This window comes from Nonlabens sp. Asnod3-A02, from assembly GCF_045063755.1.
Classification (GTDB): Bacteria; Bacteroidota; Bacteroidia; order Flavobacteriales; family Flavobacteriaceae; genus Nonlabens; species Nonlabens xylanidelens.
Window position 1 is genome coordinate 1,326,444 of the sequence record NZ_JBEFOC010000007.1, and the last position, 57,671, is coordinate 1,384,114.

Annotated in this window: 41 protein-coding genes (2 of these 41 cut by a window edge); 12 read left to right on the forward strand and 29 right to left on the reverse strand. The window is 34.7% G+C overall.

All coding sequences use genetic code 11. The annotated features are described in order from the left end of the window. The 3 genes from ACJJVN_RS09495 to ACJJVN_RS09505 all read right to left on the reverse strand — a co-directional run. Nucleotides 1-1,065, reverse strand: partial view of an aminotransferase class I/II-fold pyridoxal phosphate-dependent enzyme gene (locus ACJJVN_RS09495; protein WP_104514996.1) — the 5' portion only. Its footprint begins 192 nt before the window's first position; only the first 1,065 of its 1,257 coding nucleotides appear in the window; its start codon is at nt 1,063-1,065; its stop codon lies beyond the left edge, outside the window. Between the two features lie 200 nt (nt 1,066-1,265). Further along, nucleotides 1,266-2,306 (reverse strand): PLP-dependent cysteine synthase family protein, encoded by a 1,041-nt coding sequence (locus ACJJVN_RS09500; protein ID WP_104514997.1) that lies wholly within the window; start codon nt 2,304-2,306, stop codon nt 1,266-1,268. A 136-nt stretch (nt 2,307-2,442) separates the two neighbouring features. Then, a complete protein-coding gene (locus ACJJVN_RS09505; RefSeq protein ID WP_405368731.1) occupies nt 2,443-4,494 on the reverse strand; it encodes a S9 family peptidase in 2,052 nt (683 codons plus the stop codon). A gap of 146 nt (nt 4,495-4,640) precedes the next feature. On the opposite strand from ACJJVN_RS09505, the gene ACJJVN_RS09510 reads away from it, so the two are divergent. Next, on the forward strand, nt 4,641-4,964 hold the full coding sequence (locus tag ACJJVN_RS09510; protein WP_405377931.1) for a YbaB/EbfC family nucleoid-associated protein: 324 nt from the start codon (nt 4,641-4,643) through the stop codon (nt 4,962-4,964). 77 nt (nt 4,965-5,041) lie between these two features. Here the strand turns inward: ACJJVN_RS09510 and ACJJVN_RS09515 are convergent, their stop codons facing one another. The 5 genes from ACJJVN_RS09515 to ACJJVN_RS09535 all read right to left on the reverse strand — a co-directional run bounded on the left by ACJJVN_RS09515 (nt 5,042) and on the right by ACJJVN_RS09535 (nt 17,900). Further along, the gene (locus ACJJVN_RS09515) at nt 5,042-9,295 is read right to left on the reverse strand and encodes a PQQ-dependent sugar dehydrogenase (RefSeq protein WP_405377932.1); all 4,254 of its coding nucleotides are present in this window, start codon (nt 9,293-9,295) and stop codon (nt 5,042-5,044) included. An 84-nt stretch (nt 9,296-9,379) separates the two neighbouring features. Then, the gene (locus tag ACJJVN_RS09520; protein ID WP_405377933.1) at nt 9,380-15,175 is read right to left on the reverse strand and encodes a GEVED domain-containing protein; all 5,796 of its coding nucleotides are present in this window, start codon (nt 15,173-15,175) and stop codon (nt 9,380-9,382) included. A 303-nt stretch (nt 15,176-15,478) separates the two neighbouring features. Beyond that, nucleotides 15,479-15,856: a LysM peptidoglycan-binding domain-containing protein gene (locus ACJJVN_RS09525; protein WP_104515001.1), complete on the reverse strand. Its 378-nt coding sequence runs from the start codon at nt 15,854-15,856 to the stop codon at nt 15,479-15,481. A gap of 166 nt (nt 15,857-16,022) precedes the next feature. Further along, the gene (locus ACJJVN_RS09530) at nt 16,023-16,760 is read right to left on the reverse strand and encodes a YebC/PmpR family DNA-binding transcriptional regulator (protein ID WP_104515002.1); all 738 of its coding nucleotides are present in this window, start codon (nt 16,758-16,760) and stop codon (nt 16,023-16,025) included. A 174-nt stretch (nt 16,761-16,934) separates the two neighbouring features. Continuing rightward, the gene (locus tag ACJJVN_RS09535; RefSeq protein WP_405377934.1) at nt 16,935-17,900 is read right to left on the reverse strand and encodes a hypothetical protein; all 966 of its coding nucleotides are present in this window, start codon (nt 17,898-17,900) and stop codon (nt 16,935-16,937) included. Nucleotides 17,901-18,091: 191 nt separating this feature from the next. On the opposite strand from ACJJVN_RS09535, the gene ACJJVN_RS09540 reads away from it, so the two are divergent. After that, nucleotides 18,092-20,968 (forward strand): M16 family metallopeptidase, encoded by a 2,877-nt coding sequence (locus tag ACJJVN_RS09540; RefSeq protein ID WP_405377935.1) that lies wholly within the window; start codon nt 18,092-18,094, stop codon nt 20,966-20,968. Nucleotides 20,969-21,775: 807 nt separating this feature from the next. Here the strand turns inward: ACJJVN_RS09540 and ACJJVN_RS09545 are convergent. Then, nucleotides 21,776-21,946: a hypothetical protein gene (locus ACJJVN_RS09545; RefSeq protein ID WP_170034537.1), complete on the reverse strand. Its 171-nt coding sequence runs from the start codon at nt 21,944-21,946 to the stop codon at nt 21,776-21,778. 244 nt (nt 21,947-22,190) lie between these two features. Between ACJJVN_RS09545 and fumC the strand changes: the two genes are divergently transcribed. From fumC to ald, 4 genes are all read left to right on the forward strand, one after another. Further along, entirely contained in the window at nt 22,191-23,585 is a 1,395-nt protein-coding gene (fumC, locus tag ACJJVN_RS09550) for a class II fumarate hydratase (protein ID WP_405368740.1), read from the forward strand. 228 nt (nt 23,586-23,813) lie between these two features. Beyond that, nucleotides 23,814-25,010 (forward strand): AbiH family protein, encoded by a 1,197-nt coding sequence (locus ACJJVN_RS09555; RefSeq protein WP_405377936.1) that lies wholly within the window; start codon nt 23,814-23,816, stop codon nt 25,008-25,010. Between the two features lie 36 nt (nt 25,011-25,046). Beyond that, nucleotides 25,047-25,526: a hypothetical protein gene (locus ACJJVN_RS09560; RefSeq protein ID WP_405377937.1), complete on the forward strand. Its 480-nt coding sequence runs from the start codon at nt 25,047-25,049 to the stop codon at nt 25,524-25,526. 163 nt (nt 25,527-25,689) lie between these two features. Then, nucleotides 25,690-26,778 (forward strand): alanine dehydrogenase, encoded by a 1,089-nt coding sequence (gene ald, locus ACJJVN_RS09565; protein WP_104515007.1) that lies wholly within the window; start codon nt 25,690-25,692, stop codon nt 26,776-26,778. Nucleotides 26,779-26,875: 97 nt separating this feature from the next. Here the strand turns inward: ald and ACJJVN_RS09570 are convergent, their stop codons facing one another. Further along, nucleotides 26,876-28,123 carry an NAD(P)/FAD-dependent oxidoreductase gene (locus ACJJVN_RS09570; RefSeq protein ID WP_405377938.1) on the reverse strand — a complete coding sequence of 416 codons (1,248 nt, stop codon included), beginning with the start codon at nt 28,121-28,123 and terminating at the stop codon, nt 26,876-26,878. A gap of 99 nt (nt 28,124-28,222) precedes the next feature. Between ACJJVN_RS09570 and ACJJVN_RS09575 the strand changes: the two genes are divergently transcribed. After that, nucleotides 28,223-29,149 carry a mechanosensitive ion channel family protein gene (locus tag ACJJVN_RS09575; RefSeq protein ID WP_104515206.1) on the forward strand — a complete coding sequence of 309 codons (927 nt, stop codon included), beginning with the start codon at nt 28,223-28,225 and terminating at the stop codon, nt 29,147-29,149. Next, complete coding sequence (locus ACJJVN_RS09580; protein ID WP_405377939.1) at nt 29,142-29,432, forward strand: DUF3817 domain-containing protein; 291 nt, start codon at nt 29,142-29,144, stop codon at nt 29,430-29,432. The genes ACJJVN_RS09575 and ACJJVN_RS09580 overlap by 8 nt, the downstream gene beginning before the upstream one ends. A gap of 1 nt (nt 29,433) precedes the next feature. On the opposite strand, the gene ACJJVN_RS09585 is transcribed toward ACJJVN_RS09580, so the two are convergent. Beyond that, nucleotides 29,434-29,835 (reverse strand): acyl-CoA thioesterase, encoded by a 402-nt coding sequence (locus ACJJVN_RS09585; RefSeq protein WP_405377940.1) that lies wholly within the window; start codon nt 29,833-29,835, stop codon nt 29,434-29,436. Nucleotides 29,836-29,895: 60 nt separating this feature from the next. Between ACJJVN_RS09585 and ACJJVN_RS09590 the strand changes: the two genes are divergently transcribed. The 3 genes from ACJJVN_RS09590 (at nt 29,896) to ACJJVN_RS09600 (ending at nt 33,920) form a co-directional block, all read left to right on the forward strand. Continuing rightward, nucleotides 29,896-30,711, forward strand: a complete 816-nt coding sequence (locus tag ACJJVN_RS09590) for a TrmH family RNA methyltransferase (protein WP_405377941.1) — start codon at nt 29,896-29,898, stop codon at nt 30,709-30,711. An 18-nt stretch (nt 30,712-30,729) separates the two neighbouring features. Next, nucleotides 30,730-31,974: a M48 family metallopeptidase gene (locus tag ACJJVN_RS09595; RefSeq protein WP_405377942.1), complete on the forward strand. Its 1,245-nt coding sequence runs from the start codon at nt 30,730-30,732 to the stop codon at nt 31,972-31,974. A gap of 1,598 nt (nt 31,975-33,572) precedes the next feature. Beyond that, complete coding sequence (locus ACJJVN_RS09600) at nt 33,573-33,920, forward strand: DoxX family protein (protein ID WP_405377943.1); 348 nt, start codon at nt 33,573-33,575, stop codon at nt 33,918-33,920. Here ACJJVN_RS09600 and ACJJVN_RS09605 read toward each other — a convergent pair. The 11 genes from ACJJVN_RS09605 to ACJJVN_RS09655 form a co-directional block, all read right to left on the reverse strand. After that, nucleotides 33,917-34,288 (reverse strand): DoxX family protein, encoded by a 372-nt coding sequence (locus tag ACJJVN_RS09605; protein ID WP_405377944.1) that lies wholly within the window; start codon nt 34,286-34,288, stop codon nt 33,917-33,919. The two genes, ACJJVN_RS09600 and ACJJVN_RS09605, sit on opposite strands and share 4 nt — an antisense overlap. A gap of 132 nt (nt 34,289-34,420) precedes the next feature. Continuing rightward, nucleotides 34,421-35,866: a pyridoxal phosphate-dependent decarboxylase family protein gene (locus ACJJVN_RS09610; protein WP_405377945.1), complete on the reverse strand. Its 1,446-nt coding sequence runs from the start codon at nt 35,864-35,866 to the stop codon at nt 34,421-34,423. 333 nt (nt 35,867-36,199) lie between these two features. Continuing rightward, nucleotides 36,200-36,850: a peroxiredoxin-like family protein gene (locus ACJJVN_RS09615; RefSeq protein ID WP_405377946.1), complete on the reverse strand. Its 651-nt coding sequence runs from the start codon at nt 36,848-36,850 to the stop codon at nt 36,200-36,202. A 196-nt stretch (nt 36,851-37,046) separates the two neighbouring features. Beyond that, the gene (locus tag ACJJVN_RS09620) at nt 37,047-38,114 is read right to left on the reverse strand and encodes a serine hydrolase domain-containing protein (protein WP_405377947.1); all 1,068 of its coding nucleotides are present in this window, start codon (nt 38,112-38,114) and stop codon (nt 37,047-37,049) included. 115 nt (nt 38,115-38,229) lie between these two features. After that, nucleotides 38,230-39,000, reverse strand: coding sequence for a hypothetical protein (locus tag ACJJVN_RS09625; protein WP_405377948.1), 771 nt, complete (start codon nt 38,998-39,000; stop codon nt 38,230-38,232). A 141-nt stretch (nt 39,001-39,141) separates the two neighbouring features. Then, nucleotides 39,142-40,329 carry an immunity 26/phosphotriesterase HocA family protein gene (locus ACJJVN_RS09630; RefSeq protein ID WP_405377949.1) on the reverse strand — a complete coding sequence of 396 codons (1,188 nt, stop codon included), beginning with the start codon at nt 40,327-40,329 and terminating at the stop codon, nt 39,142-39,144. Nucleotides 40,330-40,473: 144 nt separating this feature from the next. Further along, the gene (locus tag ACJJVN_RS09635) at nt 40,474-41,925 is read right to left on the reverse strand and encodes a TlpA family protein disulfide reductase (protein ID WP_405377950.1); all 1,452 of its coding nucleotides are present in this window, start codon (nt 41,923-41,925) and stop codon (nt 40,474-40,476) included. Nucleotides 41,926-42,229: 304 nt separating this feature from the next. Then, on the reverse strand, nt 42,230-42,526 hold the full coding sequence (locus ACJJVN_RS09640; RefSeq protein ID WP_405377951.1) for a hypothetical protein: 297 nt from the start codon (nt 42,524-42,526) through the stop codon (nt 42,230-42,232). A gap of 226 nt (nt 42,527-42,752) precedes the next feature. Beyond that, complete coding sequence (locus ACJJVN_RS09645; RefSeq protein WP_405377952.1) at nt 42,753-44,672, reverse strand: hypothetical protein; 1,920 nt, start codon at nt 44,670-44,672, stop codon at nt 42,753-42,755. Nucleotides 44,673-44,900: 228 nt separating this feature from the next. Next, nucleotides 44,901-47,018 carry a hypothetical protein gene (locus ACJJVN_RS09650; RefSeq protein ID WP_405377953.1) on the reverse strand — a complete coding sequence of 706 codons (2,118 nt, stop codon included), beginning with the start codon at nt 47,016-47,018 and terminating at the stop codon, nt 44,901-44,903. A 446-nt stretch (nt 47,019-47,464) separates the two neighbouring features. Continuing rightward, on the reverse strand, nt 47,465-49,912 hold the full coding sequence (locus ACJJVN_RS09655) for a DUF5916 domain-containing protein (RefSeq protein ID WP_405377954.1): 2,448 nt from the start codon (nt 49,910-49,912) through the stop codon (nt 47,465-47,467). Nucleotides 49,913-50,152: 240 nt separating this feature from the next. Between ACJJVN_RS09655 and ACJJVN_RS09660 the strand changes: the two genes are divergently transcribed. Beyond that, complete coding sequence (locus ACJJVN_RS09660; RefSeq protein WP_405377955.1) at nt 50,153-51,373, forward strand: ATP-binding protein; 1,221 nt, start codon at nt 50,153-50,155, stop codon at nt 51,371-51,373. An 80-nt stretch (nt 51,374-51,453) separates the two neighbouring features. On the opposite strand, the gene ACJJVN_RS09665 is transcribed toward ACJJVN_RS09660, so the two are convergent. The 7 genes from ACJJVN_RS09665 to lpxD form a co-directional block, all read right to left on the reverse strand. Beyond that, a complete protein-coding gene (locus tag ACJJVN_RS09665) occupies nt 51,454-51,882 on the reverse strand; it encodes a PepSY-like domain-containing protein (protein ID WP_405368786.1) in 429 nt (142 codons plus the stop codon). 98 nt (nt 51,883-51,980) lie between these two features. Next, nucleotides 51,981-53,531, reverse strand: coding sequence for an SDR family NAD(P)-dependent oxidoreductase (locus ACJJVN_RS09670; RefSeq protein WP_405377956.1), 1,551 nt, complete (start codon nt 53,529-53,531; stop codon nt 51,981-51,983). A gap of 169 nt (nt 53,532-53,700) precedes the next feature. Then, on the reverse strand, nt 53,701-54,621 hold the full coding sequence (locus ACJJVN_RS09675; RefSeq protein ID WP_104515033.1) for an EamA family transporter: 921 nt from the start codon (nt 54,619-54,621) through the stop codon (nt 53,701-53,703). Nucleotides 54,622-54,746: 125 nt separating this feature from the next. Further along, entirely contained in the window at nt 54,747-54,941 is a 195-nt protein-coding gene (locus tag ACJJVN_RS09680) for a cold-shock protein (RefSeq protein WP_015363839.1), read from the reverse strand. Between the two features lie 355 nt (nt 54,942-55,296). Beyond that, nucleotides 55,297-55,749, reverse strand: coding sequence for a KTSC domain-containing protein (locus tag ACJJVN_RS09685; RefSeq protein ID WP_405368793.1), 453 nt, complete (start codon nt 55,747-55,749; stop codon nt 55,297-55,299). 71 nt (nt 55,750-55,820) lie between these two features. Beyond that, complete coding sequence (locus ACJJVN_RS09690; RefSeq protein ID WP_405377957.1) at nt 55,821-56,840, reverse strand: hypothetical protein; 1,020 nt, start codon at nt 56,838-56,840, stop codon at nt 55,821-55,823. 177 nt (nt 56,841-57,017) lie between these two features. Further along, nucleotides 57,018-57,671 carry the 3' portion of a UDP-3-O-(3-hydroxymyristoyl)glucosamine N-acyltransferase gene (gene lpxD / locus ACJJVN_RS09695; protein WP_405377958.1) on the reverse strand. The gene runs 339 nt beyond the window's last position, so the window shows 654 of its 993 coding nt (coding positions 340-993); the start codon falls outside the window, past its right edge; the stop codon is at nt 57,018-57,020.

A 57,671-nucleotide genomic window follows, 5' to 3' on the forward strand; every position in this document is an offset into this window, starting at 1 on the left:
AAAGTTTTCACGTAAATCTTTTACTAGAGCCATAGCTTCAGGAATACTACCTTTAAGATAAACTGGTGTTACACACGATTGTGTAGTACCTATATCAAAACCACGATCTTTAAGTCCACTCTGTAATGCATTTACGTTTTCCCATAGCTTTTCTTTAAGCTCTGGCATAGTACGTAACATATCTAGACGTTTCAAAGCACCTACTACAAGTTGTGATTGTAACGACTTTGCAAACATTTGAGAACGCAAGTTATATTTTAAGTAGTCAATTATTTCTTTATCAGCTGCAATAAAAGCGCCCGTACTAGCAAGAGATTTTGCAAATGTTGCAAAATACACATCTATTTGATCTTGTACACCTTGCTCTTCACCTGCTCCAGCACCAGTTTTACCTAGAGTACCAAAACCGTGAGCATCATCTACAAACAGTCTAAAGTTGTACTTTTCTTTAAGAGCTACTATTTCTTTTAATTTTCCTTGCTCTCCACGCATACCAAAAACACCTTCAGAAATCACAAGAATTCCTCCACCAGTTTGTTCTGCTATTTTAGTAGCACGTTGAAGGTTCTTCTCGATGCTTTCTAAATCATTATGCTTATAAGTAAAACGCTTACCATGATGTAAACGTACACCATCAATAATACACGCGTGTGCATCTACATCGTAAACGATAACGTCATCTTTAGAAACTAAAGCGTCTACAGTAGACACCATTCCTTGATAACCAAAATTCAATAAATAAGCAGCTTCTTTGTCTACAAATTCTGCAAGCTCATTTTGTAGTTGTTCATGAAGATCAGTATGACCACTCATCATACGTGCTCCCATAGGGTAAGCACTTCCATACTCAGCACCAGCCTCTGCATCTACCTTTCTTACCTCTGGATGATTTGCTAATCCTAAATAATCGTTAACACTCCAAGTAATTACTTCTCTACCGTTAAATTGCATACGGTTAGAAATAGGTCCTTCTAACTTAGGAAACACAAAATATCCTTCAGCTACACTCGCCCATTTCCCTAGCGGTCCTTTGTCCTTGTATATTTTATCAAATAAATCTTTCATATCACTAATTAAGCTCACAAAGATACGACTTTCGCAGCAATTCATCTATAGATTATGCATGCATAGTATTTTGTGATTTGTTAATAATGTGTTGAAGAATATACAGTTAGAAGTGGATCTCGCTTTCGCGAAAGCGTAATAAAAAATAAAACCCTAATCGTTTATAGATTAGGGTTTTAAATTATAAAATATTAAAAAGACTACTTAATGTACTCTATATGTTGTTGATCTGCAGTCGATTTTGAATCAAAAAAGCCTTGATCTTGCATCCACTCATCATTATAAATTTTACTCATGTAACGAGATCCGTGATCTGGAAAAATAATTACCACATTAGAATTCTCATCAAAAACACCTTCGGCAGCTAGTTGTTTAGTTGCTTGTAATGCAGCACCACTTGTGTACCCTACAAATAGACCTTCAGTTTGGGATATAAAACGTGCCGTATGAGCAGCCTCTTCATCCTTCACCTTTGTAAAACTATCGATAGCATCAAAATCTGTCGCAGTTGGGATTAAGTTTTTACCTAATCCTTCTATACGGTAAGGATAAATTTCATCCTTATCAAATTCTTGAGTTTCATGATATTTTTTAAGAACACTACCGTAAGCATCAACTCCTAAGATTTGAATATCAGGATTTTGTTCTTTTAAAAAACGTGCCGTACCAGATATAGTACCACCTGTACCACTACAGGCTACTAGATGTGTAATCTCTCCAGCAGTCTGGTTCCATATTTCTGGACCAGTAGATAAGTAATGAGCCTCCATATTCAACTCATTAAAATACTGATTGATATAGATGCTGTTCTTAATTTCATCATGCAAGCGCTTTGCTACTTGATAATAACTACGTGGGTCGTCTGCACTTACATTTGCTGGACACACATAAACTTTGGCACCCATAGACTTTAACATGTCTATTTTATCTGCACTAGATTTTGAACTTACTGCTAGAATACAGTCGTATCCTTTTATGCGGCTTACCATTGCGATACTAAAACCTGTATTACCAGATGTTGTTTCTATTATAGTATCTCCAGGTTTAAGAATTCCCTTGCGCTCTGCCTCTTCAATAATATGAAGAGCGATACGATCTTTTGAAGAATGTCCTGGATTGAAAGCCTCTACTTTGGCGTAATAATTACCTGGAAAATTTTCTACTGTTTTAGAAAGTTTTATAAGAGGTGTCTCTCCTATTAATTCCAATACATTATTGTACGCTTTGATATTGTCGCTCATATATAGGGTTTTGTTAAGAACCTGTACTGCGTTAGACTACAATTTTAGGAAAAGGTTGCATCCTAACTTTACAGAACCTGCTCTTTTGCACTTTAAATTTTAGCACAAAAACTTTGCAAATTTACACAAAAAAAAACTAGTTGTTAATATTTTCTAAATCTAATAAAAAAGCAAAATCTATAGCAACCTCTTTTAAAGCATCATATCGCCCTGATGCTCCACTATGACCACTAGAAAGATCTGTTTTAAATAACAATAAATGATCGTCCTTTTTAAGTTCTCTTAGCTTTGCAACCCATTTTGCAGGTTCCCAGTACTGTACTTGTGAGTCGTGGTAACCTGTTGTTACTAACATGTTAGGATATGACTGCGCAATCACTTGATCATATGGAGAGTAGCTTAACATATACTCATAACTATCTTTATTATTAGGATTTCCCCACTCGTCATACTCACCTGTAGTAAGTGGTATACTGTCATCTAACATGGTAGTTACTACGTCTACAAATGGTACCGCACTTAAAATACCGTTATAAAGTCCTGGTGCCATATTAATAATTGCTCCCATAAGAAGCCCTCCTGCACTACCGCCTGAAGCGTATAAGTGTTGTGAAGTTGTATATTTTTCTTCTATTAAAAATTTACTACAGGCTATAAAATCTGTAAAAGTATTGCGCTTTTCAAACATTTTACCTGTTTCATACCATTCACGCCCTAGATATTCTCCACCACGTATGTGTGCGATAGCAAATACAAAACCACGGTCTAATAAACTTAATCTGGATATTGAAAAATAAGGATCTATCGTACTTCCATAACTACCATATCCATATTGCAATAAAGGATTACCGTCTGGATTTTTCTTATCTTTTCTGTACACTAAACTGATAGGCACTTTTACACCATCTACTGCAGTAGCCCATACACGCTCAGACACATAGTTATCTGGATTAAAGTTAGGGTCTTCTATAGGTTGTGTTTTAAGTACTATTTCTTCTCTAGTTTCCATATCAAACTCTATAACCGACGGTGGTGTGGTCATAGAATTATAATTGTAACGCAATTTATTAGTCTTAAACTGAAAGTTTGCACTGGTAAAAGCAGTGTATGTCTCGTTGTTAAAGGGTAGGAAATAATCTACTGTATTATCCCATGCTTTAATTCTTATGCGATTTAAACCATTAAAACGGTCAGATATAACAAAGTAATTCTCAAAAAGGTCAAAATCTTCTAGAAGCACCTCTGGATCATGAGCAATAAAATCTACCCAATTCTCCATTTGCGGTGTCTCGATAGCGGTTTTCATGATTTTAAAGTTAGTCGCCTCATCTTTATTAGTCATAATATAGAAGCTGTCTTTGTAATGAGACACACTATATTCCATTTCTGGCAGGCGCTCTTGTACTAACTTAAACTCACTATCTGGCTGGTCTGCATCGATAAATCGTACCTCGTCAGATAACGTAGCAGACGATTTGATCATGATAAATCGCTCTGACATGGTTTTGTAAACAAAGCAATTAAAAATCTCGTCCTTTTCCTCAAATATCAATTGGTTAGACGCAGCTGGTGTACCTATTTGATATTTATAAATTTTATCGGCGCGCAGTGTTTGCTGGTCCTTGCGTGTAAAGAATAATGTTTTATTATCATTTGCCCACACAGATCCACCTGTTGTTAATTCTAGATAATCTTCAAAAATCTCACCGGTCTCCAGATTCTTAATGTAAATGGTGTACTCACGACGTCCTTTAGTGTCTACTCCATAGGCTACTAATTTATTATCGGGAGAAATATTCATAGAGGTAAGTTTATAATACTCATTCCCTACTGCCATTTCATTTACATTAAAAAGCAACTCTTGTTCTTCACTGCCGTCTTTACGCCTATAATAGTATGGATAACTCTCGCCAGTTTCCATCTTACTTATATACCAGTATCCATTTAATAAATAAGGTACAGACTCGTCGTCTTCTTTTATACGGCCTTTGATTTCATTAAAAAGATCGTCCTTTAATTGATTTGTATGTGCAGTACTGGCATCATAATAATCATTTTCTTTTTTTAAATAATCGATAACTTCTGGAGCATCACGCTCTGTCATCCAGTGGTAGTTATCTATTCTTTGATGTCCATGAATGTCATGAACGTGAGATATTTTCTTTGCAATCGGAGCTTTATGAGCCATATAAATCTTAAAATTAAAAAGCATTGCAAGATATAAAATAGCTTTCCATTTGCTACTATAGTTAGTAGAGAGTTATTTTTGTTCTCGCTTTCGCGAAAGCGGAATTACAACAAACATTTTACACATTTAATTAAAAAAGATAAATTATGTTCGGAGATATGATGGGAATGATGGGAAAACTGAAGGAGACCCAAGCAAAAGTAGAAGAAACTAAAAATAGAATGAATACTGTTCTTATAGATGAGCAATCTAGTGATGGCTTATTAAAAGTAACGGTAACTGCTAGTCGTCAAATTAAAAATGTAACTGTCGATCCAGAACTTTTGGAAGATAAAGAGCAACTAGAAGATTATCTAGTTATGGTAACCAATAAAGCGCTTGCCAAGGCTGAAGAAATTTATGAAACTGAAGTCGCAGCAGTTGCCAAAGATGGAATGCCTAACATACCTGGAATGGATATGTTTAAATAATTCTCTGAATCTTACGGAATAAAAAAAGGGCTGTTCTCTTAATAAGAACAGCCCTTTTTATGTGAATTATAAATTGATTAATTAACAATCAATTGTTTACTCGTTGTAATACCTGATGCATTTTTAATTTGCAAGATGTAATTACCTACTTTTAAATTATTACCTAAATCTAATTGAGCCTCGTTGTTAGACGCATCGATCTCATTCCAGTTAATAATTTGCTGACCTAACATATTATATAATGAAGCAGATTTTATAGTCTCTACACCAGTACCTGATATATAAATAGTCTTATTTGCAGAAGTAGGATTAGGATATATAGTAAATTCTACCATATCAAGCTCTTCTAAAGAAAGGACTGCATTTGAGAACTTAATTTCAAATCTATTTGCGGCACTAGAAGCAGCATCTGTAGACTGTATAGAATAATTATAGATATTATTACCATCGTTTAATAAAGTGTACGACCCTAAGAAATTATCTTTTAAGTATACTGGTAAACCTACTGTAGTTACATCTAGAGATAATGCATAGTCTACTGCTCTATAGGTTACTATATCTAGAAAAAGTGTTTCATTATCTTGAGGTGTAAAACGATTTTCAATACTTAATTTATCAGTTCCATTCATAAAACTAAGAGTTTCATCTAGGTTGCTGAATTTTATAGCATCATTACCATCCACACCGTTAGAGCTAGCTGGGTCAAATCTTACCACTACTCCATCACGAGCAGACATACCGTTTTGCAACTCTGTTTGCTCATATAGTTGTACAGATATAGAACCTGTAGTGGCACTGTTTCTTGCGCTATTAGAAAAACCAGCCGTTATATCTTTATCAGATTCTGTAAAAGAAACACTTGCTGCACCATCTGCTAGTGTAGAAATAAAGAATGACGTGTTAGGTTGTAAATACTTATCCATAAGAGAACTAGCGTTATTTGAGCTATTTGCACTTACATCTACGGTAACATAAGCACCTCTAGTATTGATAGCTGGGTCCCATAAATATACAAATGAACTGCTCACGTTATTGGAAGCAGCTAGCACAGTACTTAAATCTACTGGTGCCTGGTATGGATTACCTACAAAGTTAAACTCTCCTGCTACGGCGCTTAAACTACCGTCAGTTACATTTCCTGTAACTAGATTACCTGTTGCAGTAAGAGTAGTATTAGAAGGTGTTGCAGCATTATTTGTTAAATCTACTGTTCTATCACCTCTCACTAACATACGGTATGCTTTACCAGCAACTAACCCTAGTGTAGAAGTGTTTGCAATAGCCTCCCATTGTTGACCTGTATTATTATACGTAAATAATGAAGGAGCACCAGAACTAGTCATGTCAAAACCATTTGCTCCAGTATCAGAACCTGTAATATGTGTTCCAGCACCACTAGTTAGACCAGAATCATTTTGCCAGTTATCTGCTATACTGTTTGCTGTAGTTAAGGATGGGCTCAAGAATCTAAAAGATCTTTTTGCAGGTACATAATGCTCTACAGCAAAGTTACCAGTTATAGATCCATTTACTGGTCCTACATAAGCCGTGCCTGTAGCGTTACTAGTAAGCAACATCATATTTGCAGGGTTTACAGTTAAATTATCATTTACAGTAAGTAAATTATTTATTGATACATCAGTATTAACCGCAAGTACATTATCTACTATTAAATTATTTAGACCAAAGCTGTTACCACTAATTGATTGACTAGAAGTTCCTGACACAGATAAAGTTCCTTGAGAACCAATAAAAGTTCCATCTACTTGTAAGTTTTCTCTCAAATCAATTCCTGTAGTACCTAAATCTAGCGTTGCACCAGTTTGAACAGTAACATTATTAAATAAAGACATTGCAGTTAAACTTGCAGTACCATTCATTACTGTAACATCTTCTGCCTGATATTCAGAACCGCTTGGGTCATAAGGTGCCCAAGAATTATTGTAAATAAAGTTAATGTCTTCACCAGCATTAGCCGTTACATCATTAAAACTTGATATAGTTTCTATAATCCATTCTGATGCCGTCCAAGTATCGTTAGCCTCTGAAACAGTAATTTTTCTTATTGCACGTGAATTAGAATAATCCCAAGGTTCACCGAAACCACTTTGACCTAACACACCGTAAATATCAACTATCACATCATCTCCATTATACAAGACATAAATATCGTCTCCATTACCATTAAGGAGGTTATAATCTGTGATATCTGGAGTAAAAGACCCTCCTGGTCTACCTACTGTATAATAATCTCCCGGCTGTAAAGTAGCTGTAAGATTAGAAGGATTCACGGCATTACTACTTCCATCAAAAGCAATTGCTAAATAGAAACCTTCAGCTCCTAGATCAACTGCTGCTGTTCCATAATTAAAAATTTCTACATATGCCTCATTAATATCTGTACTAACAACTTCTGTAATTATAATAGTTGGATCTAGAGAAATGGTAGTTGTTGCATTTGCTAGAGGAGCTGTTGAATTAAGATAGTCGATATCTTTACCTACGTTAGAAAATGCTATAAGCTGGAAGTAATAAGTAGTATTAACATCTAGATCGTTGAACACATAATTCTCAACACCACTATTTACTTTTACAAGACCACTTCCATCAGAAAAATCAAAATCATTTGAAAAGTCTGTTCCATCTGTAAAAGTCGGAAAACTACCTGATGTAGTACTTACTGCAAGTGCATAACCATCGGCACTATTTGTACCTACAGCATCATTCCAACTTAGGTTGATGTCTACACCATTTGAAGTAGCTACCAAACTTGTTGCTTGATTTGAAGGTTCTGGAAAACTTTGATACTCAAATTTAAACACAGCACCAGGATTTGCAACACCTAGCGAAGATGTCCCTGATGGTCCTGAAGTAGAACCACCACTATCAGTTACTGCATAAATAGTATTACCATCTGCAGAAATAGCAATATCTCTATATCTATCTATGGATGAGTGAAACTCAATAAGGTCTGTTGTTATATTATTAGATGCATCGACACCATAACGGTAAAGAGCTCCTTTTTTAAGTGTAGGAATGATTAAATTTTTAGAGAAAGGTAAGTTACCATTACCCTCATACACATCAATACTTGAAGGTGCTACAGTAGGCCATGTTAAAAAGCCTCCTTGTGGCACAGCAGTAACTGTACTACCATAAGTTGCTATAGGTCCTTGAAAATCCACTGGTAAGGGAAAATCTGTCTCTTTATTTGTAAGTGCTCCAGAAGGGCAATCATTATTTCCTGTCCATGAGCAACCAGCTGCAGATCCTTTAATACATTGCTCATAACCTAGGTCATCACGTTCACCTACGATAAGTGGCCATCCATAATTTTTACCTCCTACTAGAACATGAACCTCGTCATCTACTCTATCTCCATGCTCGGATTGAAATAAAGTTCCGTTACTATCAAAAACAATTCCCTGCGCATTTCTATGTCCATAAGTAAAAATATGAGATTGTACCTTATCAGAATCTGGGCGCATAGTATCCGCATTATTTGGTACTGGCGAATTAGAAAATGGATTACCTGCACTTCCATCAGGTACAGCAAATGGGTAAAATTTAGGATTATCAACTGGAATCGTTCCATCTAAGTTAATACGTAATGATTTCCCTTTATAGGCTGACCAATCATTTGCATTAACCGCAGCTTGTGTAGGTAATGCTTGTGACTGTACTAACTGACAGAAATTTTGAAATTGATTTGCTCCTAAATCACCAGATGTGTAATAAATTTTAAGGTCTGGCCCTATTTTCATTCTACCAGAATTATGATCATTACTAGCATCCATTCCTTGGATGAGTACATTAGAAGTACCATCATTAATAGTTCCTGTAGTAGATGTGTTAGGTACTAATGTATTCGTTGAATTATCATATTCAAATCGTTCTATTCTTAAACTGCGATCTCTACCGTATGGAGATGAAGTATTAGAATATGTATAAGCTAGGTAAACATAATTATTAGTCGTAGTCGTTATATCTGTATAAAGATCTGGATGTATAGCCATTCCCATAAGACCATCTTGTCCAGCTGCGCTATACACCTCATTATGAAGATCTAACATTACGGTTTTTGCACCAGTATTAGGATCTATACGCACCACGCGTTCTCCGTTAGTAGCATCTGATGTATTATCTAGCGCTGCTCTTTCTGTAATCCACAAAAAGCCATCAGGTCCATAAGTAATTTCATTAGGATAAGAAACTAACTGATCCATGTTAGCCAACTTTGTAACTGTCCAGTTTCTACCGTTAGTTTCAGGATTTTGTGCTAGAGAAAAAATACTCCAACAAAATGCTAATACGAGTAAAGTTTTATTCATGATTTTATTTTAATTGATTAGGGGAATTGAAAAAAAAACTGCTTTTGTTTTTACTTACAAAAGCAGTTTTCAAATTAATACTGTTTAGTTTACTATGATCTTTACAGATTTTTTAGTTCCTTTTACATCTATCTCAACAAGGTAAATGCCTGAAGAAACTTGAGGGATGTAAATACCGTTTTGTATGTTGGTAAGTTCGCTTTCGCGGAAGCTGAATAATGATTTACCTGAAAGGTCATATACATTCATTGCACTTACAGATTCTTGTAAATGATCTACATAAATCTTACCATCATTATTTAAATAATAAATATCTATTTGTTCTAAAGTCTCCTCGTCTAAGCCTAAAGTTCTTTGTTCAAAGACGATTTCAAATCTAGAACTGTTTTTACCATCTGCAGAAAGTGTGAAGTAATATTCTCCATTTCTTAAATCATGATAAGTATTAGTCTCGTTATCTCTTAAATATAGTTCTTGAGATGCAGAAATGTTAGCAATCTCCTTTGCACTTATCTTGTAATTAACTGTAGAAATTCCATGAACGGTTAATGGTACTACCTTAGAAGGTGTAATTTGATCAAAAGATCTTATTACAAAGTTTTTACCATTATAAGAGGTGTACATATCTGTATCTCTTAAAGCTTCAAACATAGCTCCATCATATCCATAATCTACTCCATCGGTAAGAAAATCTGCAAAACCTAAAACGATCTCTTTGGACGCTCCATTATCAGCTTCTAACTCTAATCTTAATATATCAATAGTCTCATCTTGATAATCAGATCTATCTGCTGTAGGCTGTGGTGAACCTGGTGCGCTTACAAATATACTTTCTCCTAAACTTTCTTGTTTAAAGACACGTTGCCCATTGTTAAAGTTCAATGTACCATTATCTGTTAGAGTTACAAAGAATCCTTGAGATACTGGTAAGAAAAATGTAGGGACTACTGTACCTACAGTTGTACCTCCTAAAGCTCCACTTCCTGCAATTTGTGTTGCATTTACTGTTGCCATTTTTGTTATAGTTGCATAACCACCTTCATAATTTGCTAGTATATGGTCGGTACTACCGAATTGATCCCATAAGTAAACGGCACCATCTATAACACTTGCATTATCATCTATAAATGTACGTGCATCGATCGCACTAGGATAAGGATTACCTAATAATGAAGTAGTTAGATCTACAGCTGGATCACCATCGGTATCTATTGCTGTAATATTTATAGAACCGTTGTTAGGTTTACCCTCAAATAGATATTCTTGATCACCTACTGCTCCTGCCCCTTTCTGACTCCATCCATGACCTGCATCTATAGGACTAGTACCATCTATTCTAAACCAGTCTGCATATGAAACTCCATTATTAAAAGTATGTAACCATCTACCACTTATCGTTGTAGGAATTGTTACAGGTGGTGTTCTTACTCCTACACCAGTAATATTAATAAAGCCATCTGCATCTTGTAACATACCTAAATTAAAGGTATTGTTATTACTAGTTGTATTTTCAACTCCTACAGGAGAACTCCAGTAATTGTAACTAAACACATCACTTTTACCTTCTTGCCATCTCTTTAAACGACCAGCACTTGAAACATCTAAATCACTATCAATGGTTTGTACTAGTTGCGCATCTCCTTCTAGGTCTATTAAACCATTAAGAATTACATACCATTCATTCTCTAAATAATTACCATCTTCGACCATAATAGAAGCTGCAGCGTCTACTACAACACCTACTGTAGATATACTAACATCTAGTGTCGTTTCATGTCCTACTTTAATAATGGTGTAATCGTAGTTTTCAATATCTGCTGGATCCCATACTACGGTCTGTACAAAAGTTGCGTTATCAGATAACAATCCATCTTGAGCGGTAACATAAGGAATAGGTGCTGTTTGTGGCACTATCTTCTTCACATTATACATTCTTATATCTGTATTACTTGCAGCATCAAATACGATATCACCTTCTATACTGGCAAAGTCATAATAAACAGCAATATCATTCCATAAAACACTTGTGTTCTTAGGTAAGATCTTACCAGTAACTAGTGTTCCATTAGCTTCTATTTCTTGGTACATAAGTCTTCTTACATCAGCAATGTCTATACCTTTGTTGAATACTCTAATTTCATCCAAGAATCCTCTATAATAATTAGAAGATCCAGCCGTAGCTGAATTACCTACTGTAAAAGGACTACCAGATGCATTTGATAAAGCAGCGCCTGCTGTAGCGATAGTAGCTTCTTCTACACCATTAATAAATAGTTTAAGATCTGTAGCCGTATATGTTGCTGAAATATTTACCCACTTAGTATTTGAAATAGTACCAGGAGAAGAAACTGTATAAGTGTTACCACCTGCATCGATAGCAGTTACTATTACCCTACTCGCACTATCTAGAGAAATATTAAAATTCTCTTCTCCCATCACGGTTACATTTGTACCTGTATTTTCTGCAAGAGCCCATGCCATAATAGTAGAACTGCTCAGGCCAGCTGTTACAGGTGCAGGAGTTTGTAAGTAATCATTTCTACCGTCAAAGAATATGGATAAATCATCATCTAGATCTATAGGCGCACCATAAATACCTGTATCAAAGTCGTTGTTTCCATCATAAACTCCATCTCTATCGGTGTCTACGCTGCCATCTACTCTACCATCACCATCACCATCCTGACCTGCGTAATAGGAATTATCAATATCGCTACCGTTAGATAGGTCATTTAAATTATCATTACTATCTACATCTATATAATCTGGCAAACCATCATTGTCAGTATCTAGAGGTAGAACAAAATTCATTGTTCCATGATCTTCACCATCTGCATCATCATCATTATCATCTATAGTACCTAGTAATCCATCACCATCAAATTCATCAGTATCAACACCTGATATTGCATCTGTACCTTCACCTATTCCATCGCCGTTAACATCTAGATCTCCTAAACCATCATATTCTAAAACATCAAATATTCCATCATTATCACTATCTAGATCAAGATAATCTGGCACACCATCTCCATCGCTGTCTCTAGGCGTATAAGTTTCATAAGCGTCATGTAAACCATTACCATCAACATCTACCCAAACAACTTCTAGAGTTGTTCCATCTTCATCGCTATCTAATACAGCTAACCCTGCAGGCTGTCCTATTTCATATACATTAGGAATACCATCGTTATCATTATCAAGATCTATAACGTCTGCAACACCGTCACCATCAAGGTCACAAAGAGTTTGTGTAATTTTAATATCATCTAGAGCTAGATCATTTCCTAAACCTCCTGGAGAATTATTCACCATTTGTATGATAAAATCGCTATCTGCTAGAGTTACTGTTGTGTTAAACTGTATCCACTGAGACAAAGAACCACAACCGTTGTGAGAACCGTCTGTACAACGTTCTACATCTCCTGCATTATAAGAATCAAGTAAAACCGACTTATCAGAATTGAAGAAATTAACTGTTACGTTAGGTAGAATTCTTGGTAGTTCAGTTCCAGGAAAATCAGAATCTTGTCTATCTATGTTCAATGCCCAAAACTCATAAAATATAGGAGCACCTGGTACCGTACCTACTATCTCTGTTTCATAAAAAACTCCTGGATCTACATCTGCATTAAATATTGCCATTCTACCATTTACATCACCCACTGTATGATCTTCTCCATAATACCAAACATCTTCTGACCAAGTAGAAACATCTGGACCAAAAGGACCTATATTCGTTGAACCATTATTGTCACTAATAGAATAATGAACAGTATAGTTACCATCCCCTAGATTTACTTCAGTATCACATTCATTAGGCCCTTGAACTATCGTACCATCTTCATAACAGTAAGTAGTAGTAACACCTGCAGTAGAACCATCTATAGTAACCCTATTGGTACCTGCACCAAATGTTTCATTTAAGAAAATTACATCTGCTGTTGTGCTTAATGGACTCAATAAACATGCATTTTGTTCATCTACATCTCTTATACCATCATTATCATCATCTACATCTACATTATCTGGCACACCATCTCCATCTGTATCAGGATAAATTTGTGCACCTTCTCCTTGAATCGCAAAGATGAATGGATTTTCATTAGAATCATCACTACTTATTTCTATAGTACCGTTATGCTGTCCTATAGTTCTAGGTGTATATCTTATTTGAAAAGTTTCTGTAGCCCCTGGTATTAAAATCGTACCTGGTACCGGAGTATTTTCTAAAGTAAAAGAACTATGAGATCCTGTACCAAAAGTAATGGGTCCTACTAATCCTAAAGTCAAATCACTAGAACCATTATTAGTAATTACAAATGTATGCACATCATCACCTATGTTACTATCTACAACTCCATAGTTAGTACCATCTGCCAGAGTTGTTGTAGTACTATTATACGCAATGGCCACAGCATTCCCTGACAATGATATATTTGCTCCCGCAACAGGCAAAATATCGATTACATAATCCTCAAATTCTTCTGACTGAAGACCAAAACCAGTATCTGTAGTACCACAAGACTCTACACTAGCCCAATACCTTCTACTACCTATACGAAGTACCGTTTTACCGGTAACAGCAGATGTTGGTATAGTAATAGTCCTTACCGCATAAGGACTTGCTTCAGTTCCACCGGTGCCATTGGTTGCATAAACATTGTCCCCTGCATCATTAAAATCACCATTGCCATTAAAATCTATAAAAGCTGCCCAACCAGAATTATTACTCCCATTATTAAATACATCTAAATCTATTGTGTAACTATTACCTGGTATCATGTCGGCTGGTGGTACATCTATATAATTACCATAACCGCCATCATCGCCTGAAGTGTTATCAATGTTTTGTGATTCACCAGAAACTTGTACTCTAGTAATGTAGTGTACTTCATTACCTGTTCTTGCATTAGAATTAGAAGTCGGAACACATGCCCCTGTATTCACAGTTATATATACCGTAGCCGATTCACAAATTGAACCAGCATCACAAATTTGATAATCAAAACTATCTGTTCCTATAAAATTTACCGCAGGATTGTATTCAAATATACCATCTGTAATCTCTATAATTGTTCCACCATTAGTTGTAGGCGTTGCTGTTATAAGACTATAGTCATCCCCAGAACTTCCATTAACAGTACCTATATTATCATTCAAGCCAACATCTATTCTATTGCTTGCACCAGAAGAATTCAAAAGGACATTTAATTCATCATCAGTCGCAGAAACATTGGGAGAAACAGCAACATTCAAGGTATAATCCTCTACTTCTGCCCTACCAGTAAAGCTACATCCACTGGCATCTATTGAAGCACCGCCTCCACAAGTACTACAATATGAAGCAGCTATCCTAAGTATTGAAGGTCCAGATGGAGCCGCTAGTGCTACCGTAAAACTACCATTTGTAGTTGCAGTACCTGCATTATTATTTATATAAGCACCAGAATCAAACACTTGAACAAATGTACCATTTGCACCATAATCAATCCACGCAACTACCTTTAAATTACCCCACGATTCTTTTACATGGTCTAAAGAAAAATTATAACTTGTACCACCTGTAACATTTAAAACTTGGTTAGTAAAATCTGAATAGGTAGAATTGTCGGCACCTGTATTGTTATTAATCTGACTTGCAGCATCTCCTGTGACTTGAAAATTAGTTATATTAAAATTGTTAAAATCTTGCATACCAGTGGGCACACACTGAGAATACATGGTATTTGAGCAGATTAAAAGGGTTGCAACGGCAATAACCGTTGTCTTAATATCTAATAATAAATAGTTTAATATATTATTAAATGTCCTAAACCGTTTCTCAAGGTTAAAGCAATGATTAATAGAAGTAATAGTTGTAAGGTAGAGGGCTTTCATAATACGTTTTGTTAACGATTTATCATAATGCAAATTTAACACCTACACTCTGTTATTTATTTGAATTTTAACAATTGCTACACAATATCGATTAAACACCTGATTAACAGTTAAAAAACACGTTTACACACTTAACAAGGATACACTTTATCGATTATTAAGACTGCAACTATGTAATTGATCGAATTTTTACACTTTTATATATAATTTTTCCTACAATAATGTAACATTTTAACAAAAAAAAGCCTCGCGAGTAGCGAGGCTTAACATTTTATAAAGACTTTTTTAAGACTTTATACTGTACTATAGATTAGGAATAACTAGTTCCTGACCTGGGTGTATCACATCTGGATTATCTAGTAAACCAGTATTTGCTTCAAAGATTTGCTTGTACTTCATTGGGTCTTTAAAATAATGCTTTGCAATAAGACTTAATGACTCACCACTCTTTACAGTGTGCTTTGTATAAATAGAATCATCGGCAACTTGAATATCAGCCATAAGGTCTGCTGGGTTATCACCACCTACCTTTTTAATCTCGTCCCATAATAAATCCTTATCATATGGAGTTGCTGCTGTACCTCTTATTTCAATTTTATCACCATTCACCTGTACATCACCATCTTGAATACTTAGTTTTTCTCCTAAGTCTAGTACGCTTTGATATTTTGCTTTTACCATTGTATATTTTTGTTTTAGTTAATAATGTTAAAGTTAAGGATATTAATCGTTATTTCTAAATTTGTACCGATAAATAGATTTACATCGGTAAAATACACAAATAACCTACTAACTGTATTTATTCCGCTTTCGCGAAAGCGAAACTAAACGAACACCTCTCCTGCTCTTACTCCTTCATAGTAGTATAGACGTTATTCACGTCATCATCCTCATCTAGTTTATCTAGAAGTTTATCGATATCTGCGCGCTGCTCTTCGGTTACTTCTTTTTCTATAGTAGAAATGTATTCAAAATCTGAACTTAAGATTTCTATATTAAGTTCTTCCAGTCCTTTTTGTAGCGTACCATAATTTTGAAAATCTCCATAAATCATAATTCCATCTACAGAGTTGCTGTCTTCCTCATCCTTCTCATCAAAGAATAACTCTTCGGCACCGAAGTCTATTAACTCCAGTTCTAATTCTTCTAAGTCTTGACCTTCGGCAGGGATTCTAAAATGACATTTATGGTCAAACATAAATTCCACAGATCCTGATGTACCTAGGTTACCATCACTTTTTGTAAAATGACTACGCACATTTGCTACCGTTCTGTTATTATTATCTGTAGACGTTTCTACCAGTACAGCAATACCATGTGGTGCATAACCTTCAAAAAGTACAGTCTCAAAATTTGCAGTATCCTTATCAGTTGCTTTTTTAATCGCACGCTCTACATTTACCTTAGGCATGTTTACCGCCTTGGCATTTTGTATAACAGCACGCAGGCGAGAGTTAGAATCTGGATCTGGCCCACCTTCTTTTACAGCAATAACTATATCTTTACCTATTCTAGTAAATGCCTTAGACATTGCACTCCATCTTTTCATTTTACGCGCCTTGCGAAATTCAAATGCTCTACCCATTTCTATTTAATTTTTAATAAGTTGTAAATATAAAATCTTGCAGCTATGTTTACAACCATAAATATCAAAAAGCAGCAATAAAACTGCTGCTTTTTGATATTTTATTATTCTATTGAGTCTCTAATTAATTCTTATATATAATAAGGACAGTCCTTTTAATAAAACGCTTTATCATTATCCTGCACGATGTGGTACATGAGTCTGTAAAAAATTAGCGCTTATTTCTCTCCACTCTTTGTAAAAAGTTTTTCTCCACACATTTGCCTCATGGATTGCCGTATTATATGCATCTGTTTTTGTCATAATGTTCTCTCTAGAACCAGTCTGGGCATCTTCCTTAATAACCTCTATAGGTTTAAGACCTACCGTTACTTGTGTATTTAATTTTTCATTGTACTTAACCAGCGCTTTGTACAAACTGTCATCTGTACTGTAAGAATTAAATTTATCTAGTTGCGTAGTGTCGTATAGTTTTGATTTTAAATTCTCTACATCATTACGATAGCTAGTAATATCTTTTTCATTTAAGCCCTGCCAGAAATTTCTCTCTGCTTGTTGCAAACTAGAAAAAGCCAGCTGCAGCTCGTTATAATAATCATAAACCATAATAGTCTGTTTCATATTAAGAGCCAGTTCACTCGTGTTTTCTTTAATGATTAAATCGTGTTTATTTCCATAAACAGCAACCGCATCATTATAGTCGGCTCTTAACTTATACACCGTCTTTCTTATATTTTGTAGAATTTGCAATTGATTTGTAGTAACCTTACTAACATCTTTATTCTTTAAAAGCGCTAGTAAGTCTTCTTTTACAATAGCCTGATTACCTTCTAGATAATTAATCATCGCCAGTTTTAAATCTGAATCAAACGCCTTTACCTTTTTCACCTTTGTAATACTATTGCGTATGGTGTTTTCTAGTTTTTTACGCTTTCCTTTTATGGCGATATCATCCTTAGAAAAAGTATACAGTCGCATGTAATCCCATACACTGGTGACTACCTTTTCATTTTGACCATCTATAAAGGTAAGGTAAGATTTTGCATCGTTAAAATTTTGCGCTCTTACGTCGTTTGCCATAAAAACCAGCAATACAAAGAGGTAGCTTAATTTAAAAATGGATTTTTTAGGTAATTTCATGAATTGTGTTAACAATAATTAATAGAATAAATTATAATTTTAGAACAATAGTTGCGTTCTTTATGCTGTGATCTGATTTTAAACTAGCAATTTCTATACCGATATAGCACTGTTGGATTTCAGTTTCGCTTTCGCGAAAGCGAGAACACCAAAAAAACCAATAATCAAAACTAACCCAAAAAACCAATTAAATGAAAAAAGTATGGATTCCTTACTTAGGAGCACTTGCGCTTACCATAGCCGCATGTGGACCTAAAGTAACCGACAACAAGACAAACACCCCACCACCACCGCCTCCACCACCAGCTTTACAAGTTCCTGCAGTTGCTGGAATGACAGAAGCCATACCTATGGATCCTAGTGTGCGCATGGGGACATTACCTAACGGTCTTACTTACTATGTAAAAAACAACGGTAAACCAGAAGATAAAGTAGAATTAAGACTTGCTATCAACGCAGGATCTGTTCTAGAAGATGACGACCAGCAAGGTCTTGCGCATTTTATGGAACACATGAATTTTAATGGTACGAACCATTTTGAGAAAAATGAATTAGTAGATTATCTACAAGGAATAGGTGTCAAATTCGGTGCAGATTTAAATGCTTACACCAGTTTTGACGAGACTGTTTACATTCTTCCTATACCTAGTGACGACCCAGAAAAGCTAGAACAAGGTTTTACTATTATAGAAGACTGGGCTGGCGGTGCAAAACTAGAAACAGATGCTATTAATGACGAGCGTGGTGTGGTACTAGAAGAATCACGTACCGGTAAAGGTGCGTCAGATAGAATGAATAAGGTTACTATACCGGTACAGTTCTATAATTCAAAATATGCCGATAGATTACCGATAGGAAAAGATGAAATTCTTAAAAACTTTAAACCTGAGGTTTTAAAAAGATTTTACAAAGACTGGTACCGTCCAGATCTTATGGCAGTAGTTGCTGTGGGAGATCTAGATGTTGCTGTTATGGAGCAAAAGATCAAAGATCATTTTGCTAAAATTCCTAAACCAGTAAATCCTAGAAAACGTCCTGTAATAGAATTACCTAATCACCCAGATACAAAGGTGGCTATCGCACAGGATAAAGAAGCAACATTTGCCAGTGTAAACATATCTTACAAGGATAAAGTAGCCTCTACTCCTACTCTTACGGTAGGTGATTATAGAGATGACCTAGTGAATGGGCTTTTCTCTTTTATGATCAACAACAGGTTACAAGAACTGACACAAAAGCCTAATCCGCCGTTTATATTTGGTTCTAGTAGTTACGGTGGTACAGTAGCTAGAAATAAGAATGCTTATTCGTCGTTTGCTGGTAGTGCGCCAGATGGTCAGCTTGCTGCTTTAAAAGCATTACTAGAAGAAAATCAACGAGTGAAGTTATACGGTTTTGGTCAGGCAGAACTTGATCGTGCAAAACAAGCCTATGGTTCTTTCTTTGATTCTTATTACAAAGACAGAGATAAACTAGAAAGCAGTCGTATAGTAGGACAGTATGTACAAAGTTATTTTTCTAAAGAAGCAGTACCAAGCATCGAGTGGAATTATAATAAGACTATGGAATTACTTCCTGGTATTAATGTAGAAGAAGTAAATGCAAAAATTAACGATTACATCCATGATGATAACCGTACTATCGTTTTTACTGGTCCTACCACAGACACTCCACCTACAGAGGCGCAAGTGCTTAAAGTAGTAAGTGAAGTTGCAGCTACTAAAGTTGCTCCATATGAAGATACAGAAGTAAGAGAAAGTTTAATTGAAAAACTACCTGCTGCAGGAAGTATTTCTAAGACTACATCTAACGATAAAGTAGGTACAACTACCTACACATTAAGCAATGGTACTACAGTAACTGTAAAACCTACTGACTTTAAAAATGACGAGATCCTTATGAGCGCCTTCAGTTATGGTGGTACAAGTTTATACAGCGATGAAGATGCTAAGAAAACTGGACTAGCAAATGGTGGTCTAACACAAGCTGGTGTCGCTGGTATGTCTCAAACAGATATGTCTAAGTTTTTGACAGGTAAACTAGTAAATGTATCGCCACGTATAGGTTCTCTTACTGAGAGTTTTAGAGGTAGCGCTACCCCTAAAGACCTAGAAGTAATGTTTCAATTGATTCATTTATACTTTACCGATTTAAATAAAGATGACGAAGCTTTTGCTAGTTTTATCTCTAAGCAAAAATCTTTTATAGGTCGCATGATGTCAGACCCTAACACTTACTTCAGTAACGAGATTAATAAAATACGTTACGGTTCTAACCCTCGTTACACAGGCTTCCCAACTGAAGAAAAATTTGACGAAGCAGACTATGATCTAGCTTATAAATTATATCAAGAACGCTTTGCAGACGCTGGTGATTTTCACTTTTATCTAGTAGGAAATGTAGATAAAGCACAAGTAGAAGAATTCTCTAAGAAATACATCGCTAGTTTACCTGGTTTAAATTCTAACGAGAGTTACAAAGTAAACGACTGGAGAGAAGCAAAAGGTACACGCAAGAAAGTGGTTAAAAAAGGTACTGATGACAAGAGTAGCGTGAGAATAAACTGGAGTTATGAAGTACCAGCTTATAGCGCAAAAGAAAACCTTGCTGTAGATGCACTAGGAGAAGCTCTTACCATTAAGATCATAGAAACACTACGTGAGAAAGAAGGTGGTATCTATTCTGGTGGTGCGCGTGGCTCTTTGAGAAAAACACCTTATCCAGCATTTAGTTTTGGTATCTCGTTCCCTTGTGGACCAGATAACGTAGATAAACTAGTAGATGCAACCATGAATGAAATCGATCTTATCAAAAAGAACGGACCTTCAGAAAAAGACTTGAATAAAGTAAAAGAGGGGTATTTACTAGACTATAAGGAAACGGTAAAAACTAACCGTTACTGGCTAAGCGTTCTTGTAGATGCAGACGAAGATAAAAAAGACATTAATAAAGTATTAGAATATGAAAAAGCCGTAAACGCACTTACTGCAAAAGATATTCAGGATGCTGCAAACAAATATCTTACAAAAGATTACTTCTTAGCGATCCTAAAACCAGAGGATAAATAAGAACTAATTCTTAAAATTCAAAAGCCCATTTCAATTACTTGAAATGGGCTTTTTTTTATGCTTAAAAAATACTACCAAAACCCTTCCCTAACCCTAAAGGGTAGGTTTCTATTTCTTCATTTATAAAAAATAGTACAAATCATTTTCCGCACCCTTTAGGGCTGGGGAACGGAAAATTCACCAAAACCCTTCCCTAACCCTAAAGGGTAGGTTTCTATTTATTATTTATAAAAAATAGTGCAAATCATTTTCCGCAACCTTTAGGGTTGGGAACGGAAAATTCAAAGAAACCCTTCCCTAACCTTAAAGGGTAGGTTTCTATTTATTATTTATAAAAAATAGTGCAAATCATTTTCCGCACCCTTTAGGGTTGGGGAACGAAAAATTCAAAGAAACCCTCCCTAACCCTAAAGGGTAGCTTTCTATTTATTCATTTATAAAAAATAGCGCAAATCATTTCCCGCACCCTTCAGGGTTGGGGAACGGAAAATTTCAAGTCCTTTTTTCCGCACCCTTTAGGGTTGGGGAACTGAAAATCGCACAGAAGCCAAAAACTCTCAATAAACTAAAAGCAAATTTCACCAAAACCCTTCCCTAGCCCTAAAGGGTAGGTTTCTATTTCTTCATTTAAAGAAATCGCAAATCATTTTCCGCACCCTTCAGGGTTGGGGAACGGAAAATTGCAAATCATTTTCTGCATCCTTCAGGGTTGGGGAACGGAAAATTCTCAAAACAAGCCACAAAAAAACCGTCTAGAAAAATTCTAGACGGTTATCATATATAGTACAATGCTATATAAAAAGAATATTATTTCTCTTCTTTAAGCTTTGCTTCTTTCTTTAATTTTCTCTTTTCTAACAATGCTCCTGTAATCCAAAAAGGAATTACAAATGTTGTTAAAAATATCATTAACCAAAATCCTAAAGTTAGAATTCCTAAAAATGCTAAAAAGCCTAAGTATTGATCAAAATCGAACATGGTATCTCTTTGTTTGCTGCAAAGATAAAGACTTGAACTTAATTATGAAAAGACTGCGCAGCATTTATTAACAAAAAACTGTTTATAACGGCTCTTATTCTATTAATTATTAGAATTAGTCCGGTTAGGGAGATTAAAATTCCGCTTTCGCGCAAGCGGCACCTCCATCCTACTTGTTATTATTATCTATAATGAGATGGTAAAACAACGCTCAAGTTTTATATTTGTGAAAAATTCAACCACAATGGAATATAGAATAGAAAAAGATACGATGGGACAAGTAGAAGTCCCTGCAGATAAACTTTGGGGTGCGCAAACGCAGCGTTCTCGCATGAATTTTAAAATAGGTGCTGCAGGTAGCATGCCACTAGAAATTGTATACGGTTTTGCCTACCTTAAGAAAGCCGCTGCTTACACTAACCATGACCTAGGTGTTCTTACAGAAGAAAAACGTGATCTTATCGCACAGGTTTGTGACGAGATTCTAGAAGGTAAACATGACGACCAGTTTCCACTTGTGATATGGCAAACAGGTTCTGGTACACAGTCTAACATGAATGTGAACGAGGTGATCGCAAACCGCGCACACCAACTAGCTGGTAAAACAGTAGGTGAAGGTGAGAAAACCATACAGCCTAATGACGACGTGAATAAATCACAGTCCTCTAACGATACCTTCCCTACAGGAATGCACATCGCCTGTTATAAGAAAGTGGTAGAAAACACCATTCCTGGTATCAAACAACTGCGCAACACTTTACACAATAAGTCTATAGAATTTACCGATGTGGTAAAAATAGGTCGTACACACCTTATGGATGCGACTCCATTAACACTAGGACAGGAATTTTCTGGTTACGTTTCTCAACTGGACCATGGAATCATTGCACTAGAAAACACACTAGCACATTTAAGTCAGCTAGCACTAGGTGGTACTGCCGTAGGTACAGGATTAAACACACCACTAGGATATGATGTAAAAGTAGCTGAGTATATCGCACAATTTACAGAATTGCCATTTATAACAGCACATAATAAATTTGAAGCTCTTGCAGCACACGACGCTCTAGTAGAGACTCACGGTGCTTTAAAACAAGTAGCCGTATCACTTAATAAAATTGCACACGATATAAGAATGCTTGCTAGTGGCCCACGTAGTGGTATCGGTGAGTTAATCATACCTGCAAATGAGCCAGGTAGTTCTATCATGCCAGGTAAAGTAAACCCTACTCAGGCAGAGGCTATTACTATGGTATGTGCTCGCGTTATGGGTAACGACACAACAGTTACCGTAGGTGGTATGCAAGGTCACTTTGAATTAAACGTATTTAAACCAGTTATGGCTGCTGCGGTTCTAGAAAGCGCACAGTTAATAGGTGACGCGTGTAGAAGTTTTGACGAGAATTGCGCCGTAGGAATCGAGCCTAACAAAGAAACGATCAAGTCTTTACTAGACAACTCATTAATGCTAGTAACTGCTTTAAACACTAAAATAGGATACTATAAAGCTGCCGAAATTGCTAACAAGGCGCACGAAGAGGGAACTACCCTTAAGGCTGCTGCCCTAGCTCTAGAATATGTAACGTCTGAGGAATTTGACGAATGGGTAAAACCAGAAGACATGGTAGGTCACAGATAATATCTATCTTACTCAAAACAGTTAAAAGCCACTTCAATTCATGAAGTGGCTTTTTTTATGTGGTTCGGTTTCGCTTTCGCGAAAGATAGACACACAGCACCACTACCCTAACTTCCTAATTGATTCACCTCATTAAGGAATACCGTAAATAAGAGATAGAAAAATTATTTAAATTGCTGGGGTAATTTCAAATAATTAATACCTAATTAAAATAAATACTAATATTATATGCCGAATATTTTAATTACCGGAAATGGATTCGATTTAAGCTTTGGCCTGCCAACAGCTTATAGCCATTTTATAACGATATTAAATGAAATAGAAAATAATGCTTCAATAGATTATGAGTTAATACCTAAAACCACTCTATCAAATAATATACTAAAACAACACTTTAAAGAATTTGAACTAGATAAAACAAAAATTGACCTACTGAAAATTGAAATTAAAGATAATTTATGGTTTAACTATTTTAAAAATGAATATGATCTTGAAAGCTGGATAGACTTTGAAATTAAGATTGAAAAAATCTTGATCTTAATTTTATCATCTTCAAAAAACTTAAGAGATCAGGTGTTTTCTATACAATCAATTAATAGTACTGAAGAAATTGAATTCAAATCTATTTTATTTCAAAACAATGTTGATGTAATGAAGTGCTTAGAAAAGTTTAAAATTATTGAACTGAGTGAGTATTATGAAATAAAATTAAACAAAAAATATTTAATAGAGAAATATAATCATTATATCGATATTGATATTAAAGCAATTACAGATGATTTAATCAAAGAATTAGATCAATTCAAGAAAATATTTAATCAGTATTTTGAAATATTTGTTACACCATTCTATGACAATAAAATCAGTCATTCAAATGATAATAAGTTTTTAAAAATAGATTATCACTACACTTTTAATTTTACTACTACATTTGAAAAAATCTATAATACCCAAATCAAAACAAGTTATTTACATGGTAATATAGGCGGCGGATCTAACTCTATAGTCCTTGGCATTAATGATATACCAAACAATCAAATAGACAGAAAATATTTCTTACCTTTTACTAAATATTTCCAGAAACTTAATTACCAGACTAATTTTGAGTTTATATCAATAATTAAAAAAAATAAAAGTTTAAAATATCAATTTTTCTTCTACGGACATTCTTTAGATAATTCAGATAAGGATTATATAAATGAGGTTTTTGATTTTATAGACAAATCAATATCAATTAAGATAATTGTAATTTACCATGATGATAATTCTAAATCTAAACTTTTGATAAATTTATTAGACATTAGAGGAAAGGATAATATTCAATCATTGATGAAAAGTCAAATATTGATATTTAGAAAGAATGATTCCCAAAGTTTAATAGATGATTTAGATCAAGATTTAAATAAAACAATTTATAATTTATAGTTCTCCATAAACTACCTACTTCAAAACCCAACCACCATGAAAAAATTAATCTTTACCCTACTAGTAATCATAGCTGTTCAAAAAAGTAACGCACAAAGCTCACAACTTACTGAAGATCAATTTAGAGAAAAAGTAACTACTGAGTTTCAAACTAGTTATAATAAAGCACTCACCTCTCTTGAAAATTCAATGGATTATGATATGTTCAAAAAGAACGAGCAATGGAATGTTTACGAGTTTGATAATAAAAGAATATTTAAAATAGAATCTAAAAAGAATAACACCACTTTTATAGAAACGTATTATGAAGTAGATGGCCAATTGCGCTATGCTCAGGAAAAAGAAATCAGCTTTATAAACACACCAGATACTATAGAATGGAACTGTGAATATTTCTTAGAAAATGGCGCTATAAAAACCATCATGTCTCTAGGCCATGGAAAAACAGAAAGAGACGACTGGGATTCTAACGAGATATTAACTTTATATCAAAAGAGAAAAGCTTTATTAAAATAATCAGAGAAATATAAACACAAACCGCAAATACCCCACAAAAACAAGGGTATCATATTAAATAAAACTACTTTAATCAAAACCACCCCTAAAATTATAAGGGTATTACTTTCATTATATGTAAAAAAGTTACAAATTACGCTCGTAACTTAAAGTTTAAAAAAAAATGATTGTCGGTATTCCAAAAGAGATTAAAAACAATGAAAGCAGGGTCGGTATGACACCTGGCGGAGTTTATGAATTGGTTAAAAAGAAACACACCGTTTATGTGCAATCAAATGCTGGAGAAGGCAGCGGCTTTTTAAATTCTGATTACTTAAAAGCAGGTGCGATTATTCTAGATTCTATCGGTGAAGTGTATGCAATTAGTGAAATGATTGTAAAAGTAAAAGAACCTATCGCTGAAGAATACGACTTGATTCAAGAAGGTCAAATACTTTTCACCTATTTCCACTTTGCCTCTAGTGAGCCGTTAACTAAGGCTATGATTAAGGCAAAAGCTATTTGCATTGCTTATGAAACTGTAGAAGATACAGACGGTACACTACCATTATTAACTCCTATGTCAGAGGTAGCTGGTAGACTAGCCATTCAACAAGGAGCAAAATACTTAGAAAAACCAGTAAAAGGTCGTGGTGTTCTTTTAGGTGGTGTTCCTGGAGTAGCACCTGGTAAAGTACTGGTCTTAGGTGCTGGAATAGTAGGTATACAAGCTGCAAAAATGGCTGCAGGACTTGGAGCACATGTCACCATGTTAGATATCAACATGAAACGTTTACGCTATGTAAATGACGTCATGCCTCCACATGTGGTTACTGAGTTCTCTAACGAATTCAACATTAGAAAACACATTAAAACTCATGATTTAATCATAGGTGGTGTATTACTTAAAGGTGCCAAAGCTCCTAACCTTATCACACGCGACATGCTCAAAGAAATGCGACCAGGGACTGTAATCGTAGATGTAGCAGTAGACCAAGGTGGTTGTGTAGAAACTACCAGACCTACAACTCATGAAGATCCTGTATATATTATAGATGACGTGGTGCATTACTCTGTTGCAAACATGCCTGGTGCAGTACCATTTACGTCTACTATGGCACTGACTAATGTAACTTTACCCTACGTTCTAAAAATAGCAAATCTAGGCTGGGAAACAGCATGCGATTCTAACCCTAGTCTTAAAAAAGGACTAAATATCATATCTGGAACTATCGTTTACCAAGAAATTAAAGAGGCCTTTAATTGGAATTAATCAGTCATTAAAAAATAGAAATAGAGAGTATATTAAAGAAATCTAAATCTTAAAAAAAACGGTAAACAGATGCGTCCATCTGTTTACCGTTTTATAATTATAAAATCACACTTCCTTCTATCTTGCTTATAACAGCATTTGCAGCTGCTTTACCATTTAACATCGCAGCGTTAAGTGATCCATTACTCAATTGATCTCCAGCTAGAAAAACACTATCTGTAAGTTGTGTTTCTGACGCATTCATGCAATAATTTAAAGAATCTAGTTGTGGCAATGCTTTCTTTATATGATACAGTTTTACCAGTTCATTTGCCTTAATATGAGTCTCTTCTCTTAGTTCTTTTACCACACGTTCTGTAAGTTGCTGGTCAGATAAATGATGCTTTTTAATAACAGAAACGCTTATAATATTCCTGTGGTTATCAAAAACATCATTTAAAAAATGAAAGTTATTGATCAGCACATCATCATTTGCTACCAGTCCTATAATAGCCTGATCTAATCCTGTATGATCGGTTTCAAAATACAGCACAGTAACCTGATGCCATGGCATGTTTTCATTAGGTAAATTAGGTACTAAATCTCCTGCTGGTGTAGCTACTATAGTATAATCAGACTTTATTTTCTCACCATTTTCTAGAGAGATTTCATTACCTATCACTGCTGTTACCTTGTGATTAAGATGCATAGAATCTTCAGGTAATTGAGCAGCCAGTTGTTCTGGTATAGCTTTGATACCGCCTGCAGGTATCGTTGCATTTCCTTCTGTAAACATTTTAAAGACAAATTCAAACATGCGACTACTCGTTGCTAGCTCTGTCTCTAAGAATATACCTGTATAAAAAGGAGTAAAGAAACTAGCAATCATCTTTTTAGAAAATCCATAATTCTCTAGATAGATCTTTGTGGTAGTCTCTGGACTAGTAAATATGTCGTGTATTGATTTTTGTTTCAGCTTTCGCGAAAGCGAGTACACCAACCATTTATCTTTTAAAGATCCCACACCAGCCGTAATCGTGCTCCACAAGAAACTACTATCTCTAGTAGGATCGCCTAGTTTATGAGTTTTACCGTCTTTAAATATTAAGGAACCTGGCACAAATTTGCGCAATTTTAGAGCCTCAATATCTAGAAATTCATTCACCGCAGGATAAGCATCTAGCATCACTTGAAAACCTTGATCTAATATCAATCCAGAAGTTGCATCACTGCTTACACGACCACCGACAAATGAATTTGCGTCATAAACAGTTGCTTTATATCCAGCGTTTTGCAATGTAACAGCTGCAGCAAGACCGCTTACTCCAGCGCCTATAATAGTAATATGTGGTTGGTTATCATTCATGATGTAAAAATAGTATAGAGTTTTATAATCTAAAGGATTTAATTAATGCTTAACAAAAAGAATTTTACTACAGACTATCTTTACTGTAAACCCAATTTTATGCCATTGCAAGATCAAGTAGAAGACATTAATATTTCTGATAGAATTACTAACACTACGTATTCTTATTATGAAAATTTCATCGATTTTCTACCACGGCTGGCTCTAGGTCTCGCTATTATCATATTGGGCGTTTTAATCGCTAGTTTTTTGGGTAGGTTTACCACATCTAGCGTGATACGCAGGACTAAAGATCCTTTGATGAGTCGTTTTTTAGGTAAGGCGATACGCTTTGTATTTATCATCATTTTTATAATGCTCGCATTGAGAGCTGCAGGATTAGGTGATATAAGCGCCGGTATTCTTGCAACAGCTGGTGCTAGTGCCGTAGTTCTAGGGTTTGCCTTTAAAGATATAGGACAGAATTTTATAGCTGGTGTAATTCTTAGTTTTAACAGACCATTTGACGTAAATGATACAGTAGAAATCGGGAATAACTTTGGTCGTGTAAAAGCACTAGAATTTAGATATACAAAGCTTAAAACCTTTGACGGCAAAGATGTTTACATCCCTAATTCAGATGTGATAACGCAACCGGTAACTAATTATACAGAAGACGGTTTTTACCGTTGGGATTTTGTGGTAGGTGTAGATTATGACGATGATATTAACGAGGCAAAACAGAGCATCATGGACGCTTTAAACGCAGACCCTAAAGTTGTGACTGACGAAGATCATGTAAGTTATGTCATAGAAGACGAGCTAGCGACCAGCACCGTAAATCTTAAAGTGTTCTTTTGGGTAGACACCTTAGACTTTGGACGCGTTGCAAACACCACACGTGGCCGCGTGATAGGAAATGTAAAAAGAGCTTTAATGCAAAAAGGCTTCTATTTACCAGCAGATATTCAAGAAATCAAGCTGTATGGTCGTGATTCTGAACTACCTTTGTCACTTCAAGATAAACGTGTAAAAAAAGATGCTTAAAACATTCAAATATCTAGCTATAGTAGAAGGTTACTCCTTTTTATTCATCCTTTTTATAACCATGCCTCTTAAATATTCAGGTGGTATTTTACTACCTAATAAAATTATGGGAATGGCACATGGTTTCTTATTTATAAGTTATGTAGCTGTAGCCATAGTTATAAGCCAGTTGTATAAATGGGATTTTAAAAAACTACTTGTAGTTCTCGCCATGTCTGTAGTTCCTTTTGGAACTTTCTGGATGGAAAGAAAGTACTTAGAAGAAGACCTTAAAAAGGCTTAGTTTAATCAAAGCCTTTCTTTTTCATACGTTCGTGCTGGTATTCTACCTCTGTTTTACCGTGTGCAAGTGGTTTACCGTCTTCACCTAGATTTACTAGAATTATATTTTCTATAGTAATAATAATGTCATAGGTCATTTTATTACGTACCACACATTTTAAATCGATAGAACTGGTACCAAATTTATTTACCTCTAGTCCTATCTCTACTATGTCACCAGTTTTTGCACTGGCTACAAAGTTGATTTCACTCATGTATTTAGTCACCACTTTTTGATTCTCGATTTGTATAATCGCATAAAGTGCCGCCTCTTCATCAATCCATTCTAATAATCTACCGCCGAAAAGCGTCCCATTAGGATTTAAATCTTCTGGCTTGATCCATTTTCTAGTATGAAAATTCATATTGTATAGGTTTATATTCAAAGATACATTTGATCTGCTTTAAAAACCTATTTTTGTACTATGAAACACATCTCTAGCCCTAATAATGCCGTTATACGACACGTAGAACAACTGCAACGTAAAAGTAAAGCTCGTAAAAAAGAAGGCCTTTTTATCATAGAAGGACAGCGCGAGATCTTACTAGCTACTAGAGGTAAATTTATTATGGAACAGATCTTAGTTTGCGGCCCTATCCTACTCGATACGAGTACGTTTACAGCGCAAGATGTGTACTCAAAATTAGAGATCCATCAGTCGCCAGAAATTATATCTGTCACGCAAGAAGTCTATGAAAAGATGGCTTATCGCAGTGGTACAGAAGGTTGTATCGCTTTCGCGAAAGCGAGATCCCAACAATTAAATGATCTAGAACTAACCGACACACCATTAATCCTCATTGCCGAATCTACGGAGAAACCAGGTAATCTAGGCGCTCTATTAAGAACTGCCGATGCTGCCAAAGTAGATGCCGTGATCATAGCAAATCCTACGGCAGATCTTTATAATCCAAACGTTATACGCTCTAGTGTGGGCTGTCTATTTACCGTTCCTACTGCTGTGTGCAGCACAAAAGAATTGATAGGTTTCTTAAGTGATAAAAATATCGATTTATATGCCGCGACTTTGCAAAGTAGCGAGCGTTATGACCGGATAGATTATAGAAATGCCAGCGCCATAGCCGTAGGTACTGAAGCCACAGGACTATCAGAAGAAATGAGAGCAGCTGCAAAGGCAAACATCATTATACCTATGTCCGGCGAGATAGACTCCATGAATGTGTCTGTAAGTGCAGCAATCATGATTTTTGAGGCAAAAAGACAACGAGATTTTAAATAAGAATTTGACCTTACTTTTATGACACCAGCTACAGTATTTTATATCATTATAGGGATTCTAATTTTTGATTTTTTATTAGAACGTATTTTAGGTTTTCTCAACTACACCTGGTATTCAAAGCCTGTACCACAAGAACTTAGTAATGTTTATGATGCTGCAGAGTATGATAAATCTCAAGAATACAAGAAGACCAATTTTAAATTTGGCTTGTTATCCAGCACCTTTTCCTTTATCGGTATGCTTTTGTTTTTATTCTTCAAAGGTTTTGCACTAGTAGATGAGATCGCACGGTCTTATGCGCAAAATGAAATCGTCGTGGCTTTATTATTTTTTGGGCTTATCATGCTGGCGAGTGAGATCATTTCGCTGCCTTTTTCCATCTACTCTACCTTTGTGATAGAAGAAAAATTTGGATTTAATAAAACTACCGTAAAGACCTTCATTCTAGATAAATTAAAGGGTTATGTACTTACTGCCGTTTTAGGCGGCGCTATTCTATCCTTAATTATCCTTTGTTATAACTGGGCTGGTGATAATTTCTGGTGGTATGTATGGATATTGATATTTGTGATATCGCTGTTTATGAATATGTTTTATGCAAAACTATTTGTGCCGCTTTTCAATAAACAATCACCCTTAGAAGATGGCGATTTAAAAAATAAGATAAGTGAATATGCAGCAACAGTAGGTTTTCAACTAGACAAGATTTTTGTGATAGATGGTAGTAAAAGATCTACTAAGGCCAATGCTTATTTCAGCGGTTTCGGTAGTGAGAAACGTGTGACGTTGTACGATACCCTAATAGAACAATTAACCGAAGAAGAAATAGTGGCAGTGCTTGCTCATGAAGTAGGTCATTATAAAAGAAAGCATATTATTTATAACCTTATCGCTGGTACGCTTACCACTGGTTTTACCTTGTGGTTATTTTCTCTATTTGTAGACAGTACCTTACTTTCTGAAGCGCTAGATGTTGCTATTCCTTCTTTTCATATAGGTTTAATCGCTTTTGGCTTGTTGTATTCTCCTATATCTACATTAACCAGTATCATCATGAATTTGCTATCTAGAAGATTTGAATATCAAGCAGATTACTATGCAAAAAGCACTTATAAGAAAGAACCATTAATAAGCGGTTTAAAAACACTTTCTAAAACTAGTTTGAGTAATTTAACTCCGCATCCTGCTTATGTATGGTTTCATTATTCCCACCCTAGTTTACAACAGCGTATTACTGCCATGAAAAGCGATGTCGTTTATTAAATAATTCTATTTATCACCACACAAAACTAACAGCTCTTTTCCTTAATCAAGTAAAGGTGGGCAAATCGCAGCGCAGCGAAGATTTGGTCGGAAAGGTTGTGCGGTGTTTTTTATAATCTAGTTGCAGGAATATATTCTAAGTCTTGTGCAACTTTCTAGCACCGCATCAACCACTCCGAGGTTTTGCAAAACCCCACCTCGCCTAGTCTTAGGCGAGGAGCCTTCTTGCTTTATTGAAAACTATTATAATCTTTACTTTAATAACAAATCTGTAAAAAGTAAGTACAAAAAGCTCTTTTCCTTAATCAAGTAAAGGTGGACAAATCGCAGCGCAGCGTAGATTTGGTCGGAAAGGTTGCGCGGTGTTTTTAATAATCCAGTTGGTGGAATAAGTTCTAAGTCTTGTGCAAGTTTCCAACACCGCATCAACCACTCCGAGGTTTTTGCAAAACCCCACCTCGCCTATTCTTAGGCGAGGAGCCTTCTTGCTTTTTTGAATACTATTATAATCTTTACTTTAATAATAAATCTGTAAAAAGGAAGTACAAAAAGCTCCTTTCCTTAGTTAAGGAAAGGTGGGCAAATCGCAGCGCAGCGTAGATTTGGTCGGAAAGGTTGTGCGGTGTTTTTAATAATCCAGTTGGTGGAATATATTCTAAGTCTTGTGCAAGTTTCCAACACCGCATCAACCACTCCGAGGTTTTTGCAAAACCCCACCTCGCCTATTCTTAGGCGAGGAGCCTTCTTGCTTTATTGAATACTATTATAATTTTACTTTAATAATAAATCTGTAAAAAGGAAGTACAAAAAGCTCCTTTCCTTAGTTAAGGAAAGGTGGGCAAATCGCAGCGCAGCGTAGATTTGGTCGGAAAGGTTGTGCGGTGTTTTTAATAATCCAGTTGGTGGAATATATTCTAAGTCTTGTGCAAGTTTCCAACACCGCATCAACCACTCCGAGGTTTTTGCAAAACCCCACCTCGCCTATTCTTAGGCGAGGAGCCTTCTTGCTTTATTGAATACTATTATAATTTTACTTTAATAATAAATCTGTAAAAAGGAAGTACAAAAAGCTCCTTTCCTTAGTTAAGGAAAGGTGGGCAAATCGCAGCGCAGCGTAGATTTGGTCGGAAAGGTTGTGCGGTGTTTTTAATAATCCAGTTGCTAGAATAAGTTCTAAGTCTTGTGCAATTTTCCAACACCGCATCAACCACTCCGAGGTTTTTGCAAAACCACACCTCGCCTAGTCTTAGGCGAGGAGCCTTCTTGCTTTTTTGATAAGTAAATAGTTGACTCTTAAATAATAAAACTCAAAACTAACAGCTCCTTTCCTTAGTTAAGGAAAGGTGGGCAAATCGCAGCGCAGCGTAGATTTGGTCGGATAGGTTGTGCGGTGTTATTAATTATTAAGGTTTTTTGAATAAATTCTAAATCCAGTACAACTTTCCAGCATCGCATCAACCACTCCGAGGTTTTTGCAAAACCCCACCTCGCCTATTCTTAGGCAAGGAGTTTTTTAAGGTAAAGAGTATGAGAATCTTATTTTTAATTTCAACAAATAATTAACGGTATGGTGTGCGGTATTGCTGTAATTTAATCGCATGAAAACATTTGATCTCCTACTCTATTTTACCATCGTGTCATTTGTATTTTTTGGCATTACTTGCTTGTTCTCATCGCACATGAGATTAGAATTTACCAGATTTGGATTGAGTATGCTGCAACGCTTATTAACTGGCGTTCTTCAACTTATAGGTGCCGCAGGTTTAATAGTAGGTATTTTTAATACGTATATAGGTATCGCAGCATCTGCAGGGTTGAGTTTATTGATGCTGGCTGGTTTTCTGGTACGTGTAAAGATCAAAGACGGCGTTTATAAATCGTCGCCGGCTTTAATCTTTATGGTACTTTGTGGTATAATTTGCTATAAATTTATAGACATGCTCTAGATAAATATGATCGCTAGAGATAGTAGTAAAAATATTGCTGCTGGTACAGACTTTTTGATAGGGTCATTAATCTTAAAATGCATGACAATCGCCCCTAACATAAGAAGTGCAATACCTATGGCCCCAGTATATTCTACGGCTTTATAATAAATAGAAATCAGTATTAAAACAGCAAAAAGACATTTCAACGTCCCTACTATAATCATGGCATTTTTTGATAAACCATAAGCTGCAAATTCTTCTTGCATGCTACTCGCGTTTCCACCTCGCCATGGTGTCGATTTATCGCGGTTGATGAGCCATACCTTTAGTATGCTTAAACCGACTACTAATTTGATAAGTATTTCTGTGATTTCAATAAATTCCATGGTTGTTATTTTAGATAAAAATAATTACCGAATTCTTAAGATATTAAAATATAATCTTAATAAGTATTTATTTAACAAGTGATTGTATGATTATTCCGCTTTCGCGAAAGCGGAACACTAACTATCTTAAAATTATTTAACAGACTGCTCTTCTAGAATAAGAATAGCAAATTTCTCACATGCGGTAAAGGTCTCCATGATATGATCCATAGTCGTACGTGGATTTATCAAACACATGCGTAAAACGACCTGATTATTGAGCACGGTAGTCACTAGCAAAGATTCTTTGGACTGTATGATACGTTTAGAAATCTCTTGATTAAGAGCATCTATTTGAGCATCGTTTAAATCTAGTTCTATAGGGTTATACCTAAAGTTGATAATGGCAAGCGTGGCAGGGGAAACCACTTCCCATTTACTGCTTTTTCTAAGCATGGTTTCTACATCTTCGGCTATGTTGATGTTGTAACTTACGGCTTTTCTAAAAGCTTCTAATCCAAAGGTTTTTAGTGACATATAAAACTTGAGCGCTCTAAAACGTCTGGTAAGCTGGATACCGTGGTCGTAAAAATTAATCTCTGATGTGTTTCCTTCTATATCTCTTAAATACTCTGGTTTTTCTACAAATGTATCGTGCAACCACTTGCTTTTGCGCACTAGTAAACAACCCATCTCATAAGGTTGGTACAGCCATTTATGCGGATCTATGGTAAGGGAATCTGCTTTTTCAATTCCTTTTAATGCCTTGCTGCCTTTTTGAGATAACATCGCTGCACCACCATATGCTCCATCGATGTGAAACCATAGTTTTTCTTTTTTACAGATAGAACCTATTTCTTCTAGCGGATCTACCGTACCAGTGTTAGTCGTACCAGCAGATGCGATAATGCAAAAGGGTTGTAAACCACTTAAACGGTCTTTAGAAATCGCATTTTTAAGTTTATTAAGAGCCATTTTAAACTCTCCATCTGTTGGGATAATGCGTATTTGTTCTTTCTTAAAACCTATTACACGTATCGCTTTCACGTTAGAAGAATGCGCCTGGTCAGACATGTAGATAACGGCTTTAGAAAAGTCGTCGCCACACTTTTGTCTTCTTGCAGTAACTAGTGCAGTAAGGTTTGCCATAGAGCCACCGCTGGTAAAAATACCACCACCTTTTTTTGCAGGGAATTTAAATAGTTTTAATAACCAGTTCATGGTTACGATCTCTAACTCTGCCGCAGCAGGAGACGCTGCCCAACCACCAGAAAATATATTAAAACCTGTCGCAAGCGTGTCTGCCATGACGCTTACATAATTGCTAGGTCCTGGAACAAAAGAATAAGATTTAGGGTGCGAGACTATGTTACTGTTAGGCAAGACATGTTGGGTCACAAAGTCCAGAACCTGGTCTGGATCGCTAGGTAAATTAGGTACCTCTTCTTGAAAGATATCGTCCATCTCCTTGCGGCTAGCTATTGCTACAGGACTTTTATCATTTTGTGTTGTAAAATGATCTACTAGAGTATCAATCACCTTATAACCGTAGGCTCTCATCTCTTCTTTACTCAATTCTAATTTATGCAAATTATCCATCTGTGTTGCTCCCTTTTAAAGCTGCAAAATTACAAGTAATAGCTTATACAATAGGCATGAAAACAGCACGAATAACTGAATCGTACGCTTTCTCAATGAATGAAAAAATAGGCGTACGGATTATCATTTTTTGTAAAACAAGCTTAGATAATTGTTCTTAAAATTTAAGTTTCTTTATGGAATTGATGATGGTAAAATCTAGAGATTAAATTATTTTCAAATAATTATGGTTGATGATAACTTTTTAAGGATAAGAAAGTGCTTATTTAAAAGCATTTCTTATCCTTAAAGTTATGTAGAATAGTACAAGGTAACACTTACCAAATATGGAATTTAAGCAAGTTTTTTAAGCGTCTCTATGATCTCTTCTGGTTCTGAGCGTGTTCTATAATCGGCATTTACATAATTCCATTTTACGATACCGTCAGTTCCCAATATGAAAGTAGCTGGAATAGGTAGAACACTTGCGTTTCCATTATTGATCTTCTTTAAATCTAGACCGCGATCTACTCTCATGTGTTCCATTAAGAATTCTGGCACTTCCCAAGCCACACCATATTGTGAGGCAACTTGCGCATCCTGATCTGACAGTACGGTAAAGTCCATTTTACTAATCTCATTCTCTGTCAACGATCCATCTGGCACTTCTGGGCTTATGGCTATTAATTGTGCACCTAGTTCGTGAATATCGCCTAGTCTGTCTTGTAATGCTCTTAACTGTAAGTTACAATAAGGACACCAGCTACCACGATAGAACGTGATCACAACTGGTCCTTTTTTTAATAAGCTAGCTAACTCTACGGATGCTCCTTGAGCATTAGGCAATTCAAATACTGGAGCTTTCTCCCCTATTTTTATGGCGTGTTTACCTAGTTCAAACTCTTTGGCATTTTCAATAATCGCATCTACGCCTTTCATAAATTCAGGGTTGTTTTTTCTACCCATGGCTATTTTGGCGTCTGTTAATTCTCTTAATGTGCTCATTGTATTAGTTTTTGATTCTAGGTAATTTTTTAAATGTATTTCATATTTTACAAACCATGGTTTCTTTTAAGGAAAATAAAGCATTTACAAAGTGTCATTCATAAAAGTAAAAATCAAGCCGAATTTGATATGTTATTTGTCATTACATGATTCTAAACACATCATATCGAGATCTGAACTCGATATGATGTGAATTTTATTCTTCATACATTATCTCTGTACCTAACTGATTGGTGATTTTATTTAAATAAGGTGGTACAAATAAATTAGAAAATGTAATTACTAAGTCACCGGTTTTTGTGTTGTAATAATTTCGCGTCGAAAATGAAAAATTGTCGCCATCGTGACCTATTAAAAGTAAATCTTTTCTTCTATCGAATATAGAAATACCTAGTCCATAATCTGAATCTGTATCAAGCATTTGAGATAAAGTTTCTTTCTTTATAAAAAGTTCTTTTTCATAAAGATGGATAAAGAACAATTCTAAATCTTTTAAGGTAGATGCTATACCTCCTGCAGAATAAGCTACATCTTTATAGAAGTTATAAAAAACGTAATTTGCATAATCCACACCTTCAAACATAGGGTGTGCTGCATTTTTTATGGATGGAGAATAATATCCATAACTATTATTCATTCCAGCAGGTTCAAAAATACGTTCTCTTAAAAGGTCGTGATATGACCTGTTAGTAACGAATTCTAGTACAGAACCTAAAAGCAAATAATTTGAATTATTGTATTCATATTTTTCTCCAGGAAGACTTAACGGTTTTGGTATTTTATTAAAAAAAGAAACATGATTGTACTCATAATGAGGGTTAACTAGAGAGCTGTTTGCTATACTATCTATTAAAACTTCTCCTAATCCACTTCTATGTCTTAATAATTGTTCTATGGTTATACTAAGATCAACATTATCGTTTTTGATCATGTCCTGAGGAAAGTATTTTACTAAAGAATCTGATAAAGAAATTGTTCCTTTTTCAACCTCTTGCATGATTAAAACAGACGTGAAGGTTTTTGTTAAACTACCTATATTAAACACCTTATCTGGAGTCATTTCTAATGAATCTCCTGCAATACCTATTGCATAGGTTTCTGTTATATTATCATGTCTTACCAGCGCACCTATACCAAAACGTTTTAGCTTTAATGAATCTTTATACGTATCCAGAATACTTGGAATAATACGTTTATTATCTGGACTTTGTGCATATCCTAAATTTAAGAATAGGATCAATAGTAAAAAAGTAGAGGTTTTCATTTGTGTTGGTTGATTTTGAGGTTGGGTGGTTGTAAAAATACTTTATAGAAAATTAAAAAAGCTCAAAGAATCGTGATGCGACTCTTTGAGCTTAGAATAAATTTAAAGTAAAAAATTACTTGCCTAACTTTATTTGGAATTTTGTGGCAGTAAATGCTGCTTGTAAACCTCTAAGATTAGAATTAGACTTGTTCTTTTCAAACAGATTTTCTAGATATTCTATTTGGGTATCTAGATCTTCTTTTTGAAAAATTTGATATTTTAAAAGAATCAAGTTGGCCATTATTTGATCAGCAACACTGAGACCTTCTTGCTTTAAATATTCCTCTATTGAACTACGTACCTCAGTATCATTACCTGTTAACTCGTCAAATAAGAATGCGTTTGCTAAGTCTGATTTATTCATACTTAAATAATCGTTCTCACTAGACATATCTTTTCTATAAGTCATTTTATCACCGTTAAGAAAATACCATCTGGTATAGGAATCATTTGATGTTTTGATTTCTTTTTCAAATCTCTTATCCCTAGCCGTCCAGTTTGTAAAAGCAACTAAGAGTTCTGTACCATCTTCTTTCTTTAAAATAGCAAAACGAATCAAGTAGTTGTTTTCACCAGGTTTTTCAATTTCTATATCTAGATTATTATCTACAGAAACGTATGTTTTAAGAGCTGTAAGAATAGATGAGACTTCTTCTGGAGTTGCATCAGGAAAGAGATTTTCTCTTAAAAACAAATCGATATAAAGGTAATGTGTCAGATAGAAATCATCCATTTTGAGATAATTTGCCTCTTCTAGATGGTCTGTTTTAATAGTGATCTTCTCAGATTGTGCATATCCTGTATTTAAAAACAGGATCAATAGTAAAAAAGTAAAGGTTTTCATTTGTCTTGGTTGATTTTGAGGTTGGGTGGTTGTAAAAATACTCTATAATTCTAGAGTTGTAATTTAATTTGTGATTTGCTCCTATGATTACCAATTGCAAACTGACACTAGCGGCGTTATATATTAGTGCCAGCAAAGGTTTTATTTTTTAAAGTTTTCGTAATATGTTCCATTCGGATTTAGATTGAAGAATTCAAATATTTCTTTTTTAGCACTTTTGTTTTTTGGATTCCTCAAATCAGCTTTCAATTCATAATATTCAGATTCCCAATAAGGTTGATTAGAATTTATTTTGATACAATTCTCCAATGTTTCTTTTTGAAAATTTAAATACGCTCCAATTGATTCAATACTATATGGATTTGACTTTAAAACCTTTTCGCAACTTTTAGCGTTTTTATCTGAATTGTCAATTGTCAAATGCTTGTTGAATTTCTTTGTTGTGGTTTCTTTATATATTAATCCATATTGCAAATACACAGTTTCAAAATCTCCAAAATGAATACTTTTAGAATAAGAAATTGGGAAATCATACTCTATTTCCTCTAATGGTTGGTTTCCAATTATTTCATAATCTCCATAAAACAATACATCGTCCATAATATATTGGGCAGGAATAGATTTTTTTGTTTTTAGTTCATTTAAATCAGTTTCTTTATTTGAACTTATATAATGGTAAATCTTAATCACTAAAGGTTGAGTCATAAGATTCATTATACCATAATTTTTATTTGCTTTAAACTCTGAGTCCTTTCTCAATGGCCTTAAATCATAAATCAGTCGTCCAAAACCATAATTTCTCCTATCAACTTTGAAAGCAAAAAAATCGCCTTGTTTTAGTTTTATTCTTTTCCTCTTTTTTAAAGAGAATTTCTCAATTGATTTCAAGTCATCGGAAGTTGAATTTTTAATATAATCAGTAAGCCAATTTTTTAATTCCGAAATATCGTTAAATTTTATATTCTCAAAATGAGTTGAGTAAAATGTATGTTGAGTCGTGTAATTTCCAATAGTTATTCCATTAATTCCAAAATCAAAATATACACCTAGTGGTGTTTTTGATTCTAATGTTGAAGAAGTCAGTTTCTTTGGTTTACCTTTTTGAGTTTTAGGAAGTAGAAATTCTCTGTCTTTAGTTTCCTCATTGTATTGGATTTCTGAATATTTTAATTCAGTCGAAATTACTTGCTTTTTGATTGTGTTTTTGTCGAAGTATAAAATAGAACTCGGTCGATATGAATCTCCTTTGAGTATGACTTTTTCCCAATTTTCTGCAACTAATTCTAAACCTAAATATTTGCGTTGTTCATTGTTTAATTCAAAAGTCATATTTTTTTTCTCAAATTTGTTACAACGTCTCCGTATATGAAACGTAGCGGCACTAGCAGCATTACGTACTAGCGCCAGCAGGATATAGAAGTGTACTTGTTAGAAATTAAGTGAAATTCGCTTGTTTTTTACCACAGTTCTTTGTTATATGCTGGCCTTTATGCGTTCCTCAAGCTCTTTCTCACTCGGTCTTGGGGCATTATCGTCGATTATTTTGCCGTTCTTATCGAATAACAAATATCTTGGAATAGCTTGAATTTTATAGTTTTTATATAGTTTGGATTTTTCCCAGTTAGCAATGATATAATTGTTTTCATCTTGTGATAAATTTTCTATTTGTGATGCTCGAACCCAAGCAGAGTGGTCTGTATCAATTGAGATTTCAATAATTTGTAATTCTTTATTGCTAAAATTTGATTTCAATTCTTTAAGGAATGGCATTTCTTTTCTACAAGGTGCACACCAGCTTGCCCAAAAATCTACTAAAACTACTTTTCCTTTATTCTTTAGAAGAACCTCTTCGAAAGTCAGTTCATAGTCATTGACAAGATTAGTTAAAATTCCAACATTCCTGTCAGTCATATTTAATTTCTTTGAATTTGTGTTTTGTTTATCAACAACGGATTGCCATTTATTTTGAAATTCTTTGTTGGTATTTATAGTCTGAAATTTAGCTAGATAATCTTCAAACTTTGTCTTTTCGACGAAATATATACTTTTAAGATATGAGTTTAATAAAACTTCTTTTGCTGAATAATTTAAAAACGTTTGTTGTTCGTTAACAAAGTCAAAAAGAACAGAATTCTTTACTCGCTTATCTTCATTAAAGTATTTATACAAAATCAATTGTCTTAATAAACTTACATATTCATTATAGTTGAGCAGTTTTTCGTCATTCAAGTTTACATCTAAACTCTCAATATCAATTTCTACATTTTGATTTTTAGCTTGTCTTATTTTTGAAGTAGCAAATTTTAGTTTTGAATTTATTTTGGCTGTCCTATAAAATTTGTCAGATATACTATTGTTAGCTTTTAAACTATCAATTAATATCAATGAATTATCAAGCATTTCTTCGAGATGCCATTTGTTTCTTATAAAACTATTAGCGGTATAAATTTCTATAGCGTTGTTTTTGAGATTTTTCTTGTAAAGCAAGTAATCAAAATTAAGCTCACTCCATTTTCTGTTTCCATTTGGAACTTTGAAAATTGGATAGGCAATTTGTTTTTTTTGACTGATTTTTATTATTTCTCTGTCAACAAATAAGCTATCTCCCTTTTCTAAGGATAGATTATAACTAAACGACACAGCTGGGTCAAAACCTGCAATTGTAACTGTTGAATTTGCCGGAATAGTTACTGATGTCTTGTTATGTTTTTGTCCGAGATATAGCATATCTGGCTTATCCTGCATTTCATCTAAACGAAGGTTAGTAAAAAAGGAATTTATTGTGTCATTTACTCTGATAAAAACTTCGTTTCTTTTTTCAATAATTTGTTCTTCTGATATTGAAATTTCAGAAATATTTCCTTTATTTTTTTCTTGACAGCTATAAACTGCAAATAATAATAATGTTATTACGATGTTTTTCATAGGCTTGCATATAACGTCTCTGTACATGACTCGTAACATGTAAAGTAGAAAATTATTTTTGGATTGCGCACTAGCCAGGTTTTTAAATTTTATTATCTAAAATAGTTATTTAATTTGTGGTTTACTCTTTTGGGTACCAGTTACAAACTGGCACTAGCGGCTTTGTATACTAGAGCCAGCAGGGGAATAAATTTTATTACTTCATTTTCGCTTATAGAAATCTGCTCATAACCATATTCTAAACCTAGGTTGATTACTGCCGAAAACGGTTTAATAGATATTCTCATCAAATTTATTTTCGATATCATCTTTTGTTTCCCATTGGTGTATAAATAGTTCTAACAGAGTTAATAGTTTGGTCAAATTCTGCTCCTTTGAAATTTGGTCTAGTTTTTTTAGATGTCGGATATATTGCTTTTATTCCATTTTCTCTGAGTAAATTATGATGTTCTGTCAATTCGCATATTACCTTACGAACAGCATTTTTAGATGCACAAGAATTTATACGTTCGACAGTTAGGTCATCAATATTATTTTCTAAAATAGATATTATTTTAAATTTGAAATCATCTCTTCTTTTATTCAATTTACTTTTGGACATCGATGTTTTTAAAATTACTGACAACTGTCGTGTATAGGAAAGTAGCGCTGAAAAAGAACGCTAACTATTCAGTCAAACACAAGCCGAATTTTTAAATTTTTCTTATTATTTTTCTTTGTCAATAAGCCAAATTTAAAAATTTGGCGACCTTGCAAATGCGCCCGAACCATTCGGTTTTGCTACAATTGCCCTATTATTTTTATACGTTGTTATCTCTCGTTTTTTCTCACACAGTCTTCAATATATGCTCGATTTCCTTTTTTAAATATGGGACTTTTACTTTGTAATAATTATCATATTCAGGATACATTACAATAAGATACATATTATCTACTTTAATCTTGTAATTCTTCTCGAGTACGAACTTGTAAAGACTTTGTTGCAAACAATAACGATTATAACTCGTATCGTCAATATGTGATAATTGACCAATTCCGCATTTTCCCCAATTGTCGGTTTCTATTGGTTTTCCGTCAAATGTATTTATAACTTTCTTACTTCTCTTCCAATCGTAAATATCGAAATTCTGTTGATTTTTAACAATAAGGTCAATAGTTCCTGCTACCCCAATGTTATCATCAAAAATCCTCCATTCTGAACGGTAAGGATTTAAATTTGGATGGTCACTAACAAAATTCTCAAACTGATAAAACTCCTCTGTCTGTTCGTATGGTTGGTTGAGATAGAAGCTTTCAATTTGTTCGTGTAGAAAAGTTCCTAAATTTGCAGCGTCTTGACCTCTTTCTTTCCAAATACGAACAATTTCTTCAACTTCTAAACCATATAATGGATTACTTGGACTTAATCTACTTGCAATACCCCAAGCATCGAATTCTTGAAAAAATCGACCAACAATAGTACTTGCGGAAGGAAATGTAACCCCATCAATTGTGTAGATATGTTTTTCTGAATAGAATTTAATACGTTTATCTCTGTCGTTTATATTATTACTATTGAAACCTATGATTTTCCCAATTTCTTCTTTACCGAACGAAGTAGGAACTACAAGTTTTTCTTCCTCAATTTCTTGTTCGCTAAAGTCTCTTTTCAGCGTTTCTGGTGGTGTCTCTAAATTTTTAAATTCGTGATTCAAGTATTTTTCTCTATACTTTTCTTTTTCCCACTTTTGAGACTGAACAACATCCCAAACTTTTTCAACATTTATTTTTGATGTGAATTTTAAGTCAGAAGGGATTTCAATAGATGAATTTACTGATGAAATAATATCTGCTATATATCTAAGACATTCTTTCTCTTGAGTATGTATTTGGTATTCTGAAAACCTTATAACAATCCAACCTCTATCTTTGAAATAATTGTCTCTATTAATATCATCGCCAATGCAATGAGTTGGTTGTCTTGTGATTCCAGCATACGGTTCGTCAATTTCAACATCAATTTGAATATTGTGGTCATCAAAACCGATTAAAGCAATATCAGGTTCATATGGTCTTGTGTTTTTGCCTGTGTTTAATCTCAAATTTCCAGATATATTGAAATTTTCTGCGAAGTAATATTCAATAGCTTTTTGAAATGAAGTTTCCTTAAAACCTCGTCTTTTGGTAGAACCTAATCGATGTGAACGTATTACACATTTTTGATTAGGAATTTTTAGAATTGGAAATTCCGTTTCGCTTTCTGAAAGCTTTAAATTGTAATTGACAAACTTAATTTCTGAAACGACCTCACTTGTGTCTTGAACAGAAGTTGGTAAAATTTCTTGTTTTTTAGGCCTTTCAGTTTGTTTTAGTTTTGGTGGTGTTGGTTTCGGCTCTGTTTTTAGTTTCGGTTTCGTTTCGTAAACTGCGATAGGCTCTGCAACTATTTTTGGCTCTATTTCTTTTTTTATTGTAGTGTATTCAGAAGGCTTTGGCTTAAAGTCATTATGATTAATTGTTTTTTTTACGATTGGTTTTGGTTTTGAAATAGTTTGTGTTTTTTCTTCAATCGGCTCTCGATAAAACAATGAATTAATAATGTAATCTAAAAGTAAACCCAATAACCATCCCCAAAATGCTCCATTCAATGCACCAATTAGAGCTAAAACCCATTTGTCCTCAAAATCCAAAATTGAGAGATGAACTATTATTCCGATTATTGCGAAAATCCACCAACTTGATTTTGCGATTTTTGATTTTTTGTTCATATGTTCAATGGTTGGTTAAAATGAGAGATAACGTCTCGTATATGAAAAGTAGCGCTGAAAATAAGCTGTTACTTTTCGGATAATACACAAGCCGAATTTTAAAATTTTATTAATTATTTTATTTTTGGGAATTTGTCAAATTTAAAAATTTGGCGACTTTCCAAAAATACCCAAGCCTTCGTGTTAGCAACGACTTGCGCTATTTTTTATATACATTGTTATCACCAGTTACTTAAAGTATATGTCTTTTGATTTTTGTGTTAAAAAATAATATGTTCTGATTCCTAAACCCTTTATGTGCTCAATTTTATCGGCTCGTAATAATTCAGATTTAACCAACCTAACAGCTCTTTTAGAAGCTTTTTGGTATGAACAATCAAGCTCCTGTGCTAATGAAGTTGGATATTGAGGTTCGTTTATATATATAGAATTTAGTAACCTAATATCAAATTCAGGTAATTGTAGTTCTTCTTCTACTTGGTCTGTCAGGTTGATTTCAACGTGTTCTAAATTACAAATCCCTTTTTTACATTTAGGACACATCATATCAAACATCTCAAGCATTTCCAATTTTTCGTAAGGTAATGAATTAGAACAATTATTACATTTGAACTGTTTAGCATCTGATATATATTCTCTAACAATATCAGAATTATTAAACCTCCTTTGAATCACATATTTTCTATCTGTTCCTTTTCCATAATTTATATCTTCTGATTTACATAGACCGTGATTTAAAGAATAAAAGGCCATTAAAGTTTTTCCATCTTGGTCTTTTTGTTCACTATATTTAGTTATAAAATAATTTAACTCTAACGTTCGTAAAACATTTTCTAATTTTTTATCTATATAAAAGTGACTTGTAGGTGGTTTTGATTTGTCGGCTTGAAAAATTTTCGACTCGGATGTAGATATTTCAGTTTTGTTGGTTTTTGCTTTTGAAATAATATTATTCAAAACTTCATTTAGATGAAATTTCTCTAATCTTTCGCTAAATGCGCTTCGCATATATTTATTTTTTGAGAAAAACACTTCTACAGTATCTTTAAAAAATCTTTCAGAAGCGATGTTTATATCTTGTAGTGTAATTTTCTTTCCTTTTGAAACACTTGTTTGAAATGAATACCATAAAACCCAACCTATGTTTCTAGGTACATTTGATGTAGAGTCAAAAAGTAGTTGATAAAACTGTTCCATTGGAACTTTATCTGAATATGCGAAAAAAGATTCAGGCTTTACATTACAAAAATAAGAACATCTTTTTGTGAGTAATCTTTTAACGTTGTTTATGGCTTCTTTTTGAGTATTGGATACTTTTCCAGATTGATATAAGTCGTAATAATCAAGTTTTATTTGTTCAATTTTTTGAGGGTCAATATCTCCTAAATAAACTCTATTTGGATAACCAGCTATTTTGAATTTGAAAAATTCTTCAGACCAATTGTTTAATGGTGATACAATAGTGTCAACAAAAATTTTCATAGCTTCCTCCTGTATTTCAGAGAAATCGTCTAAGCATATGAAAACATAGTTAATACCTATTTCTTTTAAAAGTTTTTTTAATTCTAAGAGTACTTTATGAGGCTCATAATACTGTAAAAATATTTCGGAAAAGGCTTCATCAATATTTTCAGAATGTTTATTTGATTTTTGGCTACCTTTTTCAAGACCAGCAGTGCCTTCTATTGCTTTTTCAGATACTTTTCCTCCTAAATTAAAATTTGTAGAACTAGAATTTTCATTGAAATTATTCTCAGTAGACTGGACAATTTTTTCTTTTAAAATTAATATATCCTCACTTTCCTTTTTATCAATAATTTTAAAAATTTGAGATATTTCATCTTTAAAATTTTGTTTATCAGGACCAAATTTTTTCGATATTGAAGCTAAGAAAAATCTTAAAGTATTAGTTTTTACTTCTTCTTCAATTTGGGATAATATTAATTTAAGAAATGACTTGAAAAGGAAATATTTGTCAAGTTCCTCTTTATTAAGAATATTCTTAAAGTTTGCTGAGTTATAAGTGAATGTTCTTGATTGGTCAAAAATTGTTTTTACATCTAAGTATAGAGATAATTTATCTGTAGACTTCCTAACTTCGTGCTGAAGTCTGGCTATGATTGTAGATTTTCCAGTTCCTTTTCGACCAATTAATATTGTAGTATTAGGCTTTAGAGAAGTTTTAAGTACAAAATCATTTTCTAATGGGTCAACGTAAAGCTTTTCAATTATGTTTTCATCCTTGTTTATGTCAGAGAGGTCAGCTCGTCTGCTCTTTTTCAAAGAATCGACCATATCAAAAAAACCATCAATTAGTTTTTGTCTTCTTTCTTCTTCTTTAGTCATTGAGTTTTTTTTTAATTGGTGATAACGTTAATATATAAGCAATCTACTAAAAAACCATATATTAACCCTACTGTATAGGGTGTATATAAGAACTTCTATCAAGAATGAGTTGTAATGATTTTACTCGTTATTCTTAATTACAAGATTGCTCTATTTCTATAACAACCGTAAATCTATGACTACCTGGAGAATGATCTTTACGGTATCCCGTAATGGTGGTTTATTTTTTTGGTATTCTTTTCTGTTCTTTACCTAGGTAACTATGTACCGGTCGCTACTACCTCGTGGTGTGCTAGTTATGGTGCTCTACTGGGTTTTTATTTGTTTGTTATTGGGCATAAAAAAAACCAGCGTATGGGCTGGTTTTTTATAGAGTTTATATATTGTGGTGGTGTTGGTTTTTATTTTGCTTTCGCGAAAGCGGAACCCTTATCCTACTTTTTATTTTACATGAACTTGTTCTTTTTCTTTTTACTTTTAAACAAGCCTGGCAGCTGGTTATAATCTAAGAAGTACTGCACTTTTAAGGATATGGTGTGGTTAATGGGCTGGTCAAATAGGGTATTAAAACTGCTATTGAAATTTTCCATAGCCTGTGTGTCTCTATTAAATAACTGGTTTCTATACAGTGCGGTCATGAAGCTGCCTGGGGCAAACTGCCAGGAATAACTGAGGTCAAAATTCCATGTACTGAAGTTGATATTAGGATCGCTAGGTAATGTGCTGGCGGTATATCCTGTGGTGCGGTCTAGGCGGCCGTTTTCTTTAAGGGAAAACAGACTGTCGTCATATTCTACAATACCCCAATAGTGTCGCAAGGTAAGGGAAAGTGTGTGGTAGGGATTAAAATTATAGCTGGCGTTAAGGGTTTGCTCTATTTCTATACGGTCGCGATCGCCAAAGATGACGTCTTCTCCTACCTGGGTGACGTAGCCTCTGTTTGCTTTATAATATTCTCTATCAAAGAAATAGCTGAGTACAAATTTATCATTAAATCGCATGCGTGGTCCAAAACCAAACCAGTAATTCAGGTAGTTTCTATCTTTTTCTACAAAGCCTTCTATCCCACCGTTTGCGCTTATGGCTAGTTTTTTATTATCGTTAGAATTGAACCATATATTTGAGTTGGCTAGATTTTTAGTGATAAAGAAACTGCCTTCTTTTCTAGGTTCAAAATAATCGTATTGTTTGCCTGGCGAGAGGCTTAAACTGAAGCCGTAGTTATTAAGTGTGGTTGTGGTACCGTCTATATTACCGCCTAGTTCTAGTCCTGTAAAGGTACCAGGATTTGCCAGTCTGGTGTAATCTACATAGGTATTTACATAGATGTTGTTCCATTTTCCTTTTGGTTTAAAGGTGCGGTAGGTGGCGTTGATACCAAAGTCGTTAAAGTTGTTTCTGAACTGAAGTCCTAGATCGTTGATGTCATACTTAGAGTCTGCATAGCTGTGGTCAAAGTTATAACGCCAGTTGCCGCTTATGGTTTGTGCTCTAAAAAAGGTGCTGTAACCAGACTGTGTGCCGTTCTCTAGGTTTAAATGACTCATTTTTACCTGACCTTGTATGTTATAGGTATTGGTTTTATTTACAATATCTGCAAAGAGTGCGGTAACGTTTGCATCTCTAAAACCGCCGTTGCGTGTGGTGTTGGTATTTATGATACCGGCGCTGGAGTTTTTATTGAATTGCTGGTCTACGACTATGATGTTATAGTTAGTAAGCGGTTCTACGAGTTCTTCTCTACGTGTGCCAGTGATGGTGTTTTCTATGGTGGCATAGGTCTTATCTGTAATGCTATTAAAGAGTCCGATGCCCAGACCGTTTTTAGTCCTTCCAGATACTTTTAATGCATTGAGTACTTTTACGGTTTCTGGATAGTCTATGACCTCTTCTATATTACTGATGCTAGGAAATGCAGATGGTGCGCTACCGACACGTCTAGAGAAAAAGAGGTTTGCTTTACTGAAGAGGTCTACACCTTCTGTAAAGAACTGTCGCTGCTCTGAAAAGGTTTGCTCAAAGGGTCCTAAATTAAGAGAGACGTCATCAAATCCTGCCTGACTGAAGTCTGGAATAAGGGTGGCGTCTAGGGTAAAGTTTTCAGTAATGCCGTATTTAACGTCTAGTCCTGCGTTAAAATCGGTCTGTGTGTTGCCGTCAAAACTGCGGCTTACTCCAGAGACAAATGGGTAAAAGGCAAGTCTTACTGGTGGTTTTAGGTTTTTGAGTCCTTTTAACTCGCCGTGGTAGAGTCCTATGTTTCCTTTAGTTGGGTCCAGCTCGTTCCAGGTGTATTGTGAATTGTTTCTTCGAAACCTGCGGTGGAACTGTATGCCCCATGTCTCTACGTTTTTATTGTCAAATCGCAGGCAGCGGTATGGGATTTTCATTTCTAGAGACCAGCCGTCTTCATTGATTTGTACAGCACTACTCCACACTGCATTCCAGCCGAAATCTTCTCCTATACTGGGGTTTGCAATCGCGTCTGCCTGTGTGCCCGATGCAAATACAAAGAACTCGGTGTCGTTTTGTGCGTCGTTATTGGGGTTTACTACAAAGCCAAAGAAGTCTGATTGTGCAAAGTTATCTCTGCTAGAGAATTGCTTTGCTATTTTTGAAGGATCGTCATACAAATATGCCGATACATAAATGGCGGTGTCGTCATAAGCCATTTTTACAATGGTTTTATTGTGTACCGAATCAGGAACACCCATGGTAGGTCTAAACTGAATGAAGTCTTTGGCTTCTTGTGCGTTTTGCCAAATGTCTTCGGTTAATTTTCCGTCTATTTTTATGGATGTTGTTGTTTTTTCTATTTGCAGACTTTTCTTGATTTGAGCAAAAGAAAGTGTGGTAAAAAGCAACAGTAAAATTGTAGGAATGTAATTTTTCATTATCTGATTAGGTTAGCTTTTTAAGGACGTCTGGTTTTAATCGATGTTACAGTTTAATGCTTCCTTTTATCTTAAATGTCTATAATTTCGGTAGGATACCGCGCTATTTGTAGGGATATTCTGTTATAATTATCATTTGTTCAAAAAAGTGACAGGAATAAACGTTAAAAGCGTAACAAAATGAATTCTAATACTCTATAAATAATCTTTATTTGTAGGAATAATTTTTTTATTCCAATAATGATAAGCGCCCCTATTCTCGATAATGAATCAAAGAGACAAGCAGCTGTAGAAAAATACCGCTTGCTGGACACCATGCCTGAGGATAGTTATGATAATATCACTTCTATAATCGCTAGTGTCTGTGATGCTCCTATATCTTTAATTACTCTAGTAGATAAAGCTAGAAATTTTATAAAATCTGGTCACGGAGTGGATATTACAGAGTCTGAGCGAGACATCTCTTTTTGTGGCCATGCAATAGCTAGTGACGATGATATCATGATCGTTAACGATGCACGTGAAGATGTGCGTTTTAAGGATAATCCACTACTTACCGATTTTAAAGCTATTTTTTATGCTGGCGTACCGCTAGTGGATACTAATGGGTACAAACTAGGTACATTATGTGTTTATGACAGCAAACCTAGAACACTAGTTGCACACCAGATAAAAGCTCTCAAAGCTATGGGCAAGCAAGTAATGCATCTTTTTGAAGAGCGTTACAAGACTTTTAAACTTCTTGCCATGCAGGAAGAACTAGAAGAGCGCAATGAAGAGTTAAAAGACTTTGCTGGAATAGTATCTCACGATTTAAAAGCACCGTTATCTAACATAATAATGATAACTAAGCTTTTAAAAGAAAGCGAGAAAAACCTATCACAACAGTCCATAGATTATCTAGGTTATCTGAGAGATAGCTCTAATAATATGAGTCGTTATATAGATGGTATTTTACAGTTTTACAGCAGTAACGAGCTGGTTACCGAAGAATATGATAGCGTTAGTTATGTAGACACTATAGAAGACGTAATCGCCATGACGGTAAAAGATGATCATATAAAGATCAATTACATACCAGAATATGACACCACGTTATTAACTCATGAGGTTGCTTTAAAGCAAATTTTAATGAATTTAATGACTAATGCGATAAAGTATAATGATAAAGAAGAAACCCTTATAAATATTAACCTAGAAGAAAATAAGGAAGAATATATAATTACTATAAGAGATAACGGTAGTGGTATTGCTCCAGAGAATTTGAAATCCATCTTTAAGCTGTTTTATATCGCTACACAAGAAGATCGCAACGGTAAACAAGGTACAGGAATAGGACTGGCAACTGTTGCTAGATTAATAGACCACATGCAAGGTAAAATTACTGTAGATTCTCAACTAGGAGAATGGACAGAATTTAAAATAACCTTACCTAGAAAAGGAACTCTAGAAACTGCCTAAACTTCTTTAATTCCAAATAAAAAGTCCGTAATGCTATACGTATAGCATTACGGACTTTTTTAATATTAGACGAAATAGAATTAGACTTTAGTACCGTCTTTTCTATATTCTACGTCCATATTTTTTCCTTTTTGTTTAAATTCTATATCGTAGAATTCCCCTTGTGTAGCACTCATAACATGCTCTGCTTCTTGTATGGTTCTATCAGGAAATTCTCTTTCTATTGCTTTTTGTATCGCTTTAGGGATTTCTTTGTCCTTGATAGAATTTTCTGTCTCTCTCCAAGTACCGTCTGCATGAAAATCTGCACGGTATTTCTCTCCATCTTTTTTAAAATGAGCTTCCCAATAGCCATGGTCGTCTAGTTCAAAATCTGGATCGTTTTCTCCTGGATATTTTGTTTCAAAAGCTTCTAGTACTACTTGAGGCACCTCGTTTGAAGACTGGGTCTGACAACTAGCACTAATCGAAATAAATAATAACGTAAATAATATACCTGTAAGTCTCATAATTATCTGTTTTTAATAAATTTACAGATAGATACACACACCTCTACTTAATACTGTATTAATATGTGTTATGAGATGTTAAAATAACAACAGAATTCTTACCAGCTTATAGGTCTGTAATCCTTTAAGAATTTACCACACCAGTGCTTACCAGTATTGATACCATCAAATAATGGATCCATAACACGTGCCGCACCATCTACTATATCTAGTGGCGGCTGGAAATCGTGAACTTCTTGTTTCTTTTTAGACAGCTGTACAGGATCCTCATCTGTAACCCAGCCCGTATCTACCGCATTCATGTAAATACCATCTTTAGCCAGTGTGCCTGCTGCAGTATGCGTTAACATGTTAAGAGCAGCTTTGGCCATATTAGTATGTGGATGGCGGTCTTCTTTATGGAACGTGTGGAACTTCCCTTCCATCGCACTCACGTTAATGATGTGTTTTTTACCTGTATTATCTTTCTTCATAATTTCAGAAAGACGGTTACAAAGTACAAACGGAGCAACAGAATTCACTAGCTGTACCTCTATCATCTCGGTAGTTTCTATTTCACCCAGTTTTAATCGCCAGCTATTGGTTTTTCTAAGATCCACTTGCTGTAAATCTGCATCGAGTTCACCTTCTGGAAAAACCTCTTGAGTTACCAGTGCTTTGTCAAAACTATACGGTATTTGAGATAATTTTGCACTTGCTCTTAAACCTATACCAGGTTCTGGACCGTGCCATGTTACCGGCATATTTTTATTAGGCGATGCGCCTGGAGTTAATTCTTGTAACTCATGTAAACATTTGTAATGATCTGTAAGTGTTTCTTGTGCAAATACAGGTAATTGCTCAAAAGTCAACTCTTCATTAGGCATTAAATGTGCATAAAATCCAGACGGTCTTCTTACTGTTTGCGCAGCATTATTGATAAGAATATCTAGACGGTCGTATTTTTGCTCTATATAGTTACAAAAAATCTCTACACTAGGAATGTGACGTAAATCCAACCCATGAATATGTAAATTGTGTCCCCATTCTTTAAAATCTTCTTCTTTAGAAAATCGCAAAGCACTATCATGTGGGAAACGAGTAGTTGCAATAACTGTTGCACCACCACGCAATAACATTAAGGTAATGTGGTATCCTATTTTAAGCCTAGAACCGGTAATAATGGCTACTTGCCCTTTTACATCGGCATTTTGAAAACGTTTTGCATAATTAAAATCACCACAGTCGGTACACATCTGGTCATAGAAATGATGCAGTTTTGTAAACATGGTTTTACACACGTAGCAATTACGTGGTGATTCTAGCTCGCCAGTTTCTTTTTGAGAAAGGTCTGCAGCGGCTAGTAATTTAGGAGCCGTAAAGATGGCATCTTCACGTGCACTTCTTATTCCTGTTTCTTTACGAGCATGTTTATCTCGTTCTATTTGTTTTCTTTTGGCAGCTTTTTTAGCATCCTTTTTACCGCGCTTGTATTCTTCACGAGTCGGTCTGGATAATTTACCTGCCGCTTTCATTAACGCGACACGCTGCTCCTCTGGTAACGCAAATACACTTTTAGGATCTTCAATAAACTTATTAAGTGTTTGAATACATGCATCTATTTCTTGTATAGAAGTGTTTTCATTTTCTTGAGTTTTGTCCATATTCATAGTGCATTTTTCTGTGTGCAAATTTAATGGTTATCACAACAATATGGAGCCCTATTTATCAGGATAATAGAAAGAATGGTTATGTAGGTTCCGCTTTCGCGAAAGCGGAAACAAAATCAATTTAAGTAGACCAGTTAAAATCTGTAATTTACTATAGAAATTAGTGTTCTTACCTATTCTTAGGAGAAGGCTTGATGTCATCTTTACCTCTCTTTCTACTATTGATAAAATACACACCGGTAATCATAATCGCAGCAGCAATCAAGGATTGTGTAGTTACTTCTTCGTCCAAGAAATACCAACCTAGCAATAGAGCTACTACAGGATTTACATAAGAAGAAGTTGCCACTTTTTCTGTAGAGATATTCTTTAAAAGGAAATTAAATGCCGTAAAAGCCGCAATACTACCGAAAATAATAAGGCAAGCTAAAGCGATATAAGTAGGCTCTTGCCACGTCATAGGAGAAGACCAAGACTCGCTAAAAGCAAAACTAGCAATAGCCAGTATGACACTAGCCGCTATCATTTGATAACCAGTCGAGACAAAGAAATTAGTAGGTACATCAGCTTTGGCGACAAATAAACTACCTGCACTCCAACTTAAAATACAACTGATAATCATGACAATACCAGTAATAGCGCCTTCTTTGGTCGTTATTTCATTCTGACTAACTAAGATGTACATACCTACTAGCCCGAGAACAACACCTATAACAGATTTTGCTTGCAATGCTTTGCGCTGCACGAGTCGCATAAGTAACAGAATAAACAAGGGTTGCAATGCGGCTATAAGTGCTGCAAAACCTGTGTCCACATATTTTAATGCCCAAACAAAGACACCGTTACCATAACTAAGAAAAAGAAAACCTGCTAGTGTACAATTGAAAAATTGTTTTCTAGTAATGCTAAGGCTATACCCTAGTAGTTTTGCTATTATAAAAATAAGAATACCTGCAAGTGAAAATCGGATACTAGCAAGCATAAATGGTGGCAACTCGGTCACCGCCATTTTATTCCATAAATAGGTAGATCCCCAAAATACATAAGTGGAGAAAAAAGCAAGACCTATTAAAGCAGTTTTTCTATTCATGTAGACAAAGCTAATTCAATAATCGGTATAGAACAGATAAGTATCTATTAATGTTATCAAAAAAAAGGGCATAAAAAAAACCCATCTAAATTAGATGGGTTTTGTAAGAAATTTAAAGAATCGAATTAGTCGATTACTCTAACATTAACGGCGTTTAAACCTTTTTTTCCTTCTTTAAGTTCGAATTCAACTTTGTCACCTTCACGGATCTCGTCGATTAAACCTGTTACGTGTGCAAAATGTTCCTGACCTGATCCTTCTTCTGTGATAAATCCAAATCCTTTTGCGTCATTGAAAAATTTTACTGTACCTGTACTCATTTGTAATAATTTAAATTAATAATACTTCTTATTTGATTTCAAAAGCCGTGCCACAAGAGTATTCACCATGGAAAAGCTCGTTACAATCAGACAATAGAATAAAAAACTAAATAAGAAATCTCACTAATCTTTATGACCACATGTTCCAATCATACAGCAAAAATAATCTTTTTAATCAATGTAAAGCAATAAAAACATGAAATAGATTTAAAATTAGTAAAATAATAACAATAGAAACGACAAGCACCTCAACAACAGCTATTTAATTACTCTGTAAAAGGTAACAAATGTGTATAAAAAAATAGCCATATCTCTATGGATATGGCTATTTATTAAAGTCTAAAATTTTAAAATCTTAAGCTTGTTGCTCTTCGTCTTTTTTAGACTTGCGGTATAAGTACGTTTCAAAGATATTACGCTTTGCAAATCTGTAACGGTTGTCTGCATTTATAAGTTTTTTGAAGATTTTTACATCTACTCCAAAATATTCATAAGTACTACCATCTGTAAAAACTACTTCTAGGACACGTCCTTTGTGGTCAAAGTCTTTTATACCAGTGTTAGAAATCGTTTCTTTATATTCTGCTAGGTTAGCTTCCTTAGTTTCTGGAGCAATACTAACAAGAAAGTGGTAACCATCGATAATCGTTCTACTCATTACCTCTGCCTCTTCTTTCTTATCATCACCTTCCTGAAATTTATCAGGGTGCCATTCTTTAACTAGGTTACGGTAACTTTTTTTAAGTGCTTTAAGTTCAATGTCCTTTTCTACGTTGAACATTTTCTTATACTGATTAATACGCTTCATGTGCTCCTCTTTTTTAAGGCGGCGCAAAAATACATCTTTAATCTAGATGGAAAACATTAAAAACTAGAATTCTACAATTCCTTTTTAGGTAAAGTAGGCAGTTGTTGATTTTTAGTAGGCTTAACGACAAATGGTGTGAACCAGTCCCAAGTAATTCCTATCTTAAAACGAGCAAAATCGTCTAAAAAACGATAGTTATAATCGTCACGACCCACAGAAAACTGTACGAGAATACCTAAATCGCTATCCCATGGGTATAAAATACCGCTGGTTTCTGACCTATAAGGAGCACTGGATGGGTGTGAACCTATGGTATAATTAAATTGCTGACTAAGAGTGTACCTCATCTTTTTGAGATGTGAGGTAAATTCATAACCGAATTCTAACTGGTGACGTCCTAAAATATCTATGTCTTCTGGATTATAACCTCCAAAATCTGCAAAACCTAAAAACTTATCGTGATACAATTGATAAGTAGCTGTAAAAGAATGAATTTTTTGAGGAATATTATCTCCGTTAAATGTATTGAGGCGGTAGTTAAAACTAAATCTTGTTAGGTTAGTTGAGAAATTACCTCCACTTCTATTGAGTAATTCTGCAAGATCTGTATCGTCTGTAAAACTGTTATACAATGCTATACTCTCTTCAGAATTATCATCAAACTCGATACTAAAAGCGCTACCTGCTTGTCCATTACTGTAATGCCCAGACTCCACAGCAACAGTAAGGAAGTTATCATCATTAGTTTTAATAATTTTTTGCCACCCCAGTAATACTTTATAACTAGGGGTTTTTACTGGTTTAGACTCTTCATTATAGATTCTAAATTGAGGTTGAAAAGATAAATACACCGCATCACCATTTGTTATGGTATCTTTATTAAGCGCTTTTCTTAAATCGTTATACAGACTGTAATAAACGACTGGTCTAGCCTCTAATAAAATCTCTTCATATTCATTATTACCCAAACCTACAGACAGGTCTGGTCGTATAGCGATAGGGTAATATTCTTTAAATCCACTAATCTCATCTTGTTGACCATAAGAAATGAAACTAGTTAAAAATAAAGCAATTAGTAAAATTTTATTCATAATTCAGTTTTTGGGGATAGAAAAATTAAAGCGTGTAAATTTAGTCAATGAAAGAGGCTTATTGCTATCTTTTAAAATGCTATTAACATTAACCTCAACAAAATCTGAATATCATTTATGAATAAAAAAAAGATTCAGTCTTCATGAAAGCAGAATCTTTTAAATACGTTATAAAATCTATTTTTTTGCAAGTCTGCGCAATGCGACCCATTGTTTAAGCATTTCTCTAGAATCTACTGCTGGATATCCTAAAACGGTTTGTCCTGCTTTTACATCATTCATCACACCACTACCAGCGCCTATAGTTGCACCAGACTCGATAACTGTATGATCTTTAATACTGGCACTACCACCTATGATAACACCATCACCTAGTGTAACAGAACCTGCAAGACCACTATGACCAGCCATTATACAAGATCTACCTAAGATACAATTGTGTGCTATTTGAACCAGGTTATCGATTTTACAACCATCACCTACTATGGTAGAATTGAATTTTGCACGATCTACACAAGAATTTGCACCTATCTCCACTCCATTTCCTATTACCACGTTACCTATGTGTGGTATTTTAACCAGGCCACGACCATCGTCTGCTGGGCGGTAACCAAAACCATCTGCTCCTATGCTCACATTAGTATGAAAAATGCACTGCGCACCTATTTGAGAACGCTCTCTAATAACCGTACCAGACCAGACTACTGTTTGTGGACCTATCGTGGTGTCGTCAAAAACACTAACGTTGTGGTACAATACCACTCCATCTCCCAAGACTACATTTTTACCTACGTAACAATGCGCGCCTATTTTTACACCTTTACCTACCGT

Bases quoted from the DNA above. Each gene is read 5' to 3' on its own strand.
- ACJJVN_RS09635 (WP_405377950.1), bottom strand. From the start codon at position 41,925: ATGAAAAACATCGTAATAACATTATTATTATTTGCAGTTTATAGCTGT.
- ACJJVN_RS09515 (WP_405377932.1), bottom strand. From the start codon at position 9,295: ATGAATAAAACTTTACTCGTATTAGCATTTTGTTGGAGTATTTTTTCT.
- ACJJVN_RS09625 (WP_405377948.1), bottom strand. From the start codon at position 39,000: ATGAAAACCTTTACTTTTTTACTATTGATCCTGTTTTTAAATACAGGA.
- ACJJVN_RS09640 (WP_405377951.1), bottom strand. From the start codon at position 42,526: ATGTCCAAAAGTAAATTGAATAAAAGAAGAGATGATTTCAAATTTAAA.
- ACJJVN_RS09535 (WP_405377934.1), bottom strand. From the start codon at position 17,900: ATGAAATTACCTAAAAAATCCATTTTTAAATTAAGCTACCTCTTTGTA.
- ACJJVN_RS09615 (WP_405377946.1), bottom strand. From the start codon at position 36,850: ATGAGCACATTAAGAGAATTAACAGACGCCAAAATAGCCATGGGTAGA.
- ACJJVN_RS09510 (WP_405377931.1), top strand. From the start codon at position 4,641: ATGTTCGGAGATATGATGGGAATGATGGGAAAACTGAAGGAGACCCAA.
- ACJJVN_RS09545 (WP_170034537.1), bottom strand. From the start codon at position 21,946: ATGTTCGATTTTGATCAATACTTAGGCTTTTTAGCATTTTTAGGAATT.
- ACJJVN_RS09605 (WP_405377944.1), bottom strand. From the start codon at position 34,288: ATGGAATTTATTGAAATCACAGAAATACTTATCAAATTAGTAGTCGGT.
- ACJJVN_RS09520 (WP_405377933.1), bottom strand. From the start codon at position 15,175: ATGAAAGCCCTCTACCTTACAACTATTACTTCTATTAATCATTGCTTT.
- ACJJVN_RS09660 (WP_405377955.1), top strand. From the start codon at position 50,153: ATGATAAGCGCCCCTATTCTCGATAATGAATCAAAGAGACAAGCAGCT.
- ACJJVN_RS09580 (WP_405377939.1), top strand. From the start codon at position 29,142: ATGCTTAAAACATTCAAATATCTAGCTATAGTAGAAGGTTACTCCTTT.
- fumC (WP_405368740.1), top strand. From the start codon at position 22,191: ATGGAATATAGAATAGAAAAAGATACGATGGGACAAGTAGAAGTCCCT.
- ACJJVN_RS09610 (WP_405377945.1), bottom strand. From the start codon at position 35,866: ATGGATAATTTGCATAAATTAGAATTGAGTAAAGAAGAGATGAGAGCC.
- ACJJVN_RS09680 (WP_015363839.1), bottom strand. From the start codon at position 54,941: ATGAGTACAGGTACAGTAAAATTTTTCAATGACGCAAAAGGATTTGGA.
- ACJJVN_RS09685 (WP_405368793.1), bottom strand. From the start codon at position 55,749: ATGAAGCGTATTAATCAGTATAAGAAAATGTTCAACGTAGAAAAGGAC.
- ACJJVN_RS09540 (WP_405377935.1), top strand. From the start codon at position 18,092: ATGAAAAAAGTATGGATTCCTTACTTAGGAGCACTTGCGCTTACCATA.
- ACJJVN_RS09595 (WP_405377942.1), top strand. From the start codon at position 30,730: ATGACACCAGCTACAGTATTTTATATCATTATAGGGATTCTAATTTTT.
- ACJJVN_RS09620 (WP_405377947.1), bottom strand. From the start codon at position 38,114: ATGAAAACCTCTACTTTTTTACTATTGATCCTATTCTTAAATTTAGGA.
- ACJJVN_RS09600 (WP_405377943.1), top strand. From the start codon at position 33,573: ATGAAAACATTTGATCTCCTACTCTATTTTACCATCGTGTCATTTGTA.
- ACJJVN_RS09570 (WP_405377938.1), bottom strand. From the start codon at position 28,123: ATGAATGATAACCAACCACATATTACTATTATAGGCGCTGGAGTAAGC.
- ACJJVN_RS09560 (WP_405377937.1), top strand. From the start codon at position 25,047: ATGAAAAAATTAATCTTTACCCTACTAGTAATCATAGCTGTTCAAAAA.
- ACJJVN_RS09505 (WP_405368731.1), bottom strand. From the start codon at position 4,494: ATGGCTCATAAAGCTCCGATTGCAAAGAAAATATCTCACGTTCATGAC.
- ACJJVN_RS09590 (WP_405377941.1), top strand. From the start codon at position 29,896: ATGAAACACATCTCTAGCCCTAATAATGCCGTTATACGACACGTAGAA.
- ACJJVN_RS09645 (WP_405377952.1), bottom strand. From the start codon at position 44,672: ATGAACAAAAAATCAAAAATCGCAAAATCAAGTTGGTGGATTTTCGCA.
- ACJJVN_RS09690 (WP_405377957.1), bottom strand. From the start codon at position 56,840: ATGAATAAAATTTTACTAATTGCTTTATTTTTAACTAGTTTCATTTCT.
- ACJJVN_RS09555 (WP_405377936.1), top strand. From the start codon at position 23,814: ATGCCGAATATTTTAATTACCGGAAATGGATTCGATTTAAGCTTTGGC.
- ACJJVN_RS09585 (WP_405377940.1), bottom strand. From the start codon at position 29,835: ATGAATTTTCATACTAGAAAATGGATCAAGCCAGAAGATTTAAATCCT.
- ACJJVN_RS09630 (WP_405377949.1), bottom strand. From the start codon at position 40,329: ATGACTTTTGAATTAAACAATGAACAACGCAAATATTTAGGTTTAGAA.
- ald (WP_104515007.1), top strand. From the start codon at position 25,690: ATGATTGTCGGTATTCCAAAAGAGATTAAAAACAATGAAAGCAGGGTC.
- ACJJVN_RS09525 (WP_104515001.1), bottom strand. From the start codon at position 15,856: ATGGTAAAAGCAAAATATCAAAGCGTACTAGACTTAGGAGAAAAACTA.
- ACJJVN_RS09650 (WP_405377953.1), bottom strand. From the start codon at position 47,018: ATGACTAAAGAAGAAGAAAGAAGACAAAAACTAATTGATGGTTTTTTT.
- ACJJVN_RS09530 (WP_104515002.1), bottom strand. From the start codon at position 16,760: ATGGGTAGAGCATTTGAATTTCGCAAGGCGCGTAAAATGAAAAGATGG.
- ACJJVN_RS09675 (WP_104515033.1), bottom strand. From the start codon at position 54,621: ATGAATAGAAAAACTGCTTTAATAGGTCTTGCTTTTTTCTCCACTTAT.
- ACJJVN_RS09655 (WP_405377954.1), bottom strand. From the start codon at position 49,912: ATGAAAAATTACATTCCTACAATTTTACTGTTGCTTTTTACCACACTT.
- ACJJVN_RS09500 (WP_104514997.1), bottom strand. From the start codon at position 2,306: ATGAGCGACAATATCAAAGCGTACAATAATGTATTGGAATTAATAGGA.
- ACJJVN_RS09670 (WP_405377956.1), bottom strand. From the start codon at position 53,531: ATGAATATGGACAAAACTCAAGAAAATGAAAACACTTCTATACAAGAA.
- ACJJVN_RS09575 (WP_104515206.1), top strand. From the start codon at position 28,223: ATGCCATTGCAAGATCAAGTAGAAGACATTAATATTTCTGATAGAATT.
- ACJJVN_RS09665 (WP_405368786.1), bottom strand. From the start codon at position 51,882: ATGAGACTTACAGGTATATTATTTACGTTATTATTTATTTCGATTAGT.